General features: G+C 64.8%; 49 protein-coding genes and 1 tRNA gene. 10 read left to right on the top strand and 40 right to left on the bottom strand.

Going from position 1 to position 56,087, the window contains the following annotated elements:
- Positions 1-539: 539 nt before the first annotated feature.
- The 11 genes from rplT to recJ form a co-directional block, all read right to left on the bottom strand.
- Entirely contained in the window at positions 540-899 is a 360-nt protein-coding gene (gene rplT / locus I6E04_RS09650) for a 50S ribosomal protein L20 (protein ID WP_235422981.1), read from the bottom strand.
- A gap of 54 nt (positions 900-953) precedes the next feature.
- The gene (rpmI, locus tag I6E04_RS09645; RefSeq protein WP_085830656.1) at positions 954-1,151 is read right to left on the bottom strand and encodes a 50S ribosomal protein L35; all 198 of its coding nucleotides are present in this window, start codon (positions 1,149-1,151) and stop codon (positions 954-956) included.
- Positions 1,152-1,180: 29 nt separating this feature from the next.
- The gene (gene infC / locus I6E04_RS09640; protein WP_235422985.1) at positions 1,181-1,762 is read right to left on the bottom strand and encodes a translation initiation factor IF-3; all 582 of its coding nucleotides are present in this window, start codon (positions 1,760-1,762) and stop codon (positions 1,181-1,183) included.
- 254 nt (positions 1,763-2,016) lie between these two features.
- A complete protein-coding gene (locus tag I6E04_RS09635; protein ID WP_235422980.1) occupies positions 2,017-2,358 on the bottom strand; it encodes an arsenate reductase family protein in 342 nt (113 codons plus the stop codon).
- A gap of 122 nt (positions 2,359-2,480) precedes the next feature.
- Positions 2,481-2,567: transfer RNA gene (locus tag I6E04_RS09630), tRNA-Leu, on the bottom strand.
- Positions 2,568-2,602: 35 nt separating this feature from the next.
- Positions 2,603-4,027: a transglutaminase-like domain-containing protein gene (locus I6E04_RS09625; RefSeq protein ID WP_235422979.1), complete on the bottom strand. Its 1,425-nt coding sequence runs from the start codon at positions 4,025-4,027 to the stop codon at positions 2,603-2,605.
- A 282-nt stretch (positions 4,028-4,309) separates the two neighbouring features.
- Positions 4,310-5,176 carry a class II fructose-1,6-bisphosphate aldolase gene (fba, locus tag I6E04_RS09620; protein ID WP_235422978.1) on the bottom strand — a complete coding sequence of 289 codons (867 nt, stop codon included), beginning with the start codon at positions 5,174-5,176 and terminating at the stop codon, positions 4,310-4,312.
- Positions 5,177-5,361: 185 nt separating this feature from the next.
- Positions 5,362-6,042: a hypothetical protein gene (locus I6E04_RS09615; RefSeq protein ID WP_235422977.1), complete on the bottom strand. Its 681-nt coding sequence runs from the start codon at positions 6,040-6,042 to the stop codon at positions 5,362-5,364.
- Between the two features lie 326 nt (positions 6,043-6,368).
- Positions 6,369-7,076, bottom strand: coding sequence for an MBL fold metallo-hydrolase (locus I6E04_RS09610; protein WP_235422976.1), 708 nt, complete (start codon positions 7,074-7,076; stop codon positions 6,369-6,371).
- Positions 7,077-7,408: 332 nt separating this feature from the next.
- Entirely contained in the window at positions 7,409-9,709 is a 2,301-nt protein-coding gene (locus I6E04_RS09605) for a RelA/SpoT family protein (protein ID WP_235422984.1), read from the bottom strand.
- Positions 9,710-9,810: 101 nt separating this feature from the next.
- Positions 9,811-13,176 (bottom strand): single-stranded-DNA-specific exonuclease RecJ, encoded by a 3,366-nt coding sequence (gene recJ, locus I6E04_RS09600; protein WP_235422975.1) that lies wholly within the window; start codon positions 13,174-13,176, stop codon positions 9,811-9,813.
- A 367-nt stretch (positions 13,177-13,543) separates the two neighbouring features.
- Between recJ and I6E04_RS09595 the strand changes: the two genes are divergently transcribed.
- Entirely contained in the window at positions 13,544-14,545 is a 1,002-nt protein-coding gene (locus I6E04_RS09595; RefSeq protein ID WP_235422974.1) for a bile acid:sodium symporter family protein, read from the top strand.
- 68 nt (positions 14,546-14,613) lie between these two features.
- On the opposite strand, the gene I6E04_RS09590 is transcribed toward I6E04_RS09595, so the two are convergent.
- The 11 genes from I6E04_RS09590 to I6E04_RS09540 all read right to left on the bottom strand — a co-directional run bounded on the left by I6E04_RS09590 (position 14,614) and on the right by I6E04_RS09540 (position 26,950).
- Positions 14,614-15,420 (bottom strand): Cof-type HAD-IIB family hydrolase, encoded by an 807-nt coding sequence (locus tag I6E04_RS09590; RefSeq protein WP_235422973.1) that lies wholly within the window; start codon positions 15,418-15,420, stop codon positions 14,614-14,616.
- Between the two features lie 70 nt (positions 15,421-15,490).
- On the bottom strand, positions 15,491-16,648 hold the full coding sequence (locus tag I6E04_RS09585) for a toxic anion resistance protein (RefSeq protein ID WP_235422972.1): 1,158 nt from the start codon (positions 16,646-16,648) through the stop codon (positions 15,491-15,493).
- A 90-nt stretch (positions 16,649-16,738) separates the two neighbouring features.
- Entirely contained in the window at positions 16,739-17,830 is a 1,092-nt protein-coding gene (locus tag I6E04_RS09580; RefSeq protein WP_235422971.1) for a substrate-binding domain-containing protein, read from the bottom strand.
- 1 nt (position 17,831) lies between these two features.
- Complete coding sequence (locus I6E04_RS09575; protein WP_235422970.1) at positions 17,832-18,512, bottom strand: 5-bromo-4-chloroindolyl phosphate hydrolysis family protein; 681 nt, start codon at positions 18,510-18,512, stop codon at positions 17,832-17,834.
- Between the two features lie 11 nt (positions 18,513-18,523).
- Positions 18,524-20,086, bottom strand: a complete 1,563-nt coding sequence (locus tag I6E04_RS09570; protein WP_235422969.1) for a substrate-binding domain-containing protein — start codon at positions 20,084-20,086, stop codon at positions 18,524-18,526.
- Positions 20,087-20,509: 423 nt separating this feature from the next.
- Positions 20,510-21,202 (bottom strand): copper homeostasis protein CutC, encoded by a 693-nt coding sequence (locus I6E04_RS09565; protein ID WP_328225729.1) that lies wholly within the window; start codon positions 21,200-21,202, stop codon positions 20,510-20,512.
- A gap of 717 nt (positions 21,203-21,919) precedes the next feature.
- The gene (locus I6E04_RS09560; RefSeq protein WP_235422968.1) at positions 21,920-22,621 is read right to left on the bottom strand and encodes an ABC transporter ATP-binding protein; all 702 of its coding nucleotides are present in this window, start codon (positions 22,619-22,621) and stop codon (positions 21,920-21,922) included.
- Positions 22,622-23,497: an ABC transporter ATP-binding protein gene (locus tag I6E04_RS09555; RefSeq protein ID WP_235422967.1), complete on the bottom strand. Its 876-nt coding sequence runs from the start codon at positions 23,495-23,497 to the stop codon at positions 22,622-22,624.
- Positions 23,490-24,578, bottom strand: a complete 1,089-nt coding sequence (locus I6E04_RS09550) for a branched-chain amino acid ABC transporter permease (RefSeq protein ID WP_235422966.1) — start codon at positions 24,576-24,578, stop codon at positions 23,490-23,492. Before I6E04_RS09550 ends, I6E04_RS09555 begins: the two co-directional genes overlap by 8 nt.
- Before the next feature lie 9 nt (positions 24,579-24,587).
- Positions 24,588-25,469 carry a branched-chain amino acid ABC transporter permease gene (locus I6E04_RS09545; RefSeq protein ID WP_235422965.1) on the bottom strand — a complete coding sequence of 294 codons (882 nt, stop codon included), beginning with the start codon at positions 25,467-25,469 and terminating at the stop codon, positions 24,588-24,590.
- Between the two features lie 200 nt (positions 25,470-25,669).
- Complete coding sequence (locus I6E04_RS09540; RefSeq protein ID WP_235422964.1) at positions 25,670-26,950, bottom strand: ABC transporter substrate-binding protein; 1,281 nt, start codon at positions 26,948-26,950, stop codon at positions 25,670-25,672.
- A gap of 409 nt (positions 26,951-27,359) precedes the next feature.
- Between I6E04_RS09540 and I6E04_RS09535 the strand changes: the two genes are divergently transcribed.
- Both I6E04_RS09535 and I6E04_RS09530 read left to right on the top strand, forming a co-directional pair.
- Positions 27,360-28,697 carry a homoserine dehydrogenase gene (locus I6E04_RS09535; protein WP_235422963.1) on the top strand — a complete coding sequence of 446 codons (1,338 nt, stop codon included), beginning with the start codon at positions 27,360-27,362 and terminating at the stop codon, positions 28,695-28,697.
- Positions 28,698-28,886: 189 nt separating this feature from the next.
- On the top strand, positions 28,887-29,267 hold the full coding sequence (locus I6E04_RS09530) for a hypothetical protein (protein ID WP_235422962.1): 381 nt from the start codon (positions 28,887-28,889) through the stop codon (positions 29,265-29,267).
- Between the two features lie 60 nt (positions 29,268-29,327).
- Here the strand turns inward: I6E04_RS09530 and I6E04_RS09525 are convergent, their stop codons facing one another.
- Positions 29,328-29,717: a metallopeptidase family protein gene (locus I6E04_RS09525; RefSeq protein WP_235422961.1), complete on the bottom strand. Its 390-nt coding sequence runs from the start codon at positions 29,715-29,717 to the stop codon at positions 29,328-29,330.
- A 131-nt stretch (positions 29,718-29,848) separates the two neighbouring features.
- A complete protein-coding gene (locus tag I6E04_RS09520; RefSeq protein WP_235422960.1) occupies positions 29,849-30,679 on the bottom strand; it encodes an alpha/beta hydrolase in 831 nt (276 codons plus the stop codon).
- 259 nt (positions 30,680-30,938) lie between these two features.
- Here I6E04_RS09520 and I6E04_RS09515 point away from each other — a divergent pair, with 259 nt between their 5' ends.
- Entirely contained in the window at positions 30,939-34,682 is a 3,744-nt protein-coding gene (locus tag I6E04_RS09515) for a phosphoribosylformylglycinamidine synthase (protein WP_235422959.1), read from the top strand.
- Positions 34,683-34,836: 154 nt separating this feature from the next.
- On the opposite strand, the gene I6E04_RS09510 is transcribed toward I6E04_RS09515, so the two are convergent.
- From I6E04_RS09510 to I6E04_RS09490, 5 genes are all read right to left on the bottom strand, one after another.
- Positions 34,837-35,097 carry a hypothetical protein gene (locus tag I6E04_RS09510; RefSeq protein ID WP_235422982.1) on the bottom strand — a complete coding sequence of 87 codons (261 nt, stop codon included), beginning with the start codon at positions 35,095-35,097 and terminating at the stop codon, positions 34,837-34,839.
- A gap of 1 nt (position 35,098) precedes the next feature.
- The gene (locus I6E04_RS09505; protein WP_235422958.1) at positions 35,099-35,389 is read right to left on the bottom strand and encodes a hypothetical protein; all 291 of its coding nucleotides are present in this window, start codon (positions 35,387-35,389) and stop codon (positions 35,099-35,101) included.
- 133 nt (positions 35,390-35,522) lie between these two features.
- The gene (locus I6E04_RS09500) at positions 35,523-37,538 is read right to left on the bottom strand and encodes a PTS fructose transporter subunit IIABC (RefSeq protein ID WP_235422957.1); all 2,016 of its coding nucleotides are present in this window, start codon (positions 37,536-37,538) and stop codon (positions 35,523-35,525) included.
- A gap of 108 nt (positions 37,539-37,646) precedes the next feature.
- Complete coding sequence (pfkB, locus tag I6E04_RS09495; RefSeq protein WP_235422956.1) at positions 37,647-38,558, bottom strand: 1-phosphofructokinase; 912 nt, start codon at positions 38,556-38,558, stop codon at positions 37,647-37,649.
- A 39-nt stretch (positions 38,559-38,597) separates the two neighbouring features.
- Positions 38,598-39,350 (bottom strand): DeoR/GlpR family DNA-binding transcription regulator, encoded by a 753-nt coding sequence (locus I6E04_RS09490; protein ID WP_235422955.1) that lies wholly within the window; start codon positions 39,348-39,350, stop codon positions 38,598-38,600.
- A 364-nt stretch (positions 39,351-39,714) separates the two neighbouring features.
- Here I6E04_RS09490 and I6E04_RS09485 point away from each other — a divergent pair, with 364 nt between their 5' ends.
- The 3 genes from I6E04_RS09485 to I6E04_RS09475 all read left to right on the top strand — a co-directional run bounded on the left by I6E04_RS09485 (position 39,715) and on the right by I6E04_RS09475 (position 41,742).
- Positions 39,715-40,470: a cyclase family protein gene (locus I6E04_RS09485; RefSeq protein WP_235422954.1), complete on the top strand. Its 756-nt coding sequence runs from the start codon at positions 39,715-39,717 to the stop codon at positions 40,468-40,470.
- A gap of 213 nt (positions 40,471-40,683) precedes the next feature.
- Positions 40,684-41,412 carry an AzlC family ABC transporter permease gene (locus tag I6E04_RS09480; protein ID WP_235422953.1) on the top strand — a complete coding sequence of 243 codons (729 nt, stop codon included), beginning with the start codon at positions 40,684-40,686 and terminating at the stop codon, positions 41,410-41,412.
- 6 nt (positions 41,413-41,418) lie between these two features.
- Positions 41,419-41,742: a branched-chain amino acid transporter permease gene (locus I6E04_RS09475; protein ID WP_235422952.1), complete on the top strand. Its 324-nt coding sequence runs from the start codon at positions 41,419-41,421 to the stop codon at positions 41,740-41,742.
- Between the two features lie 29 nt (positions 41,743-41,771).
- Here I6E04_RS09475 and I6E04_RS09470 read toward each other — a convergent pair whose 3' ends face one another.
- The 3 genes from I6E04_RS09470 to I6E04_RS09460 are packed head-to-tail and all read right to left on the bottom strand — an operon-like array spanning position 41,772 to position 45,360.
- Entirely contained in the window at positions 41,772-42,968 is a 1,197-nt protein-coding gene (locus I6E04_RS09470; protein WP_235422951.1) for an electron transfer flavoprotein subunit alpha, read from the bottom strand.
- Positions 42,965-43,762 (bottom strand): electron transfer flavoprotein subunit beta/FixA family protein, encoded by a 798-nt coding sequence (locus tag I6E04_RS09465; protein ID WP_235422950.1) that lies wholly within the window; start codon positions 43,760-43,762, stop codon positions 42,965-42,967. The genes I6E04_RS09470 and I6E04_RS09465 overlap by 4 nt, the downstream gene beginning before the upstream one ends.
- Positions 43,759-45,360 carry an FAD-binding oxidoreductase gene (locus I6E04_RS09460; protein WP_235422949.1) on the bottom strand — a complete coding sequence of 534 codons (1,602 nt, stop codon included), beginning with the start codon at positions 45,358-45,360 and terminating at the stop codon, positions 43,759-43,761. Before I6E04_RS09460 ends, I6E04_RS09465 begins: the two co-directional genes overlap by 4 nt.
- 316 nt (positions 45,361-45,676) lie before the next feature.
- Between I6E04_RS09460 and I6E04_RS09455 the strand changes: the two genes are divergently transcribed.
- Positions 45,677-45,973 (top strand): hypothetical protein, encoded by a 297-nt coding sequence (locus I6E04_RS09455; protein ID WP_235422948.1) that lies wholly within the window; start codon positions 45,677-45,679, stop codon positions 45,971-45,973.
- A gap of 328 nt (positions 45,974-46,301) precedes the next feature.
- Positions 46,302-47,021, top strand: coding sequence for a DUF554 domain-containing protein (locus tag I6E04_RS09450; protein WP_235422947.1), 720 nt, complete (start codon positions 46,302-46,304; stop codon positions 47,019-47,021).
- A gap of 41 nt (positions 47,022-47,062) precedes the next feature.
- Here I6E04_RS09450 and I6E04_RS09445 read toward each other — a convergent pair whose 3' ends face one another.
- Positions 47,063-48,046, bottom strand: coding sequence for a VanZ family protein (locus tag I6E04_RS09445; protein ID WP_235422946.1), 984 nt, complete (start codon positions 48,044-48,046; stop codon positions 47,063-47,065).
- A gap of 8 nt (positions 48,047-48,054) precedes the next feature.
- Complete coding sequence (locus tag I6E04_RS09440) at positions 48,055-48,474, bottom strand: peptide deformylase (protein WP_235422945.1); 420 nt, start codon at positions 48,472-48,474, stop codon at positions 48,055-48,057.
- A 169-nt stretch (positions 48,475-48,643) separates the two neighbouring features.
- Between I6E04_RS09440 and I6E04_RS09435 the strand changes: the two genes are divergently transcribed.
- Positions 48,644-49,258: a tRNA (cytidine(34)-2'-O)-methyltransferase gene (locus I6E04_RS09435; RefSeq protein WP_235422944.1), complete on the top strand. Its 615-nt coding sequence runs from the start codon at positions 48,644-48,646 to the stop codon at positions 49,256-49,258.
- Positions 49,259-49,550: 292 nt separating this feature from the next.
- Here the strand turns inward: I6E04_RS09435 and I6E04_RS09430 are convergent, their stop codons facing one another.
- The 6 genes from I6E04_RS09430 to I6E04_RS09405 form a co-directional block, all read right to left on the bottom strand.
- Positions 49,551-50,981 (bottom strand): amidophosphoribosyltransferase, encoded by a 1,431-nt coding sequence (locus I6E04_RS09430; RefSeq protein WP_235422943.1) that lies wholly within the window; start codon positions 50,979-50,981, stop codon positions 49,551-49,553.
- Between the two features lie 220 nt (positions 50,982-51,201).
- Positions 51,202-52,068: a DNA/RNA non-specific endonuclease gene (locus I6E04_RS09425; protein WP_235422942.1), complete on the bottom strand. Its 867-nt coding sequence runs from the start codon at positions 52,066-52,068 to the stop codon at positions 51,202-51,204.
- 378 nt (positions 52,069-52,446) lie between these two features.
- A complete protein-coding gene (locus tag I6E04_RS09420; protein ID WP_235422941.1) occupies positions 52,447-53,241 on the bottom strand; it encodes a tyrosine-protein phosphatase in 795 nt (264 codons plus the stop codon).
- A gap of 204 nt (positions 53,242-53,445) precedes the next feature.
- Complete coding sequence (locus I6E04_RS09415) at positions 53,446-54,438, bottom strand: tRNA dihydrouridine synthase (RefSeq protein WP_235422940.1); 993 nt, start codon at positions 54,436-54,438, stop codon at positions 53,446-53,448.
- A gap of 514 nt (positions 54,439-54,952) precedes the next feature.
- Complete coding sequence (locus I6E04_RS09410) at positions 54,953-55,312, bottom strand: hypothetical protein (protein WP_235422939.1); 360 nt, start codon at positions 55,310-55,312, stop codon at positions 54,953-54,955.
- Positions 55,313-55,347: 35 nt separating this feature from the next.
- Complete coding sequence (locus I6E04_RS09405) at positions 55,348-55,560, bottom strand: hypothetical protein (RefSeq protein ID WP_235422938.1); 213 nt, start codon at positions 55,558-55,560, stop codon at positions 55,348-55,350.
- Between the last annotated feature and the right edge of the window lie 527 nt (positions 55,561-56,087).

Here is a 56,087-nt window from a genome sequence, read left to right as displayed (position 1 = left end):
TCGTCTTCCCTTGCATATCCTCGCAGTATCCGGTTCTCAAGGTGCCCGCCTGCGCGGCGGCGCCGCGCGGCAAGGAGATATATTGCCAGACGCCGGGGCCGCCGGGGGCGGGAATCCGGGCCTCCACATTTCCTACATATTCTTGATTTCGATCGCAACTCCCTTTACGGAGCAGACACATGCCTTACCCGTTCATTACCCAGCGCTTTCAGCGTCTCGCGCCCACGGGTTTTCGACAAGCTCTTCTTTACCGGCTGCGCGATATGGAACGTAAAGGCGGCTTCCCCACCTCCGCCTTTAACCCTCGAAGCTGCCGAGGCACGATGCTCTCGGACGTCGGCATGTATAGATACACGTTGCTCGCGCATATACGACCGACCCCGCTCTTTCATACTCCGATTCCCGAGTAAGCGCGTGCTCCCCCATCCAGTGCGGCACTCACGGCACGTATCTGCTTTGGACATACTCCCTCTCTATACAGAACAAGCGCGGGATACCGGAGGCATCCCGCGCTTGATGAGTCGCATATATAAGAAGCCTTAGGCCTCGAGCGCCTTCTTGGCGATGGCGGCCAGCTCGGCGAAGGACTCGGCGTCCTCGTAGGCCATCTGAGCCAGAACCTTGCGGTCCAGATCGATGCCGGCGACCTTCAGGCCGTGCATGAACTGGGAGTAGGACAGGTCGTTCAGGCGAGCCGCGGCGTTGATACGGGTGATCCACAGGCTGCGGATCTCGCGCTTCTTGTTGCGGCGATCGCGATACTGATACTGCAGGGAGTGCTGAACCTGCTCTTTAGCGTGCTTGTACGTACGCGAAGCGGCACCGTAGTAACCCTTCGCACGGCTCATAACGGTACGGCGCTTCTTCCTGGCGTTCACGGAGCGCTTGACTCGTGCCATATCTGATCAACTCCTCGTCGTAGATGTTCTCGAAAACTGATGGGTGCCCGTCGATTAGCGACCAGCGAGACGTGCGGTGACGACCTTCTTGTCGGCAGCGGCGATCTCGCCCTCCTGGCGGAAGTTGCGCTTGCGCTTGGTCGTCTTCTTGGTCAGGATGTGGCTCTTGAACGCCTTGGCGCGCATGAGCTTGCCCGTACCGGTGCGGCGGAAACGCTTCTTGGTGCCGCTGTGGGACTTCATCTTAGGCATGTGCTTCTCCTTAATCGGTTGCTACAACACTAGTTCTGGGTGTCATCCTCTTTGCTCTCGACATCGTCGAAAGCACCCTTGATGGGGGCGAGGAGCATAAGCATGTTTCGTCCTTCAAGCTTAGGTGCCGACTCGACCGTCGCGTAGGGCTTGAGATCGGCGGCAAGACGCTCGAGAACGTTGAGACCCTGCTCCGGATGGGCCATCTCACGACCGCGGAACATGATCGTGATCTTGACGCGCGCACCCTTCTTGAGGAAGCGCATGACATGACCCTTCTTGGTCTCATAGTCGCCCACGTCGATCTTGGGACGGAACTTCATCTCCTTGACCTCGACGCGGGACTGGTTCTTGCGAGCCTGCTTGGCCTTCATGGCCTGCTGGTACTTGAACTTACCGTAGTCCATGACCCTGCACACGGGAGGCTCGGCGTTGGGCGCGATCTCCACCAGGTCAAGACCCTGCTCGTCGGCGACGCGCTGGGCGTCGCGAATGCCGAACAGGCCCAGCTGGGAGCCGTCGACACCGATCAGGCGGCACGTGGTCGCGGTGATCTCCCCGTTGATACGGGTGTCGTCATGATGCTTAGCTATTGTCCCAACCTCCTTCATTGTGGACAAAACAAAACCCGAATGCCTACAGGAAGCATCCGGGTACTCGGCTCAAGACCGCAGGGCGTTTTGCCCCGCAGACGATACGTTGTACGACCAGACAGCTACCCGCAGGCGCCGAAAGGTGGGGGCGTCCGCCCCGCTTTCAGACACTGTGCATCACAGCGCAGCGGCTATGGTACCACAACTCCCCCACATGCGGCCCACTCCACGGTTTCACCATGATGGTCGCACGGGGATATCCATCGCCGTCGCTATTCCCACGACTTCCAGATATCCGGCTCGTAGCCGACCGTCGCCTGCTTGCCGTTACGCACGATCGGCTCGCGAAGCACCTGCTGGTTCTCGAGCAACTTGTCGAACTTCTGGCTGTCGGCGAGATAGGTGATGAGGGCGACGGCGTCCTGATCTTTCGCCTTGGGGTCGATCGCGGCATCGATTCCCCCGACCGCGCGCAGCACGCTTTGGAGCTCGCCTTTGCTCATTTCCTTTTCCTTGAGGTCGATGAACTGGAACTTGATGCGGCGCTCCTTGAAGTAGCGCTGCGCCTTCTTGGTATCGAAGCTTTTCTTGGTGCCGAAGATCTGGATGTTCACGGGCCCTCACCTGCTCGATGGGAAGAAAGTGCCTGTCCCCTTTTTCCCATGGGAAAAAGGGGGCAGGCACTTTCTTCCCATTATGAAAAGGGCCCCATCGCTGGGACCCTCGCTGCTCTCTATGGTGCCCGAGAAGAGACTCGAACTCTTACGGTATCGCTACCGGTGGATTTTGAGTCCACTGCGTCTGCCAATTCCGCCACTCGGGCACAGCACGCGGACTATAGTAGCATACGCCGCGCGATTAGACCTCGTGCATTTCGATCAGTTCGATGGACCGGCGCATCTCGTGCTCATCACAGCCGCGGCCCTCCACGCTCGCCTCGCCCATCTGGTTGTCGAACGGATCGCAGCGCACCCCGTCGCATGCCGGCGCGAGTTCGGCCTGGTAACGCGAGTTCGCGACCATGCGCCACGGATCGAGGTTGCCGAAGTAGTGCAGCCGCCTCGCCTCGTTGCCCTCGCGGCGCGCCGAAGACCCGAAGGAGCAATCCGCCCACAACCATCCGAACTCATCGGTGTAAAACATCGCCCAATCGTGCGGCCCCACGTAGTCAGGCGACACGTACAGGCCGGATTGCCAACGGGCGGGAATACCCGCGATCCGGCACATGGTGATGAACGTGAGCGCCATGACGCCGCAGTCACCGCGAAGCGATTTGGCGCAGTTGTCCGGAATGCAGTCCAGCTGCGCGTACGACGGCTGGTAGCGGTAGTCGACATTGACGGTGATGTAGTCGTAGATGGCACGTGCCCGATCGATCGGGCGCTCGATACCCTCCACCACGCGCGCCGTCAACGTATACAGATACGGCGTGAACACGATGTGCGGAGCGAGTTCGGCAAGATCGTCGTCGGTCACCGTATCGCCAGCGACGACATGCTCGGCAGGAGCGGGAGCGCAGGTATCGACATAGGGCGCATGGATGCGATAGCGGTAGCTCGCGTCGAAGGACCGCCTCTCCCGCGAACCCCAAAACGCCGTTCGCGCAGGGGTGCCTTCCTTCGCCACGATCACGCCCGGGGTCCAGTCGTACACCTCGATATCCGACTGCTGGGGGCAGGCGGCGGGAACGGGCAACCACGCGCGCAGCATCTCACCTGCGACAGCACCCGGGACCTCGATCGAGGCCTTGAGCGCGATCTCGCAGGTCAGGCCACCCTGTTCATGCATGCGTTCGAGCATGGCGTCGCGCAGCTCGAGATCGCGCGACTCGTCCTTCTTGAGGCCGGGAACCTCATGCGGGTAGACGCGCAGCGAATCGATGAAGTTGTCCAGAAAACGCCGCTCACCCTCGATATAGCGCCAATCGATGCGCTTGCGCGCGATAAGGTCGTCGAACTGGACCTCGGTGAACTCCGGCCACTCGGCGCGGATGGCGGCGAGCGCCTCGGCACGCGTCACGCAGAACTGCCGCGCGAGCCGCCCCATACGATGTCGTTCGACGCGCAGACATGCCGCGAGCTCGGGCGTGACATCGCCTTTCAGCAACTCGTCACACGCGCAAATCGCCTCATCGAGATATCCCGCCTGCTTGAGCCGCTCGATCTCGGCAGGCAAACCCAGCACGAGGAACCGATAGTCGTCGTTGGAAACCTCGTCAGTGCACCCAACCGGACCTTTGTCCACAAGTCCACCGCGCTCAGGATACTCAGTCTTAACCGCCATCTCTCCCCCTTGCATCCATTACCGATAAGCCAGGGTCACAACCCCGAACCGTCCCGATTCTACCCCCAACACCCCCTGGGCGCGAAGCGCAGCACAACGCCCCCAACCCCAACCTCCGCCCAGCTTCGCCCGCTCTTCCATCAAGTCGAAACGCCCGACCCCGTAAACGCAGGAAAGCCCCGGAGGGCTTCCCTAAGCGCGCAATCCCGCAGCCGCGAAGCGGCGAGGACGCGCGCGTGGGAACCCTCCGGGGCTTTCCGGACAGGTGTGTGAGAGCAGGCGCTACGCCTTGTTCACAGAGCCGAACTCAGCCATGAGCTCCTTGGTGCGCTCGACGATGGCGTCGCGGCCGGGCTTGAGGAGCTTGCGGGGGTCGTAACCCTTGCCCTGCTGGTCCTTGCCGGCCTCGATGTAGCCACGCGTGGCGGCGGCGAACACGAGCTGCAGGTCGGTGTTGACGTTGATCTTGGAGACGCCCATAGAGATGGCCTTCTGGATCTGGTCGACGGGAATGCCGGTGCCGCCGTGGAGCACGAGCGGCAGGTCGCCGACCTCGGCCTTGATCTCGGCCAGACGATCGAAGGACAGGCCAGCCCAGTCGGCCGGATACACGCCGTGGATGTTGCCGATGCCGCAAGCCAGGAAGTCGACGCCCAGGTCGGCGATCTGCTTGCACTCGGCGGGATCGGCCAGCTCACCGTTGGAGGCGACGCCGTCCTCGACACCGCCGATGCCGCCGACCTCGGCCTCGATGGAGATGCCCTTGGAGTGGGCGAGCTCCACGAGCTCCTTGGTGCGGTCGAGGTTGATCTGGAAGGTCTCCTCGTGGGAGCCGTCGTACATGATGGAGGTGAAGCCGGCCTCGATGCACTTGAAGCAGTCCTCATACGAACCGTGATCGAGGTGCAGGGCGACGGGGACGGTGATGTTCAGGGCCTCGACGGCGGCCTTTACCATATCGGCGCAGACCTTGTAGCCGCCCATCCACTTGGCGGCACCGCCGGTGCACTGCATGATCAGCGGGGACTTGGCCTCCTCGGCTGCCTGGAGGATGGAAAGGGTCCACTCGAGATTGTTGGTGTTGAAGGCACCGAGGGCGTAATGGCCGGCCTCGGCGTTCTTGAGCATCTCTGCTGCGTTGACGAGCATACGAAACCTCCCTGTAGGTTTGCTCTGATACTTCGCCATAGTCTACCACTGATGGAATCGACGCCGTCCAGCAAATGGCCGGGCATAACGCACTCGTTACGTAGCGTACCGCGTCATCCCTGCATAGGCGGCATCCCGCACGGCCGACACGGGCAAAGACCCTGCAGATGGGCATATCCACAGGCCTACGTAGCGGGTTCACGAACACGCAGGGTCTCGAGAAAGCGGCCGTCCGCCCCGATCACATCGCGCAGCAGATGCAGATAGTACGATTCCGACCACACATCCATCCCGTTCGGCCCGATCCCGATGCACACCCCGCAGGAGTCATCGACGACTCCTGCCGGTGCGGGCGCCCGGTCGTACAGCCTCACCTGGCCGACCGTCTGCCACACGCCGTCCACGCACGCGATGCGCAGCGCGATCGTCCCCGATGCCCAGCGCCGTTGCGCACACACCTCGGGGTCGAAGACCTCGTAAGCCTCCCCGGTCCGCACGTCACGCAGCGACGCCATCCCCCGCTCGCCGTCCTTTCCGCAGATCGCGAATCGGGAGAAAAACTGCGTCTCATCGATCGCGTGCAGAATCGCCGCCTTCCGTGGCGTCTCCTCCCGCCTCGCCCGTTCGTATCCGAGCCGGATCGGGGTCTTATCGTCCCCCAAGGGGCGCTCGAACATCACCCATTCCGAAAAGCAGAGGTTGACCGTGGTGATCTGCTCGAGCGTGGGCTGGGCGCTATGGCAGGCCGCCGGATCGACGAGCGCGATAAACTCCTCGATCGCCCGCTCCAGATAGGTCTCTTTCCTCTCGACCAGATCGTTGGCTACGTCCATGACCGCCTGTTGCACATCCTCGAACCCGCCCATCGCGCCACCTTTCGTCGAATCCGGCTCCCCATCCAGCCTAGCGAAGCGGGCGGCAGCCGCACGTCGGGTCGCGAAACCGACGGGGCGGCATCCGACGGATCTTGGAAACAATCCGACGAGCATCCGACAGAATCCCGACGACAACCGGATAGTCGCAGCTCAACGCCTCGACACAAACGAGGTCCCCGCACGATTCGCGTACGGGGACCTCGCGATCGACAGAATCCGCACCGCGTACGGCAACCGTTCGCCACCATCATCCGACCACTCGCGCGCGACGGGACGAAAGCGCGGCATACATGCCGGCCGCAACGGTCGCAACCCGATCAGTAGCCTGTATGCAGCGCACGGCGCACGAAGGCGTTGTCCTCCAGCTCATCGGCGACTGTGGTCGACCCGTTGTGCCCGCACAGGCACAGGGTATCTTCGGGCAGCAGCCGGAACAGGTGGGCAAGCGAGTGCATGATCGTGGTCTCGTCGCCACCGGGCAGATCGGTACGGCCATGGCTTCCGGGGAACAGCGTGTCGCCGCAGAATGCGACGTTGCCGTCCTCAGTGGCACCGAACAGCACGATACCGCCCGGCGTGTGCCCCGGCGTGGCGATCGCCTGCAGGCGCACGTTGCCGAACTCGACCGTATCGCCCTCATGGAGCAGGCGATCGGGCGCCGGCGGGCGCTCGGTGTCGATCCCCCAGGCTTCGCGCAGCCAATCGATATGGCGATCGGCAAGCTCGACATCGTCCTCGCAGATCACGAACGGCACGGCATCGCCCAGAACGCGGCGCATCCCCGCCACGCCGCCCGTGTGGTCGGCATGTCCATGGGTGCACACGAGCGCACGGATGGCAGCGTTCGGGTAGCGCGCGGCAAACCGTCGCGCAAGCTTATCGCCCTCCCACGCCGGATCGATGACCACCGCCTCGTCGCCCGAGACGACGAAGTAGGTGTTGGTCTGGATCGGTCCGTTCACCACGCACTCGATCGACACCGAACCGCTCGGCGTGAGGTCGAGCGTGAAATCTTCAGTCTCCATGGACATCCTTTCGCGTATGCATACAGCGACCAACAGTTGAGAACATCGAGCCCCATCCACCCCCATCACGCCTTACCGGGCGTCCGAAGGCTTGAGCGACAAGGCGGGGCGCCCCATCCCCCAGGCCTTCCCAGGTGCCCGAGGTTGCCCTGAAAGAGGAGGGCGCACGCCTGGCGTGCGGCGCCCGACGATTGAAGGGCAAGATCGGGCACCTCCGCCCCCCCCCAGGCCTTCCCGGGCACCCCAGATCGCCGTGAAAGCCGAGGGCGCACGCCTAGCGTGCGGCGCCCGAAGGCTTGAACGGCGAGGTGGGGTGCCTGGGAAGGCCTGGGCTAGGAGCGGCGCTTCATGGTGTTGTTACCCTCTCCCGGCATGAGACGGCGCACGTCGTAGACGCTCTCCACCGACGAGATGGCGGAGAACAACGGCTCCAGACCGCTCGCATCCGAGATCTCGACCAAGAAGCGCAGCGTCGCGCCGCCCTCGCGGTCGGTCGCGGTCGCGGCGGACAGGATGTTGCCGCCGGCGTCGCCGATCGCGATGGTCACGTCCTTGAGCAGGCCCATGCGGTCGAGGCACTCGACCACGATCTCGACCTGGAACAGCGCGTCGGCACCGCGATCCCATGCGACGTCGATCATGCGCTCGGGATGCTCCATGAGGCCCTTGACGTTGGGGCAGTTGGCGCGATGCACCGATACGCCGCGGCCGCGCGTGATGAAGCCCACGATATCGTCGCCGAACACGGGGTTGCAGCAATGGGCGAGGCGCACGAGCAGGTCCTTGCTCTGTCCGCCGTTGACCATCACGCCGGAGTTCGACTTGCCGCCCGTGCGCGGACGACGATTCGAGCCGCGGGCAGGCTGGTGCTCGACCTCCGACTCGGCATCGGTCTTCTTGACGGGCGCCTCGGGCTTGGGATCCAAGATCTGCTGCACCTTGTTGCCCACCATGCGCACAGCGAGCTTGCCGGCACCGATCGCGGCGAACACGTCGTCGATCTGCTTGAAGTTGAGCTGCTCGGCAACCGTGTTGAGCGCACGCGTCGTGCGCTGCGTGGAGATGCCGTAGCCGCGCTTGCGCAGATCGCGGGCGAGCATGTCGCGTCCGGCGGTCGCGTTGTCGTCCTTGGTCACCGCGGCGAAGTAGCGCTTGATCTTGGAGCGTGCCGACGGGGTGCGCACGATGTTCAGCCAGTCGTGCGAGGGCCGCGACGCCTTGTTGGTCATGATCTCCACGCGGTCGCCGGTCGCGAGCTCGTGCGTGAGCGGCGCCATGACGCCGTTGACCTTGGCGCCGACGCAATGGTTGCCCACCTCGGTGTGGACCGCGTAGGCGAAGTCGAGCGGCGTGGCGCCGGCACGCAAGCTCAACACCTCGCCCTTGGGCGTGAAGACGAAGATCTCGGTGTCGTAGAGATCGGCCTTGAGGGTGTGCAGGAACTCCTTCGCGTCGTCGATGTCGTCGGAGGCGGCCCAGTCGAGTGAATGCTTGAGCATGTTGATCTGGTCGTCCAGGCGCTGCGCCTCGCTGGACTTGGCGGCGCTGGAGCCGCCGGAGCGCTTGTAGAGCCAATGCGCGGCGATGCCGTACTCGGCCTGCTCGTGCATCTCGTACGTGCGGATCTGGATCTCGAGCGGACGGGCCGTGGGACCGATGACCGTCGTGTGCAGCGACTGGTAGTTGTTGAGCTTGGGCATGGCGATGTAGTCCTTGAAGCGTCCCGGCATGGGATGCCACAGGGTGTGCACGGCACCGAGCGCCGAGTAGCAGTCGCCCACCGACCCGGTGATGACGCGCAACGCGACCAAGTCGTAGATCTCGGAGAATTCCTTGCCCTTGCGTTTCATCTTCTGGTAGATGGACCAGTAGTGCTTGGAGCGGCCGTTGATCTGGTAACCGGTCATGCCCACGCGCTTGAGCTCGTCGTCGAGCGTCTTGATGGTTTCGGCCAAGAAGCGTTCGCGGACCTCGCGGCTCTCGGCGACCATGCGTGCGATGCGCTGGTAGGCCTCGGGCTCCAGATAGAAAAACGACAGGTCCTCGAGCTCCCACTTGATGGACGAGATGCCCAGGCGGTCGGCAAGCGGCGCATAGACGTCCATGGTCTCGCGCGCCTTGAACAGGCGGCGATCCTCGCGAAGCGCCGCGAGCGTCCGCATGTTGTGCAGGCGGTCGGCAAGCTTGACGATGACCACGCGGATATCGCGGTTCATGGCGAGGAACATCTTGCGCAGGTTGAGCGCCTGCTTCTCGTCCATGGTGTCCACGTCGATGTTGGTGAGCTTGGTCACGCCGTCCACGAGCTCGGCGACCGTCTCGCCGAAGATGCCGGTCACGTCGGCCAGCGACGTCTCGGTGTCCTCGACCGTGTCGTGGAGCAGGGCGGCGCATACCACGTCGCAATCCATCTTGAGCTCGGCCAGGATGATGGCGACCTCGACGGGATGGTTGATGTACATCTCGCCGCTCCGGCGCTTCTGCTTGGCGTGCTTCTCGGCGGCGAAGCAGTACGCGCGCTCGGCTTTGGCGCAATCGTCGTCGCTCATGTACTTGCGACAGAGGTTGGCGAGCTTGTCGTAGTTGTCCGCCATGATCTCGAAGGGCAGGTCGTCGGCGCGTGTGTAGTGCATCAACGCGGAGGTGGGCTGCAACGAGCCCTCCTGGTTGGTATGAACCCGCGCGTGCGTCCCGGCAGCCTTGTTCGACACAGAGGATTCCACGATGATCCCTCCTACCCGATTCGCGGTGTGATAGGTGTGTTCACTCGTTCAAGCATATCAGAAGCGGATGCCGTGAGCGCCCACCTGCGGAACGCCGTGAACTCGATGCGCGCATGGATGCCCTCGAGGTAGCGCACGGATGAGGCGAGGTCGACGTGTCCCGGGCGATCGGCCATCGCGATGCGACGCGCGTCGCCGACGGCGGAGACGCGTGCGAAGCCGAGCTCCTCGAACACCGCGAGACCGCAGGAGACGGCGCGCTCCTCCATGGGCCGGCGTGCATCGATAGCCAAGCACATCTGCACGATATCCAGATCGGTCGCGGTGAAGCTGTCCTCGCCGGTGCGCGAGCGGTTCGAGCGCCACATGGTCTGCAGGGCACGGTAGAGCGTGACGAGCTCATCTCGCTCCGGGGCGGCGCAATCGAGCAGGCGCTCGTTGATACGCGCATCGCGCGTCGAGTAGAGCAGGTGGATGCGCGCGGGCAGGCCGTCGCGTCCTGCACGGCCGCTCATCTGGTTGAACTCGATGGAGCCGAACGGCATATGGTAGAGCACCACATGTCGGATATCGGGCAGGTTCACGCCCTCCCCGAACGCCGAGGTCGATACGATGCAGGTGAGCTCGCCTTCGCGGAAGGCCTCCTCGACGCGCTGACGGACATCGCGCGTGAGGCCCGCGTTGTAAAACGCGATGGACCCCGCAAGCTCGGGCACGCGACGGCGGAGCATCCGTGCGAGGCTGCGGGACTGGTCGCGCGAGTTGACGTAGACCACGCATTTCTCGCCCGTCGCGACGATGGAGACCAATCGGTTCTCCCTGCTCGCAAGGTCGCGCTCGTCTTCAAGCCGCAGATTATCGCGCACATGCTCGTCGATGACGGTGCGCTCGAGCGGCAGGATGCGTCGGATCTCGTCGGCCACGCGCGCATTGGCCGTGGCGGTCGTCGCCAGCACCGTCGGATGGTGCAGGCCGGCAAGGATCTCCGGTAGGTCGAGGTACGCCCCGCGCTCACCGGAGCGGGCGAGGCCGGCGTGATGCGCCTCGTCGACGACCAGAAACCCGATACGGCCGGCCTGGGCGAACCGCGCGCGGTTGATCGAAAGGAACTCCGGCGTGGTGAGCACGACGTCCAGCTCGCCACGCGCCAGACGGGAGAACACGGCATCGCGCGCCTGCGCGGGCGTCTCGCCGGTCAGCACCGCGCAGCCCACGCCGATCCCGGCGAACGCCTCGGTGATGTGGTAGGACTGGTCCGCCACGAGCGCGCGCAGCGGGTAGACGAACACGCTCGCACGGCGGTTGAGGATCGCCTCGCGCGCGGCATGGACCTGGAAGATGAGCGATTTGCCGCGGCCCGTCCCCATGATGGCCAAGACGCCCTGCCCCTGCGCCAGTGCGGCGAGGGCCTCGGTTTGCGCAGGATGCGGCGACGCGGCGCCGATCATCGTGTGGATGAGCGTACGTGTGAGCTCGTCATAGGAAAGCTCTGCGAGCATACGGCGCCTGGCCGTCTGCAGCGCGGGCGCATCGAGCGTCATGGTGGACGGGTCCGTCGTCTTCGGCATGGCATCGGCGTCGGCGTCAGCGTCGGAGGCGCCCTCGCACCGGCGGCTCCCGAAGAGCCGATCGTCGTCGACGCCGTCCTGACCGGATGCACCGTCGTCGCAGGTATGGCACAGGATGTCCTTGACCATGAGCTTGGGCTTGACGCGACCCTGCCAGTGCTCCGCCACCGCCTCGAAGACGAGGTCGACCACCGAATCGCAGGCGACCTGCCGCTCGATATCGGGCACGCGGAACATGATCGCAGCCACGCTCGACACGCCGTCGGTCGCGGTGAAGCGCATATGCTCGCCGCACTTGCCCACGGCGGCGCGGTCCGCCATGGTCACGCCCGTCGCGGCGAGCAGGGGCACCTTGTTGCCCTGGCCGAACGGTTCGAGCGTCGACATCTGCTCGATCGTGTCGATGTCGAGCTCGTCGAGCGTCACGAGCGCGGCGACCTCGCGCGTGTCCTCGAAGTCCTCGGGCGGCAGGGCACCGAGCACCTGTGCCAGGCGCTCGCGCAACTCATCGAGCTTGTCGGCCTCGACGGTAACGCCCACGGCGCCCGCATGGCCGCCGAAGCGGATGAGCAGGTCCGAGCACGCCTCGACGGCGTCGAACAGGTTCACCGACCCGACCGAGCGTCCCGAGCCGCGTGCGATGCCGTCCGAGATGGAAAACAGCAGCGTCGGCACGTGATAGCGGCTGGTCAGACGGCTCGCCACGATGCCCTTGACGCCCTCGTGCCAGCCTTCGCCGCCGGCCACGATCACACGGCTGCCGTCGTAGGTCGCCTCGACCGATTCCATCGCACGGTCGGCGAGCTCACCTTCGATATCGCGTCGCTGCTGGTTGATGGTCTCGAGCTCTGAGGCGAGACGCCCGGCCTCGATGGGGTCGGTCGCCAGCAAGAGATCGAGGGCGAGCGTCGGATCGGCCATACGCCCCGCGGAATTCAGACGCGGGATCAGGGAGAACGACAGGGTATCGGCGGTGATCGCGGCGAGGTCGGTGCGTGCGAGCGCCGCCAGCGCGATGAAGCCCGGGCGCGCGGTATGCCGCATCTGCTCGATACCGTCGGCGACGAGGGCGCGGTTCTCGGGGGTGAGCGTCATCATATCCGACACCGTGCCCAGCGCGGCGACCTCGGTATAGGAGCGCCACAGGTCGGGCGCGCCTCGACGCTCACCGAGCATATGGACGAGCTTGAGCGCCACGCCCGCGCCGGCCAGCTCGCGGCTGGGACTCTCGGCGGCGAGCTTGGGATCGGCGACCGGCACGCCCCGCGGCACGAGGTCGGCAGGCTCGTGATGGTCGGTCACCGCGACATCGATACCCCGCGCGACGAGGGCCGCCACCTCCGCGCGGGCGGCGATGCCGTTGTCGACGGTGATGATGAGCGACGGGGAGCACTCGCGCACCACGCGCTCGAGCGCCGTGGCCGAAAGCCCGTAGCCCTCGTCGAACCGATGCGGGATGAAGGGATGGACCGTCCCGCCAAGCGCGCGAAGCGCCTCGGTGAGCAGGCAGGTCGACGTGATGCCGTCGACATCGAAATCCCCGAAGACCGCGATGGACTCATGCGCGTCGAGCGCCGCCTCGACGCGGTCGGCGACCTGCATCATGCCGGGGATGATGGCCGGATCGGCCCAGTCGCGCTCGAGGGACGGCGTGAGGAACAGCCTGCCCTCCTCGACTGTGCGGATGCCGCGCGCGACCATGATGCGCGCGACGAGCGGAGCGATGGAAAGGCCATGCGCGAGCGTGCGCTCGAGCTCGGCATCGTTGGGGGCGACCGTCCAGCGACGGGTGGTCTTAAGCGACGACATGGCGCACCACCCCATGTGTCACATCGCCAAGCTGCAGGTCGAGCGCGCGGCGCGGGGCACACGCCTGGCGCGCGGAGTGCGTTCTATACATACGGGCACGTCCTTGAATGTGAGCCCGCTGCGGCGGGCCGTGCTGTTGAACGTCTCCATTATACGCACCGTGCGGACATAATCGACAGGAGCGCGGGGAGCGGTGACGAACCCACCCGTGGGCGGGGCCGAACACATGGCAGCAGGCAAGAATGTTCCGTGTGACACTTGCCGCGGTAATCCATCGGTAACATGCTTTCATTAGCATGGCAGGACGCGCGCCGTCGGGCGCTCGTCGAAGCGCTGCGCATACAAGGGGATGAGGGGGACTATGTTCATGGACCGTTGGAAGCGGATGGGTGCGGCGATCGGATCGCACATGGCCTTCATCGTACCCGTCTGCGTCGCCACCGGCGTCCTGCTCCCCGGCGTATTCGCCCCGCTCAAGGCCATCGTGCCGTTCATCTTCGCCATCATGACGTTCCAAGGGGCGCTCTGCAATACGTTCGGCCAGCTGCTCGCGGTCTTCCGTCACCCCGCCCGCCTGCTGGTCATCCTCGCCATCGCCGAGGTCTTCATGCCGCTGCTCGCCTTCCTGCTCGCATCGGTGCTGTTCGGGGATAACGTGAACCTCGTCGCCGGCGTGGTGCTCGAGTACTGCGTGCCCATCGCCGTCATCAGCTTCATGTGGGTCGGCATCTACGAGGGAGACGGCCCGCTGTGCCTGGCCTCGATCCTCGTCTCAACCGTCATCTCGCCGCTGACCATACCCTTTACCCTGTCCGTGCTGCTCGGCGCCTCGATCCAGATCGACGCCATGGGCATGATGATGGACATGGTCTTCATGATCGCGCTGCCCGCGCTTGCCGGAATCGTGGTCAACGAACTGTCCCGCGGCTGGGGACACGACACCCTCTCCCCCGCCTTGAGCCCGCTCAGCCGCCTGATCACCATCGTGCTCATCACCGCAAACTCCACCTCGATGAGCGAGTACGTGCTGCACATGACCTGGCAGCGACTCGAGGTCGCCCTGTTCATCCTCGTGTTCGCGACCTCGGGCTTCTTCTGGGGGCTGCTCGCGGCGCGCATCATGCACGGGTCGCAGCCGATGCTCGCGACCATGAGCTTCACCTGCGGCCTGCGCAACATCTCGTCGGGCGCGGTCATCGCCGCGCAGTACTTCCCCGGCGAGACGGTGTTCCCCGTCATGTGCGGCACGCTGTTCCAGCAGATCCTCGCCGCGGTGTTCGGGCACGTGATCGAGCGGCTGTGCGCCGAGGACACCGGGGAGCGCAAACGGAAGGTTCGCGTGGCGCGGCAGCTGTCCCAGCGGAAATAACAGCGATGTGACGACGGGCGCCTCGTTGCGGCATGGTGCCGTAACGAGGCGCCTGTCTTCGAGCGATCCTATATCAGGCCGAAATCCGCCAGCGCACGGGCGAGCCCGTCCTCGTCGATATCGCCGCAGACGATATCCGCGGCCGCCTTGGCATCCGCATCGCCGTTGCCCATGGCCACACCGGTATGCACGTACCGCAGCATATCGGCATCGTTTTCGCCGTCGCCGAAGGCCATGGTCTGTTCGGGCGCGATGCCGTAGTGGTCGAGCAGGGCTTGGATGCCCGCAACCTTACCGCCCGCCGCCGGCACGACATCGTAGGCACCGCGATGCCAGCGCGTCGCCTTGCAGCCCGGCAGGCGGGCCATGAGATCGTCCTCGCGCGTGGCGTCCTCGTAGATGATGGCCTTGAGGACCGGCAGGTCGGGTCGCGGCTCGTCGATCGGCGGCACGGGAGTCGACACCTCCGCCTCCACCTGACGGACATGATCGTTGACGAAGTTCGCGTACATGCGCACCGACTCGTAGAACAGGATGGGGCGACGGCGGGCGCGGAACTCCTCCAACAACACCGCGAGATCGTACCCGACGATGGGATCCGAGAAAATCACCTTGCCGTCGACGTCGCGCGCCTCCTGGCCGCCGACCAGCACGTATCCGTCAAAGGTAAGGTCCTGCAGGGGCAAAAAGCCGAACTCCGGCATGGAGCGTCCCGTGGCGACGATCACCTTGCAGCCGCGGCGACGCAGCTCGGCCAAGGCGGCGACCGTACTGGGCGGAACCCGCTTGGTTCGATGCGAGACAAGTGTGCCATCCACGTCGAAGAAGATGGCACGGGGCGCGGAAGGAATCATAGGCTCAACGGTTTTCGTCATGAATCGCCCTCTCGCTCTTGTTCGAACAGTATACGGCGTTAGTATAGCGCGACGGGCGGTATCTTCGTATCTACTTCGCAGCCTCGAGCAGCGCCGTCTTGAGGTCGCCCTCGATCTGCCGCATGCGCGTCTCCGCCTCCGCACGGGCAGCACGCCCTTCCTGTTGGATCTTCAGCGTCTCGCGAAGCGTATCGATCAGGCGTTTGTTCACTTCCTCGAGTGTCTCGATATCCACCGTTCCGCGCTGCGTGGCACGTTCGGCATCGACCGCCCCCTGCTGCAGCGCCTCGGCGTTCGCGCGCAGCAGCTTGTTGGTGGCATCGTCGACGCTTTTCTGCAGATCGAGCGCCGATCGCTGGTTGGCGAGTCCGAGCGCAATCACCATCTGCGACTTCCACAGCGGAATCGTGGTGGACACCGTCGTGTCGATCTTGTCCGAGATGTTCTTGTCGGCGTTTTGCAGCAGCTTGAGCTGCGGCGCCATTTGCAGACTCACGACGCTCACGCGATCGAGGTCGTCCAAACGCTTATCGAAGCGTTCGAGTTTATCCTTGAAATCCTTGAGCACCTGCGCGCTCATGGCGTCGCCGCTCGCCGTCGCCTCCGCCTCGAGTGCGGGGAGCTGTTCGGCGCGAAAGGCCTCGAGTGCCTGCCGGCCGGCCGCGATGTAGACCTTGAGCGAGCGATACTGCTCGACGTTGCGCTGATACATGGTGTCGTACATGGCGATGTCGGCGATCATCTGAGCCTGCGCACGTTCGAGCTTCTCGACGACCTCGTCCACTTGGGGCGCAACCTTCTGATAGGTACGGCGCAGCTTGTCGACGCCAACCACGATCTGCCCGATGATGGGAACCTTCTTCACACCCGAGAGCTCGGCGCCCTCCACTTCTGTGAGCAGCTCGCGCAGAAGCGCTCCCGCCTCGCCGGTCGTCTTGTTCGACGTGCGAGCGAGCACATCATCGGCGAAATCCGCCATGGAACGCTGCGTATCGCGTGCATAGGTGCTCTCGATACCCGCCTTGGTGAAATCGATGGTCGCAGCGAGTTCGCGGGCGCGTCGTTCGTCTTCGGGACTCATGGTCACCGCTTGGTGCTCGGCAACCGCAAGCGGGGTCTCCGCTCGCATCGATGTCGACGCATCGCCTTGCGAGGCAGCGATATCGGCCAAGCTCAGGCTCTTCCTCACCGGTGCGGCTTCGACGACGTTCTCGACGGTATCGGACATGTTCGTTCCTTTCTCGATACCCGAGCTGCAAGAGCTCGGGGTATAACCGGCATGTGATGCGGTGCGCTCCGGATGACGATGTCAGACCGTCTAGGCGCCGCTCACCACTTGAATCAAGCGCTGCATCGCATCGGGCGCGGGCAGCTCGACAGCCGCCGGCACACGTTCGGCGACACCGATCACATCGAAACGTTCGGCGCTATCCGTACCGAGCTGCGAGGCCCCGCGAAAGCCATGACGCTCCCAAGCGAGCTGCTGAACCTCGTCGCTCATGAGGAAGTCGCACAGCGACTCGCCGTTGTCGGTAAGCGAGACGAGCACGTGCGTCGACCATACGGTCGGCGTGGTATACGCGATGACGAGGTCGTCGGCCACCTGCTCGAACAGCTCCGGCTCGTTCACCGACAGATCGAGAACCTGGCTCTCGTAACCGACCATCATGGGCTTGGAGCTCTCTCCCAACGTCAGGAACTGACGGAACGAATCCTCCGAACTCGTCTCCATCCATCCGGACTTTGCGAAGATCTTACGTATGGAATCGGCATCGCGCTCGATATCCTCCATGCTCGCCGGCCGTCCACCGGCAAGCGAGTTGGCGATCAGCGCGGCCCATTCGTTACCGGAGTTCGACTCCGCAGGATCGGTGCTATCGATGCGGAACTGACCGTATCCGCCCGCATAGCCCAGCTCTTCCCATGTCGTATCGGCGAGCATCGCCTCGACGGCCGCATCCACATCGAGCGTGTACACCTCTCCGTCTTTCGCCATGATGCCCGATTCCACGAGCGCATCGGCGACATCGCGATAGGTGTAGACGACGATCGGCGAATTGAGGACGATCTGCTCGCCGGTCGAGGCCACGCCGAGCTCATCACCGTATTCCACGGCAGCCTGCGAGGAGGGGAACAGGTAGTCCATTCCATCAGTCGACGCCTCCATCATCGCAAGCGACCCCGCCTTCCGATAGGAGATATCGAGTCCCGCCCGCTCGGAGAGGTCGACGAACTCCTCGTCGTCGAACAGCGAGATCTTCTCGCCGCCCAGGTAGCCATCGACCGAGACCGGCTCGACAGGTGCCACCGGTTCAGGCTGGGCAGCTCGGAAGGCGAACACACCGCCCACAATCGCCACCGCGGCCAGCACGCATATCAGGCCAACGATCCTGCCCTTTGCGAGTTTCATGCTAGTTCCCTCCCTGCATGGCATCGGATGCGGGCGCCGCATCCCGCCGCTTCGTATCGGCTCCAGCGTCCTCCGAACGATCGGGCAGGTAGCCATCCATCTCCATGAGGCGCACGATCGCATCGGAGCTCGTCTCAACCTCGGCGGCACGTCTTCCCGTCGCCCGTGCGAGCTCGCCTTGCGCGACGCCCTGAAGTGCCGCCAAGGCATCGAGCGCGTCCTCGTGCGCCCCTTCAAGCAACGCGGATGTACCCATGCGCTCGACGCCCAGGTAACCATCAAGCATGCGCAGACACTGGTCCGCATAGGTCGACAGGAAATGCGCGAGCCTCCGGTACGTTGTAGGCTGCTCCTCCACACAGGCGATGAGCGCCTGGATGTCGCGGATGAGGTCGTCGATCTCGCGGGCGACCCGCCCGTCACGCACCTTACCCCGTCTTGCGGAGATGGCGCGCACCAGGTCATAGGCCGCGTCGATACGTTCGGACGCCGCCTCGCCGTCGGGCAGCATGCTCGCGGCGACACCCGCCAGGCGGCGCTCCGGTTTGAGCAACTGACCGGCACCGACGTACAGCAGCGCAGCCACGGCAAGGCCCGAGATGATACCGGGAATGCCGCCTACCGCGAGCACGCATGCCAGACCAGCCGCAACACCCGCTATCGCCCCGACGATGTACCCCATCGACAAACTCCCTAGTTGTATCCTTTGACCTGGCGGAACACCGTCGCGAGATCCCCCTCGCGCCCATCGAACGTGCGCCCGTTGGTCGCTTCGGACAGCTCATCGAGCTGCGTGGGGTCCGCATCGCCGAACATGATGGAAAACACGGGGATGTCGCTGCCCGTCCGCTTGTAGGCCTCCAAGAACGCATCGTGATTCATCGTGTCCGACACGCCATCGGACAGCAGGGCGATGGCGACCGTGTAGCCTCCCCCGTCTTTCGCCGCGCTCGCCAGCTCGAGCGCGGCGAGCAGCCCGGCATACATATCGGTACCGCCGTCCGCCTCGCGCTCGCGGGCCTCGTCGAGCAAGCCCGCCGTATCCGAACCGTGGGCGACGACCGCCGAACCGGGAGATCCGGCAAACGGGATGAGAACATTCACGTCACCTTCGGCAGGTTGGATCATCGACGCGGCAGCGAGCTGCGGATCGAGCGCTTGCTCGAGGCCCGAAACCACGCCCTCCTTGCCCCCACCGTACATGGATCCCGAATAGTCGACGACCCAAACCGTGTACGACGGCTTTTTGAGGACGGTCTGATAGAGGGTGAGCGCCTGTTCGATCACATCGCCCGCCGGCAGCGGAACGGATTTCAGCGCGCTGGCATCCTGGACGATACCCCACGACGCCGAAAATGCGCGCTGCACATCCTCGTCATCTGCGTGCAAAAGCTTGCCTCCCAACCCGCAGCGACGGCCGACGCGCTCGAGGGCGAGCGTCGCATCATCGTCCGCCAGAGCCTGCTGGAACGCCGCGAAGGCCTCTTCGACCTTATCGTCCTGGCCGCGATCCACATAAGCCAACGGGCTATCCGAAATCGCGATGCCATCGGAGGGATATACCGCCACCAGCGGCTCGTGGCCGGCTTCCTCCAGCTCGCGGTTGGCCTGCGAGACAAGCGACTCGTAGTTCACCATCGCCTGATGCGTCTCGGGATCGGCGACGACCATCTCTTTGAGCCAATCGGATGAGCCTGAGGAGCGGTCCACACCCGCCAGCAGCGACGCGACCTCGGACGTGAGGCCGGCATCCTCGAGATTCTCCGCAGTCAGCGCGCCGTCGGTACCCGACAGCGCCGTCAAAAACGCCAGATAGGCGGACGCGCCGCTGTTCGACTGCGTAGCCGAGGTCATCGAGAAGGACAGGTCACCGCTGCGAACCGCATCGAGTATCTCTGCGGTGGAAGGCGAAGCGGTCGTACCATCCCCCTCGGCCCAACCGAGCTCGATCGCCTTTGTCTTGGCGATACCGAACACGACGGGCGTCGTGGATGTGCTTTTCGAATCGCGAACGATGTGACCCGAATCGCCCATCGAAATCCACATGGATGAGGCCGGCCATACGGCATCGTAGTCTCCCCCGCCCGCTTCGAGCACCGCCATGATGTCGAGTGAACCCATGTAGTGCATCTCGATAGCTACGCCGGACTGCTCGACAGCATAGGCGATGGCATAGGCGGCCTCCTTGTTCTCGGAACCGGAGGCGATCTTGAGCCGGACGGACGACGAGCCGCCGGAAGGCTCGAAGAGTTCCACGTTCTCGCCAAGATCCTGTGAGACGCCTGATGTCGTCGCAGAACCGCCTTCGGGGGCCGAGGGTGCGGGAAGGCCCGGTAGACCGAGGCCGCCGCACCCTGCCAACACGATGACCAGCAGCACGGAACACGCGGATGCTATGATGCGAGACCAGGGCTTGCACATGGCGAACCTCCAACAACATAGCCTTTAAGCAGGCGTTTTACCTTTGGTTTCGCCATTCTATCAAACGCATGTCAGGGCACTGTAAGCCGTTGGGGACGTTATGCGAACAGGCATGTGCAGCCGCTTTCGACATGTGGGAAGGCACCATCCCGCATGCCCATTTACCGATATGTTGCAATGTTTCCTATCCGATGTCCCAAATAAGACATGCGCCCCGCAGATACGGGGCGCATCGATGCATCGGTTGATGGAAAACGTCTACGCGAGCTTGACGATCTTGGTGCCGTGTGCCTCGGGGGCCCCGATCGCCGCGACGACATCCGCCACGTTCGCGTGCGTGATGCCCGCACCGGGCAGGATGATCAGACGGTCGCCTGCATACTCGGTGAGTTCGCGCAGGCGCGGGAGGTTATCTATGATGGGCGTGCCGGCGACATCGCCGTGCGTGAGGATGCGAGTGACGCCCAGATCCGCCAGGGTATCGATCGCGGGAAGCTGCGCCTCGGCGGGCAACGCGTCGAACGCCATGTGGAACGTGATGTCGATATGATCGAGACAAAACGCGTCGGCCGCCGCGATCGCCGCGCCCACGATCCGCTTGCAGGCATCGAGATCGAGCTCGTAACCGTCGCTCTCGGATCCCTTGAGACAGCCGAACACCACGCCGTCGGTCTCGGCCTCGCAGGCGGAGAACACGTCGGATTCCATCATGGCGAGCTCATCGTCGCTGTACACGAAGTCGCCGCCGCGCGGCCGGATCATCGTCATCACGCGTGCGCCGTGTTCGTGGGCGTAGGCGACCGTGTGCTCGATCACACCGAGCGACGGCGTCGTGCCGCCGACGGCCAGGTTGTCGCACAGCTCGATGCGACGCGCCCCCGCTTTGATGGCAGCCGGCACGTCGGTGAAGTTCTCGGCGCAGAACTCGCGCAGGATCGTCGTCTCGCTCACAGATTCCTCCTTATAGACCGGTCCGCGGGAACGGCTGGCACATCAGCGGGAATCATGGTCGCGCGTCTGGTCGGCAACCCAACAGATCGCCAACGCGATGGTCACGAACAACCAGAACGGGACTCCCATGGCACCTCACCATCCCCTCGACACCAGTGTACCCCGCCGCCGCGGCTTCGGAACGACGGAGTTAGGGAGGGAAAGATCGCACCGTCGTGACAAGCTGGATTCCGATGTCGGGCCAGACTGGATTCCGATGTCGGGCAGAACTCGCCACTGACGGCTGTGGCTCCCCGCAGACAGGTGGAACTCCCCACCGCCAGCCGGACTCCTTACTGACAGCCGAAACTCTGTACTGACAGCCGGGGCTCACTACTGACAGGTGAGACTCACTACTGACAGTTAAAACTCTCCACTGACAATAGTCGCCTATTTTCCCTCGATTTTGTCAGTACAGAGTCTCCGCTGTCAGTACAGAGCCTCTGCTGTCAGTACAGAGTCTCCGCTGTCAGTGATGAGTCTCTGCTGTCAGTAGGGAGTTCCACCTGTCAGTAGGGTGTTCCAACCGCCGCCGAGGAGCCCCGGCCGCTCACGACGATCCCTGCGCCCCGCGGCGTCGACCCCCACCTGCGCGCAAAAAGCCCGCCGGCGCCACGGGGCACCGACGGGCTCGAGCCTCAGATCAAACGCAGCGCCAACGAGGCGGCGGCGAAACGATCAGCCACCCAGGTAGGCGCGACGCACGTCGTCGTTGTGCAGCAGCTCCTCGCCGGTGCCCGACAGCGTCACGTGACCGGTCTCCATCACGTAGGCGCGCGTCGCGATCGACAGCGCCGCCTGCGCGTTCTGCTCGACGAGCAAAATCGTGGTACCGGCCTCGTGCAGCGCCTGGATGATCTCGAAAATCTGTTCCACCAGGATGGGCGCCAGGCCCATCGACGGCTCGTCGAGCATCAGCAGCTTGGGGTTGGCCATGAGGCCGCGGCCCATGGCGAGCATCTGCTGCTCGCCGCCCGACAACGTGCCGGCGATCTGGCGACGGCGTTCCGCGAGGCGCGGGAAATGCGTGTACACGCGCTCGAGGTTGCCGGCGATGGTGTCGCGCGGCTGCGTGTAGGCACCCATGTCGAGGTTCTCCTCGACGGTCATCTGCTGGAAGATGCGACGGCCCTCGGGCACATGCACCAGACCGTGCTCGACGATCTTCTCGGCGGACATGTGCATGATGTCCTCGTCCATGAACTTGATCGAGCCGGAACGCGAGCGCAGAAGGCCGGACAGGGTCTTGAGCGTCGTGGACTTGCCGGCGCCGTTCGCACCGATCAGCGCGACGACCTCGCCATCGTTCACCTCGAAGGAGACGTTCTTGATGGCGTGGATCGCGCCGTACCACACGTTGATGTTGTAGACGGACAGCATTTACGCCTCCACCTCCTTCTGCTTACCCAGATAGGCCTCGATGACCGCATCGTTTTGCTGGATCTCCTCGGGCGTGCCCTTGGCGATGATCTTGCCGAAGTTGAGCACGCAGATGCCCTCGCAGATGTTCATGACGAGGTTCATGTCGTGTTCGATGAGCATGATGGCGATCTGGAACCGGTCGCGGATCTTGACGATGTTCTCCATGAGCTCGGCGGTCTCGGACGGGTTCATGCCCGCCGCCGGCTCGTCGAGCAGCAGCAGCTTGGGATTCGTGGCAAGCGCGCGCACGATCTCCAGGCGACGCTGGGCGCCGTAGGGCAGCGAACCCGCCTCATGGTCGGCAAGGCCGGTCATGTCGAAGATGTCCAGCAGCTCGAGGGCGCGCTCGTGGTAGTACTTCTCGCTCTTCCAGTGGTGCGGCAGGCGCAGGATGCTCGTGGCCATGCCGCAGTGGTGCTGGTTGTGAAGGCCGACCGCCACGTTCTCCTCGACGGTCATCGAGTCGAACAGGCGGATGTTCTGGAAGGTGCGCGCCACGCCCATCTGGTTCACGCGCGCCGGATTCATGCCGGCGGTGTCCTGGCCGTCGACCATGATCGTGCCGCGCGTGGGCTGGTACACCTTGGTGAGCAGGTTGAACACCGTGGTCTTACCGGCGCCGTTGGGGCCGATCAGACCGCAGATCTCGGTGCGGCCGACGGTGATGTTGAAGTCGTCGACGGCCTTGAGGCCACCGAAGTCGATGCCCAGATGCAGGCACTCGAGCGCCGGGGCCTTACCCAGGTCGCGCTCGGGCATGATCGAGACGCTCGGCACCGGCACCATCTTGGTGCCCTCGCGGCGGGCGCGGGCGAAGTCGGAGAACTTACTCATCGCCCTCACCTCCCTCGGCTGCGATGGCGGCGTCGGCGGGCGCCTTGCGCAGGCGGCCGCGAAGCGCTTCGGCGATACGCTGGTAGATACGCGTATGCGGGACGACCATCACGAGAATGAGCACGATCGCATAGAGCAGCATGCGGTACTGGTTGATCGGACGCAGGATCTCGGGCAGCACGGTGAGGAAGGCCGCCGAGATGATGGAGCCGGAGATGTTGCCCATGCCACCGAGCACCACGTACACCAGGATGAGAATCGACTGGTTGAAGTCGAACTGGGACGGCGTGATGGTCGAGTAGTTCATGGCGTAGAGCACGCCGGCGGCACCCGCGAGCGCGGAGGCGACCGTGAAGGCCATGAGGCGGTACTTGGTCACGTTGATGCCGACGCTCTCCGCGGCGATGCGGTTGTCGCGCACGGCCATGATGGCACGGCCGTCGCGGCTGTGCATGAGGTTGAGCACGACCGCCACGGTGATGAGCACGAGGATGATGCCCAAGACGAAGGTCGAGATCTTATCGATGCCGACCGCGCCCTTGGGCCCGTTGATGAGGATCGTGCCCTGGTTCATGCCGAGCGAGGCGGTGTCGGTCATCGAGAAGTGCAGACCGGCGTCGTCGATACCGATGTAGAAGTTGTTGAGCAGGTTCTTGATGATCTCGCCGAACGCCAGCGTCACGATGGCGAGGTAGTCGCCGCGCAGGCGCATGACGGGGATGCCCACCAAAAAGCCGATGATGCCGGCAGCGATGGCGCCGACCACCGCCGCGCCCACGAACAGCACGATCTCGGAATCGACGCCCATGCGCGCCAGGCAACCCGCCACGACGACGCCGGTGAAGGCGCCGACGCTCATGAAGCCCGCATGGCCGAGCGACAGCTCGCCCGACACACCGACCACGAGGTTCAGCGATACCGCGAGCGACACGTACGCGCAGATGGGCACGAGCTGGCCGGACAGCGAATTGGAGATGAAGCCCATGCCGTCGAGCAAGGTGACGGCGATAAACGCCACGATCACGATCGCATAGGTGATGATGGTCGAGCGCGTCTGCGGATTGAGAGCCTTGATACCCATGTCGATCACCTACACCTTCTCGTTCACGGGCTTGCCGAGCAGGCCGGCCGGACGGATAAGGAGCATGATGATCAGCACGGCGAACACCACGGCGTCAGCGAGCTGGGTGGAGATGTAGGCACGCGCCAGGATCTCGATGATGCCGAGCAGGATGCCGCCGAGCGCCGCGCCCGGGATGGAACCGATACCGCCGAGCACTGCCGCCGTGAAGGCCTTGATGCCGGGCATGGAACCGGTCGTGGGCATAAGCGTGGGGTACGCCGAGCACATGAGCACACCGGCGATGGCGGCAAGGCCGGAACCGATCGCGAAGACCATAGAGATCGTCGAGTTCACGTTGATGCCCATGAGCTGCGCGGCGTCGCGATCCTCGGAGCAGGCGCGCATGGCTTTGCCCATCTTGGTCTTACCGGTGAACATGGTGAGCGCCGCCATGATGACCACGCAGGCCAGGATGGTGATGACCGCCGTGGCGCTGATGGTCAGCTTGCCGTCGAACAGCTGCAGCGCAGGCAGGCTGATGATGGACGAGAACGACTTGGGGTCGGAGCCCATGATGAGCAACGCGGCGTTCTGCAGAAAGTAGCTCACACCGATAGCTGTGATGAGGACGTTGAGCGACGGGGCGTTGCGCAGGGGCTTGTACGCCAGACGTTCGACCACGATGCCGAGCACCGTGCAGGCCACGACCGAGATCAGCACGCCTGCGAGCGCGGGGAGCCCAAGGTAGCTCACGGCGCAGAAACACACGTACGCGCCGACCATGATCACGTCGCCGTGGGCGAAGTTGAGCATCTTGGCGATGCCGTACACCATGGTGTAGCCGAGCGCGATGATGGCGTACACGCTGCCCAGACTCGCACCGTTGATGATGTTCGCGAGAATCTCCATGGCCCCTCCTTTCCTGTATCGATAAACCGAAAGCGGAGACCGCCTTGCGCGAGGCGGCCTCCGCATGTGCATGTAAAAACACCCCGTGTAAAAATACCCCAGGGGTTATTTTACACGGCACGAATCACGTAGCCAGCTTGGGAACCACAGCATGTAAAATAACCCCTGGGGTATTTTTACACGCCGCAGTTCTTGAGCCCTTACGCGTCGAGCGGCATGTACACGCCGTCCTGGATGACCATGCCCATGGGCTGCTTGGAGATCTCGCCGGTATCCGACCAGGTGGCCGCCTCGCCGGCGGTGGTCAGGCCGGTGAACGAGAAATCGGAGGAAGTGAAGGTCTCGACGAGCGCGTCGCAGATGGACGAGGCGTCCATGTCGGCGGTGATGCCCGCGGCCTCGATGGCCTGCTTGAGCGCGTAGACGCAGTCGTAGGCGTCGGCGGCGAACTGGTTGGGGGTCTCGCCCTTACCGTACTCGTCGCCCTTGTAGGTCTCGACGAAGGCCTGCGTGGCCTCGTCCTCGGCGGTGGCGACGAACGGGGTCAGCAGCATGCAGCCCTCGGCGAGCGAGGTGTCGAAGCCCTCGACCGTGAGCAGGCCGTCCATGCCGTCCACGCCGAACCACTTGGGAGCGTAGCCCATCTGGTCGGCCTGGGTGAGGATCAGCGAGATCGGGGTGTAGTAGATCGGCAGGAAGACCAGGTCGGCGCCGGCGTTCTTGGCGTCGTTGAGCTGGACGGAGAAGTCGGTGGCGGAATCGTCGGTGAAGGTGGTCTCGGAGACGACCTCGAGGCCGAGGGTCTTCGCCTCGCTCATGAAGCTCTGGTAGATGCCGGTGGAGTAGGTGTCGGCGTTGTTGTAGATGACGGCGATCTTGGTGGCCAGACCCTGCTCGGAGATGTACTGCGCGGAAGCCGCACCCTGGTTGGGGTCGGTGAAGCACATCTGGAAGACGTTCTCCTTGCGCGGCGTGGAGATGTTGCCCTCGGCGTCGGGCTGGCCGCCGATGACGTCGGTCGACGAGCCGGACGGGGTGAGCTGGAACATGTTGTCGGCGTTGGTCTCGGCGGACACGGCCACGCACGGGGCGGTGGTGACGGTGCCGACGAGGATCTGCATACCCCAGTCCTTGAGGTTGTTGTAGGCGTTGACCGACTTCTCGGCGTCGTTCTCGTCGTCCTGGAAGTTGAGCTCGAACTGGATGTCGCCGCCCTCGGCGTTGATCTCGTCGACGGCGATCTGGGCGCCGTTCATGACGGCGTTACCGTAGATGGCCGCGGCGCCGGTGGTGGGGCCGATGCCGCCGATCTTGATGACGGCGCCGGACGCGGAGTCGGTGCCGGAGGAGCTGCCCTCGGACGCGGTGTCGCCGCCGTTGGAGCAACCGGCCAGGACGCCTGCCGCCCCCAGACCCGCTAGACCTGCAACAATGCTCCTGCGGCTGACGACAGGATTGAATTTACCGGTGAGGCTCGACATGCGGCTCTCCTCTCACGTGCGGCCAGACGCGTGCGCTGGCGATATATGGAACGACCACCGGGGAGGGCCTTCGCGCGATTCCCCCGCTATCCCGTCACCGGCGGTTCGTCCTACCTTACTCGTTTTATGGAAAAAACGTAAGGTGCCTTTTGGACGTTCGAGCCTAAATCGCAGGTCGGCGCTCATTCATACTAAAGTCGACCTGCTGTTTTGTTTATGCATGGCATGCGTCGTCGACGTGTTACATCTCTGTTACGCAAGACGGGGACACGCGCAGGTCAGGCGCGATACCGTGCATGCTGGCATACAGCGGGATGACCCCGCCACCTTATGCACGGACCGACACCCCGCGCGCGACGCCCGCCGGACGGGTGGGGACACGCGGCGCACGACTCGAGAGGAGCACCCGATGAGCAGCACAGCACGTACGGTCAACGTCGGCCTGATCGGCCTGGGCACCGTGGGCGGAGGCGTCGCCCGCGTCATCTTGCGCCATCGCGACGAATACCTGTCCGCCTACGGCATCGACCTGCGCATCAAGCGCGCCTGCGCCCTCGAGCCCGAGCGCGCCCGCGAGCTGGGCCTGCCCGACGAGGCGTTCACCTCGGACTGGCACGACGTGGTCGCCGATCCCGACATCGACATCGTGATCGAGCTCATCGGCGGCGACCATCCCGCGACCGAGATCTTCGAGGCGGCACTCACGAGCGGCAAGCACGTCGTCTCGGCCAACAAGGCCCTGCTCGGCCGTCATGTCGAGCGCCTGGGTCGCCTAGCCGCCCAGCACCACGTGCAGATCCGCTGCGAGGCGGCTGCCGGAGGCGGCATCCCCATCGTCAACGCGCTTGAGCACGCCCTCGTGGGCAACGAGATCCTCACGGTGGCGGGCATCCTAAACGGCACCACCAATTACATCCTGACGCGCATGGAGCGCGAGGGCCTGGACTTCGCCGAGGTGCTCGCCGACGCGCAACGCCTGGGCTACGCCGAGGCCGACCCCACGGCCGACGTCGACGGTTTCGATGCCGCCAGCAAGGTCGCCATCCTGTCCTCCATCGCCTTCCACACGCGCATCACGACCGACGACGTGTTCCAGGAGGGCATCCGCAACGTGTCGGCGGCCGACATCGAGCAGGCGCGCAGCCTGGGCTACACCGTCAAGCTGCTCGGCATCGCCCGCAACACGGCCGACGGCGTGGACGTGCGCGTGCATCCGACCATGATTCCCACCGACCACATGCTCGCCAGCGTGAGCGGCGCCATGAACGCCGTCTACGTGGTGGGCGACGCCGTGGGCGAGACCATGTTCTACGGTGCCGGCGCGGGCTCCTTCCCCACCGCGAGCGCCGTGGTGGGCGACGTGCTCGAGCTCGCCGATGCCATCAGCCACACGCCCGGTCCCAAGGCCGAAATCGAGCCGTTCGACCGCGTGTTGCCCCTGCGCTCCATCGACGATCTCGTCACGCGCTACTACGTGCGCCTCGTCGTGGTCGACGAGGTCGGCACGCTGCTGCCGATCATGGACGTGTTCGCCCGTCACGGCATCTCGATCTCGCAGATCAACCAGCTGCAGGACGGCGACGGAAGCCGCTGCTCGGTGGTGTTCCTCACCCACAAGGCCGCCGAGGGCGACATGGCCGCCGCGCGACAGGAGCTCGATGAGCTCGCCGCGGTGGAACAGGTCGCCAGCGTGATCCGCATCGAAGACGTCGCCTCATGGGCTGAAGGCGCCGAGGAAAACGAATAGCCGCTGCCGTACATGGTCGCGAAGAGGGCGTCGTCCATCGGCGCCCTCTTTTTTGGGATTCGTCCCCGCAACGCGACGTGAGGGTTGTTATGCGGAACAGTTCCCAGGCGGCGACGCGCGCGTAGAATAGGGCGCTGATCTATCCGATTCGTTGCCGCCGATCCCGCGTCGGTGCTCCAAGGGAGCGTCATGGTCTGGATACTCACCGCCGCCGTCTACGTGCTGGTCGCCGTCGCGACCGCGTTCGCCTACATCTCCGGCTCACCGTTCAACCTGGTGACGTTCGGTGCCGCCTGCCTGTCGGCCGCCCTGCGCACCGCCTTCATGATGCACGTCTACAAAGAGCTGGGAAAGCTGTCCGCGCGCCATGCGTTCCTCTCGCCCAACGTGCTGGTCGCGGGTGTGTGGATCTTCGTCGAGACGGCGCTCGCCTGCGTGCTGGCCGTCTACGGCGCGTATCAGGTCTGCCTCCACGAGAGCGAGGGTGCCACGGCGATCGGCATCGCGTTCGCCGCGTTCCCCGCGGGCGTCATCCAGCCGTGGAGCGCGCCGCGCGCATCGGAGGGCTGATCCCGGGCACATGCCGCCCTCGCCTTTGCGCCGACGATGGCTGAACGCGGCAGCGCCCCGTCAATACCCCATGGCGCGCAAGGTCTCCTCGTCGTTTCCGAAGAAATGCCCGACCTCGTGCACCACGGTCCTTCGCACCTGCTCGGATAGGCCCTCATAGGTGGAAAAGCACCGCTCGTGCGGACCCTTGAAGATGGAGATGACGTCGGGCAGCTCGCCGTCCCCGTAGCCGGCGCCGCGTCGTGTCAGCGGAACCCCCTCGTACAGGCCGAGCAGCTCGGTGCCGCGCGACTCGGCCTCCGTGCGCCCCAGCGCGCGAAGCTGATGCGCGTTCGGCTCGTCTGCCACGACGATCACCACGTTCTCAAGCGATTCCAAGAACCGCAGGGGAAACGCCGCGACGGCGTCCTCCACCATGCGGTCGAACTCCTCGTCGCTCACCTGGTACACGCGTCTCACCTCCTCACTCGACAGCGGCAAGATCGCACCTGGCACCATCTTGTCGCCGACAAGATGGTGCCAGGTGCGATCTTGTCGCCGTCGCCGCCCCGTCGGCGGCGCACCCCGTCACGCCCCGTTCATCACGCGGGATCCTCACCCAGCCATTCGAGCGCAAGATCCAACCAGCGCGCCACGTGACCGTCGCGATGCTCCTCGTCCGCACCGGTCTGATCGGTCGCCAGCGACAGCCCGTGCCGTCCGCGATGGAAGATATGGCAGTCGAAATCGACCCCCGCCTGGGCGAGCGCCTCGGCATAGGCGAGCGTGTTGCGCACCGGCACGAACCCGTCCTCGGCGGTATGCCAGATAAAGGTGCGCGGCGTATCGGCATCCACCAGGCTTTGCGCTCGGGTAAGCTCCCCCTCGTCGCACAGGGCGCGCTCGTAGACCTCATCGCCCGGCCAGCCGTACGAGAAATCGATGACCGGATACCCCAGCACCTGGGCGGACACGGTGAGGTCGCGCAACGGGAAACCCATGTCCCAGGCAAACGACCGGCGATGCGCCAGCGAGGAATACGTCGCGCACAGATGCCCGCCGGCCGAGAAACCGAACAGCACGATGCGGTCCTCGTCCACCGACCATGCCTCCGCCCGCTCGCGCACGAGCGCGACCGCGTGTGCGAGGTCCTCGATCGGATGCGGGAAGAGCGTACGGCCCCGTGCGGCTTCGGACTCGTCAAGCACGGTGTAGCTGAGCACGAACGCCTGGAAGCCACGGGAGACGAGCTCGAGCGCCACGGGTTCGCCCTCGCGCGGGGAGCACATGTGGTATCCCCCGCCGGGGCAGATGATGGCGGCAGGTCGCGACCGTCCCGCCTGCGCGGGGATGTTGTCCTGCACGTATGCGGTGAGCGCCGGCGCGGTCTCGCCGTAGTCCGGCATCGAAAGCTCGATGGTCTCGATGTGCATGGTCCTCCGATCTCACAGGGCCGATGCCCTGTAGTGTACCCACGGGGACGCCGAAAACTCCGAAGACGGACATCCGCGTTCCCGTCCCCGCGGCCGCGCCGGCGTGCGCATCCACTTTTCCTCGCGGATTCGCGCCGCGTTCCTTTCCATACGGGACTGTCGTATCATGGTGGGGTTAGCAACCTGCCGGCTCAAGGCTCTCGTCCGCTGCCGCGCAGAAACCCCGCCATGACCGCACCGCACAGGAAGGCAGGAACACATGGTCTTACGTATCTACGTGGAGAAGAAGCCCGGATTCGACGTCGAGGCGAAGCAGCTCCAAAACGAGCTCACCGGCATCCTCGGCATCACCGGTCTTGCGAGCCTCCGCCTTCTCAACCGCTACGACGTCGAGGGCGCCGACCAGGAGCTGTTCGACCGTTGCCGCCCGGTGGTGTTCTCCGAGCCGCAGGTCGACCTCACCTACGATGAACTTCCCGACGTGCCCGGCGCGACCGTCTTCGCCGTGGAGTTCCTGCCCGGCCAGTTCGACCAGCGCGCCGACTCGGCAAGCGAGTGCATCCAGCTCATCAGCCAGGGCGAGCGCCCCGCCGTGCGCTCGGCCAAGGTCTACATCCTCGAGGGCGACCTGTCCGGTGCCGACATCGACGCCATCAAGCACTACGTGGTGAACCCGGTCGAGGCGCGCATCGCCACCCTCGACAAGCCCGAGACGCTCGCGACCCAGATCCCCGACCCCGAGCCGGTCGAGGTCCTCACCGGCTTCCGCGAGCTCGATAAGGCGGGTCTTGCCGCCTTCATCGCCGAGCGCGGTCTTGCCATGGACGAGGCGGACATCGCGTTTTGCCAGGAGTACTTCCGCGGCGAGGAGCGCGATCCGACCATCACCGAGATCCGCGTGATCGACACCTACTGGTCCGACCACTGCCGCCACACCACCTTCGGCACGGTCCTCACCGACGTCGCGATCGACGACGACGTGGTCCAGGCGGCCTTCGACCGCTATATGGAGATCCGCCACGAACTCGGCCGCGACGAGAAGCCCGTCTGCCTCATGGACATGGGCACGATCGGCGCCAAGTACCTCAAGAAGACCGGCCAGCTCAAGAACCTCGACGAGTCCGAGGAGATCAACGCCTGCACCGTGCGCGTGACCGTCGACGTGGACGGCGAGGACCAGGAGTGGCTGTTCCTCTTCAAGAACGAGACCCACAACCACCCGACCGAGATCGAGCCCTTCGGCGGCGCGGCGACCTGCATCGGCGGCGCGATCCGCGACCCGCTCTCCGGCCGTAGCTACGTCTATCAGGCCATGCGCGTGACGGGTGCCGCCGACCCGACCGTGCCCGTCTCCCAGACCATGGCCGGCAAGCTGCCCCAGCGCAAGCTCGTGACCACCGCCGCGGCGGGCTACTCCAGCTACGGCAACCAGATCGGCCTGGCAACCGGCCAGGTCTCCGAGCTCTACCACCCCGGCTACGTGGCCAAGCGCATGGAGATCGGCGCGGTCGTGGGCGCCACGCCCGCCGACCACGTGCGTCGCGAGTGCCCCGCCCCCGGCGACAAGATCATCCTGCTCGGCGGCCGCACCGGCCGTGACGGCATCGGCGGCGCCACCGGTTCGTCCAAGGCGCACAACGTCGAGTCCATCGAGAAGGACGGCGCCGAGGTCCAGAAGGGCAACGCCCCCATGGAGCGCAAGCTGCAGCGCCTGTTCCGCCGCGGCGACGCATGCCGCCTCATCAAGCGCTGCAACGACTTCGGCGCCGGCGGCGTATCCGTCGCCGTGGGCGAGCTGGCCGACGGCCTGTACATCGACCTCGACCAGGTGACCAAGAAGTACGAGGGCCTGGACGGCACCGAGCTCGCCATCTCCGAATCCCAGGAGCGCATGGCCGTGGCCGTGGCCGAGGACGACGTCGACGAGTTCATGGGTTATGCCGCCGAGGAGAACCTCGAGGCCACCGTCATCGCCGAGGTCACCCACGAGCCGCGTGTCCGCATGGCGTGGCAGGGCACCGCGATCGTGGACCTGTCCCGTGAGTTTTTGGCCAGCAACGGCGCGCCCAAGCACCAGGCGGCGCACGTCGAGGCGCGTTCCGTATGGCAGCCCGCCTGGGCGGGTACCACGCTCACCGAGCGCATGACGAGCCTCGTCACCGACCTCAACGTGTGCTCCAACAAGGGCCTGGCCGAGCGCTTCGACTCCACCATCGGCGCCGCGACCGTGCTCATGCCCTTCGGCGGCGCCACGCAGCTCACGCCCGCCGAGGCCATGGTCGCCAAGTTCCCCGTCGACGGCGAGACCACCACGGCCTCCGCGATGGCCTGGGGCTTCAACCCGTTCCTGATGGAGGCCGACCAGTTCGCCGGCGCCTACCTGTCCGTCGTCGAATCCGTCGCCAAGCTCGTGGCGGCCGGCTTCGATCACGAGAGCGCCTACCTCACCTTCCAGGAGTACTTCGAGCGCCTGCGCACCGAGCCCGAGCGCTGGGGCAAGCCCGTCGCCGCCGTGCTGGGCGCCCTCATGGCCCAGGTCGACCTGGGCATCGGCGCCATCGGCGGCAAGGACTCCATGTCCGGCTCGTTCGAGGATCTGGACGTGCCGCCCACGCTCGTCTCCTTCGCCGTCGCCGTGGGTCGCGCCGACGGCGCCGTGTCACCCGAGTTCAAGGGCGTCACGCACCGCGTCGTGCGCATCGCACCGGCCGAGTACGGCGAGGACTGGCGTCCCGACGTGGCCCAGCTGCTCGACGCCTTCGCACTCGTCGAGAAGCTCGCCGACTCCGGCGCGGCGCTCGCCATCTCCACGCCCGGCTACGGCGGCACCGCCGAGGCCCTGTTCAAGATGTGCCTCGGCAACCGGATCGGCCTGGAGCTCGCCGAGGACGTCGATATCGACAGCCTCTTCGAGCCGATGTACGGCAGCTTCGTGGTCGAGCTCTCCGACGACGCCGACGCCCTGCTCGAGGGCGCGCCCGAGGGGCTCGTCATCGAGCCGCTCGGCACCACCGTCGAGGCCTATGTGCTCGATACCGCCGACGAGTCGATCGACCTCGCCGAGCTGCAGGAGGCCTGGGAGCGTGCGATCGAGGGCGTGTTCCCCTACCGAACGCCCGCCGATGAGGCGGCGAAGCTGCCCGCCGTGGAGCCCATCACCTTTACCGCCGAGGCCCCGCACGTGTATACCGGCGAGAAGTTCGCGCGTCCGCGCGTGATCATCCCCGTGTTCCCGGGCAACAACTGCGAGTACGACACGGCGCGCGCCTTCCGCACCGCGGGTGCTGTGGCCGACACCTTCGTGATCAACAACCTCACGCCCGAGGCGGTCGCCGAGAGCACGCGTGAGCTGGCGCGTCGCATCCGCGAGAGCCAGGTCGTCATGATCCCCGGCGGCTTTTCCGGCGGCGACGAGCCCGACGGCTCCGCCAAGTTCATCACGGCGTTCTTCCGTGCCCCCGAGGTCACCGAGGCCGTGCGCGAGCTGCTGCAGAAGCGCGATGGCCTCATGCTCGGCATCTGCAACGGCTTCCAGGCGCTCGTGAAGCTCGGTCTGGTGCCCTACGGCGATATCGTCGACGCCACCGCCGACGCGCCCACGTTGACGTTCAACACCATCGGTCGCCACCAGAGCCGCCTGGTGCGCACCCGCGTGGCGTCCAACCTGTCGCCGTGGCTCGCCTCCTGCACACCCGGCGATACCTACACCGTGGCCATCTCCCACGGCGAAGGCCGCTTCGTGGCCAACGACGACGTGCTCGCCAAGCTCGTGGCCGGCGGGCAGATCGCCACGCAGTACGTGGATGCGGCCGGCGTGCCGTCCATGGACCTCGACGTGAACCCCAACGGCTCGGTCGCCTGCATCGAGGGCATCACCTCCCCCGACGGCCGCGTCTTCGGCAAGATGGGCCACGTGGAGCGCCGCGGCGAGGGCCTGTACGCCAACGTCCCGGGCGACAAGTTCATGCCGATCTTCGAGAACGGCGTCGCCTACTTCGCGTAGACACACGCGAGCGAACCGCAAGCAAAGGGCCTCCCGCGGGAGGCCCTTTTCGTGTGATACAGCGACAAGATGGTGCCGGGTTCAATCTTGTCGGCCGGACAGCCCGTCGGCTCTGCCCCGGCGACAAGTTTGTACCTGGCACCATCTTGTCGCCCTACGGTGCCGCACGGAACGGAACGAGACCGTACACGATGACGGTATCGGCATCGGGGTCGTATTCGTAGATGAGATCGAACGGCTCGACGACGGCCTTTCGAACGCGAGTCCCATATGCCGCCCCAATCGACGCAGGAATAACCGACGAGCCGATCTCCGGAAACGCCTCTATGGCGCGCAGCATGCGCTCCAAGCGACCCCGGACGCGGTCCGACCATACCGCGGCGGCATCGTCCAGAAAGCCATCCGTGTAGACCATCCTAGGCACGGTGAGCCGCCCTTCGCGCGATCTCGGCGAGCGCGGCGTCGGTCCCCTCGACGGTGTTGCCGTCCACGACGTCCGCGCGCCCGCGCTCCAGCACCGCGCGCATGCGCTCCTCATAGGCTGCCGCTTCGCGGGCACGGCGCAACTCGCTCTCGAAAACCTCCTCCGAGCAAAAGACGAAGGCGGCGTTTCCGTTCTCGGTGATATGGACGACCCGCTTCATCGCCTCGTCCTTGATCTCGCGCTGGCGGGTCTTGAGCGCCGCAGAGGAGTAAATGGCTGTCATGGTATCCTCCAAAAGCAGAATCATGTATCTGATTAGGTACTATATCAGATACTCGAGCGTGAAATCAGGTCAAAAAAGGGCCCCATCCATGCGACGGGGCCCTTCGGGGTGGAATCGGATGAGCGCGAGGCGATTACTTGGCCAGACCGGTTTCCTCTGCCGGAAGCGGCTTCTTGAGGAACGACAGGATCAGGCAAGCCACCACGGCGCCGATCACGAGCGCCACAAGGTACATGAGCGGGTTGCCGATAACCGGCGTCACCCAGGCACCGCCGTGGGGCGCGGGGCTCGTGCAGCCGAAGCCCGCGGAGAGCGCGCCGGCGATCGCCGAACCGATGATGCAGGAGGGCAGCACGCGACCGGGATCGGCAGCGGCATAGGGAATCGCGCCCTCGGTGATGAACGACAGGCCCATGATGTAGTTCACGATGCCGGCCTTGCGGTCGGCCGCGGACCAACGATTCTTGAAGAACGTGGTGGACAGGGCGATGGCGATGGGCGGAACCATGCCACCGACCATGACGGAGGCCATGACGATCTGCGCGGAGGTGGTGCCGGCGGACAGCATGCCGGTACCGAAGACGTACGCCGCCTTGTTGAACGGGCCGCCCATATCGACGGACATCATACCGCCGACCACTGCGCCGAGCAGCACGAGATTGCCGGTGCCGAGGCTGTTCAAGGCGCCCGTCAGCCACGAGTTGATGGCAGCGAAGATCGGGTTCAACGCGAGCATCACGAAACCGATCAGGAAGATGCAGACGAGCGGGTACAGCAGCACGGGTTTGATGCCCTCAAGCGATTCGGGCAGATGATCGCACAGCCTCTCGAACCCGAGGGTCAGATAGCCGGCTGCAAAGCCCGCGAACAGCGCCGCGATGAAACCGCCCGAGATGAGCGCACCCTGCGCTTCGGCATCCATGGCCGTTGCAAGATATCCGAGCGTGAAACCCTGTTTGGCGAGCCAGCCTCCCACGAAGCCGGGAGCGAGACCGGGGCGATCGGCGATGGACATGGCGATGTAGGCCGCAAGGATGGGCAGCATGAAGTCGAACGCCGTGCCGCCGACCAGGTTGAAAAACGCCGCCAACGGCGTGGAGCTGCCGTACGCCGCAGTTCCCATGCCCTGCGTGTCGAGCAGGAAGGCGATGGCCTTGAGGATGCCGCCGCCCACGACGAACGGCAGCATGTGCGACACGCCGTTCATCAGGTGCTTGTAGATGGTCGAGCCCATGCCCTCGGTCGCACCGGACGCCGCCGATGCGGACACTCCGCCCTCGGCATGACAGATGGGCGCCTCGCCATTCATGATGATGTTGATAAGGCGCTCGGCATCGTTGATACCGGCGGAAACGTTGGTGGAGTACAGCGGCTTGCCGTTGAAGCGACCGAGCTCGATGCCCTTGTCGGCAGCGATGATGATACCGCGGCAGGCGGCGATCTCCTCGGCGGTGAGGGCGTTCTTGGTGCCTACGGAGCCCTGGGTCTCGACCTTGATGGTCACACCCATCTGCTCGGCGACCTTCTCGAGGTTCTCGGCTGCCATGTAGGTGTGTGCGATGCCCGTGGGACACGCGGTGATGGCGAGCACCTGCGGCAGGGCCGAATCGGCGGCAGACGCGGCGGCAGCGGCCTCGCGAGCGGCCTTGGCCTCGGCGGCCTTCTTCTCCTTCTCCGCCTGCTCGGCATCGTGGGCCGCTTCGGCGTCGTCGATCACCTTGAGGAATTCGTCGACCGTCTTGGCACCACGAAGGGCGGCCCCGAAATCCTCATGCATGAGCAGCATCGAGAGCTTGGCGAGCACCTCGAGGTGCACGTTGGCCTGGCCCTCGGGCGCGGCGATCATGAAGATCAGATCGGACGGCTTACCGTCGGGCGCATTCCAGTCCACGCCCGCGGGCACGGTGATCGCTGCGAGACCCGGGCGCACGACGGCGTCGGTCTTCGCGTGCGGGATGGCCACGCCGTCGCCTACCGCGGTGCTGAACTGCGCCTCGCGGTCGAGCACCGCCTGACGGTACTTGTCGCGGTCATTGATGTTGCCGCTCGCGTCATGCAGATCGACCAGCACGTCGATGGCCTCGGCTTGCGTTGCCGCCTCGACCCCCAGTTTCACCCCGCTTTTACTGAACAACTCGGTGATTTTCATGGTGGTAACCCCCTTCCCCGGCATAAGCCGGTCCAACCGCCGAGATTCGACGGATTGACAACATATGGATTGAAACGAGCGCGACACCTCGCGCGAACGGATGGTGCGCTACTTGTCGATGGTGGCCAGCAGCTCCTCGACCTGGTCGCGCTCGGCCAAGCCCAGCGAGAACGCGCTAGCGGACCCTGTACACACGCCCATACGGAACGCCTGCTCGTAGCTGCCATCGCTTTCCAGATAGCCGGCGATGAAGCCCGCGACCATCGAATCGCCCGCACCGACCGAGTTCACCACGGTGCCCTTAGGCGAGGGGCTCTCGATCACGTCGCCGTTCTCGGCGACGAGCACCGCGCCCTCCCCCGCCATGGAGACGAGCACGTTGCGCGCGCCGAGCTCCTGCAGCTTATTAGCGTACGGGACCACGTCCTCCCGTGTCTTCAGCTCGACGCCGAAGATCTCACCCAGCTCATGGTTGTTGGGTTTGATGAGAAACGGGTGGAACGGCAGCACGTTCATCAGCAGATCGCGTGTGGCATCGACGACGATGCGGATATCGCGGCCCTCGAGACGTTCCATGATGCGCTCATAGATGTCGCCGGGCAGAGCTGCCGGCACGCTGCCGGAAATGACCAGGATGTCATCGGAGGTCAGGGCGTCGAGCTTCGCGTAGAGCGCCTCGATATCGGACGGGGCGATATCGGGTCCGATGCCGTTGATCTCGGTCTCCTCGTTCGATTTGACCTTGACGTTGATGCGGCTCATGCCATGGCTGACCTCGATGAAGTCGGTGTCGACCCCTTGCAGCTGCAGACGTCGCGCGATCTCGTCGCCGGTGAATCCGGCAAGAAAGCCGAGCGCGCAGCTCGGGTGTCCCAGGTTCTTCAGGACGATGGACACGTTGATGCCCTTGCCGCCCGCCATGACGGCCTCGGTCGACACGCGGTTGACCGCGCCAAGCGTCAGGTTGTCGACGCCCACGACGTAGTCGAGGCAGGGATTGAACGTCACGGTGTGGATCATGGGGCAGCTCCTTTGCATGGGACGGATTCCGCTGGCAGATTACTCGGTGGTAGGCGCCACGATGATGTTCGCGTAATCCTCGAGGCCGGACGGCAGCGTATCGGTCACGACCGTCGCGTCGTCGAAATCGGCGAACGTGACCGGCGAGACCATGGAGAACTTGCTGGAATCGCACAGCACGTACGGGCGAAGCGTCTGAACGAGAGCGGTCGACTTGACGAGCGCCTCCCCCGTCTCGGGCGTGGTAAAGCCCTCGTCGGGCGTCGCGCCGTTGGCGCCGAAGAACCCGACGGTAAAGTGGTAGCGCCGCAGGGTCTCCACCGTCTGCTCGCCCACCAGCGCCTCGGTGACGGGCTTGAGCTCGCCTGCGGGTACGAGCACCCGACAACCTTTGGACAGCAGGGCGTGGGCAACCGAGATGGAGTTGGTGAAGTAGGTGGCGCGCGGCTCGGTGATGAAGTCGACGAGACGCTCGGTCGTGGAGCCGGCATCGATGTAGACGAAGTCGTCCGGCCCGATGAGCGTGGCGGCAAAACGGGCGATGGCCGTCTTCTCCTCCAGATGAACGCTGTACTTCTCGTAGACGGTCTGATCGGCGGAAACGACCGTGCGGTTGACCGCCGTAGCGCCTCCGTGAACCTTCACGATGCGACCCAGCTGCGCCAGGCGCGTCAGGTCACGGCGAATGGTGGACTCAGAGGCGTCCAGCAGCTGCATGAGCTCGGTTGCGGTAATCGATCCGTGCTCGTTGACCAGGGAAACGATCTTCTCAAGACGGTCTTCTGCAAGCATCTGCGCTCCTCTCGTCGTATCCTTTGGACGGAATCTGTCAAAACCATCCAAAACCATTCTAATTCCTTCACAACGAGAGGATAGCACCAGAATCGGTCACATTCATTCATTATCGTTCACCATGGGTAAATGGTCGATATGCACCGGTGAACGGTATTGCCCGTTTCTGACCGTTTACGGCGTGAAGTGAGGTCTGACGTTTTTCACAGGGCGATAAGATTGAACCCGGCTCCATCTTGTCACGAAAGAAGGTCGACCGGAGGTGAAAGTACGTCTGGCCCCATGTCACGTCATGACGTAATTTCGCGTCAGCGGGTACCATCTTCGGTAAGTTCGAACGCCGACACGAAGGAGTGGATGCACCATGAGCCTGTGGCCCGATCTTGCCAAGTTGAAGAGCTGTCAGTGGGTGGAGCTCTCCCATCCGCTGACCGACGACAGCCCGTACTGGGCAGGCATCCCGGAAGGCTCGGTCGAACTTTGCCGCACGGTGTTCGACTACGACGAGGAGATGCTGTCCTGCCGCATCCACACCTACAAGTTCCCGGGACAGTTCGGCACGCATGTCGACTTCCCGAGCCATTTCACGCCCGGTGCGGTGGGTTCGGAGGCATACGGTGCCGCCGACATGGCCATGCCGTTCGTCGTGATCGACCTCACGCCCAAGATCGCCGCGCAGGGCCCCGACGTGGCGATCTCGGTCGAGGACATCGAGGAGTGGGAGGCCGAGCATGGACGCATCCCCGAGGGCGCGTTCGTGGCGCTGCGCACGGACTGGTATCTGCGCTGGCCGGACAACGATGCGCTCAACAACTTCGACGACGAGGGCGGCGAGCATTGCCCCGGTTGGTCGATGGAAGCGCTGCAGTTCCTCTACAACGAACGCGGTATCGCCATGAACGGTCACGAGACGTTCGACACCGACGCGTCCTATCTGGCCGTCGAGGCCGATGACCTTGCCTGCGAGCGCTGGGTACTCGACCACGGCCACCTGCAGGTGGAGGTCATGGCGAATCTCGATAAGGTACCCGAGACGGGGGCCATCGTGTTCGTGAGCTGGCCGAGGATCGAAGGCGCCACAGGCCTTCCCGCCCGCGTCATCGCCGTGTTCGAGCAATAAAACCGACGACCGTACATAAAGCACCCCAGGGGCTTCACCCCGGCGTAAGAAAACCCCTGGAGTGTTTTGAACTGCGTGAGACGGGAGGCTTTCTTATGTAGAAAAACCCCTGGGGTATTTTTACATCTGTAAGAAAACCCCTGGGGTATTTTTACATCCTGTTGCGCTATCCTTGTGACTCGTTGCAGATATTCGAGAGATGGGAGGCGGGGCATGGCGCGACCGGGCACCAAGACGGCGGCGTTTCGCGCGGCGCTCCCCCTTTCCGTCCCCATCATGGCCGGCTTCGTGTTCCTCGGCATCACCTGCGGCGTGTACGCAAGCTCGCTCGGCCTGCCCTGGTGGATGCCGACGCTCATGTCCATCGCCATCTTCGGAGGTTCGGCCGAGTTCATCGTGGCCTCGATGCTACCCGGCGCATTCGATCCGCTCACCACGTTCGCCGTGGTCCTCGTCGTGCAGGCGCGTCATCTGTTCTACGGTCTGTCTATGCTGGAGCCCTTCAAGGGCATGGGTCGCAAGAAGCCCTATCTCATCTACGCGATGTGCGACGAGTCGTTTTCCATCAACTACTCCGCGCGCGTGCCCGAAGGCGTCGATCGCGGCTGGTTCATGACGTTCGTCAGCCTGCTGAACCAATCCCTCTGGGTCGTCGGATGCACGCTCGGCGGCATCTTCGGCGCCATGATCCCCCTGACAGTCCAGGGCATCTCGTTTGCCATGACCGCCCTGTTCGTGGTTATCTTCCTCGATCAATGGCTGTCCGAGCCGTGTCATGCGAGCTCGATCACGGGGCTTATCGCAACGGCCGCCGCCCTGCTCGTATTCGGCACGGACAACTTTTTGATTCCGGCGATGATCGCCATCCTGATCGTCGTCACGGCGCCGCGCGCCAAGCTGGAGCCGATATACAGCACACGCGACGATGCGGAAGGACGGTGAGCGCCCATGACGATCCTGCAGCAGGTGATAACCGTGCTCGTCGCGGGTGCGGCGACGGTCCTGACGCGCGCCCTGCCGTTCGTCGCGTTCCGCAACGGCGCCCCGCGCTATGTGCGCTATCTGGGCCGCGTGCTACCGGGAGCGGTATTCGGCCTGCTCGTGGTGTACTGCCTGAAAGACGTCGACGTCTTCGCAGGCTCCCATGGCGTACCCGAGGCGCTCGGCATCCTTGTCACCGGCGGTGTGTACGTGTGGCGGCGCGACATGCTCTGGGCGATCCTCGCCGGCACGCTGTCGTACATGGCCCTCGTCAACCTCGTCTTCGTGTGACATCGACGTGAACGATCGCCTGACGTCTTTCACGTGGCGAGAAGGGCGCGAGCGAAGTCGACGCAGTCGGCGACGACCTTGTAGTGGGCGACGCCGAAGATCGGCGCGTCGGGATCCTCGTTGACGGCGATGATGGTCTGAGCACCGCCGATACCCGCCAGATGCTGTATGGCACCGGATACGCCGAGGCTCAGCAGCACCCGCGGCGCCACCGACGCGCCGGTTTGCCCCACCTGATGCGGATACTCGAGCCAGCCCGCCTCGACGAGCGGACGGGTGCACCCGAGCTCAGCACCCAGCTTGGCCGCAAGCTCCCGCATGAGCGGCACCTGCTTTTTGTCCCCGATACCGCGGCCGATGACCACAAGGCACGCCGCATCGGCGATCGTCGCCGCGGCTCCCGCCGGCTCGACGGCGAGCACACGCACCCGCGGCACGATGCCCGCATCGAGCGCGACATCGGTCACGGTCCCTGCGCGCGTCGGATCGCCCGCGGGAGCGGCGAACACACCCGGTCGAACGGATGCCATCTGGGGACGATGGTCGGGACACACGATCGTCGCCATGAGGTTGCCGCCGAACGCCGGACGCGTCTGCTGCAGCAGCCCCGTCGCGGAATCGAGCTCCAGCACCGTGCAATCGGCGGTGAGGCCCGTCTGCAACCGCACCGCGACCGCAGGCGCCAGCTCGCGCCCGAACGCCGTCGCTCCGTACAGGATCACCTCCGGCCGACGGTCACGCGCCATCCCGCAGATCCAGCGCGCGTACACCTCGGTGTCAAGCCGTTCCAGCCGCGCGTCGCGGCAGCGGATGACCTCGTCGGCGCCGCAGGCGATCAGGCGCTCGGCGTTATCCGAACCAGCCGTGCCCGCGCCCTCGCCCAGCACGGCGACGACATGACAGCCCCGGACATCGGCGAGCTCGCGGGCCCGACCGACCAGCTCGCAGGCGACCGGCAGCACGCAGCCGTCGGCTGTGACCTGCGCGAACACCCAGATGTCATGGAACGTCGAGACGTCGACGCCGCCCGAACCGCCATCCTTGTTGATGGAGATCGCATCGAACGGGCAGGCATCCACGCACGACCCGCAGAACACGCACGCATCGGTCGCCTGCGCGAACTTGCGCGGCCCTTCCCACACAAGCTCGATCCCCGCGTTCGCGCACGCGCGCACGCACCGGCCGCACCCGATGCAGGCCTCGCGATCGACCGTCAATCCGCTCATCGGACAGCCTCCTCGATCAGGGCGGCGACGCGTGCCGCCTGCTCGTCCATGGTCCCCTCGATCACCTGCGCACTCGCGGCGCGCTCGGGCACGAACGACCGCACGACCTGCGTCGGCGATCCGGCAAGGCCGATGCGCGAGGGATCGGTGGCGACCTCGGCGGCCGAACATGTCTCGCAGGTCGCCCGCTCGGCGGAAAACACCCCCGCGATGCTCGGCATCCGCAGCTGCGCCACATCCTTGGACACCGTGAGCACCGCCGGCAGGTCGGTCTCGATAAGCTCGGTCCCCTCATCGGTCGCATGCCAAGCCGCGACGGACGCGTCGTCGATGCGAACCAGGGACCGCACGTCGGTGATGCAGGAGGCCTCCAGGGAACCCGCAAGCTCGGGCCCGATCTGAGCCGTGTCCCCATCGACCGCCATCTTGCCGCACAGCACCAGATCGACCGTGCCGAGCTCGCGCAGCCCGCAGGCGAGCGCGTACGTGGTGGCGAGCGTATCGGCACCTGCGAAGGCCCGATCGGTCAGCAACAGCGCGCGGTCCGCACCGCGCGCGATGCAATCGCGCAAAAGCTCCTGCGTGGCGGGAATGCCCATGGACAGCACGATCACCGTCGTCGGGAAGCCTGCAACCGTCCGCTCGTCCTTGATCTGGAGGGCGATCTCGAGCGCCGTCGCGTCGAACGGGTTCACGACCGAGGCGCGCCCGTCGCGCACGATCGTATTGGTCTTCGGGTCCATCTTGACCTCCGTCGTGGAGGGGACCGCCTTCACGCACACCACGATGTTCACGCCCGATCACCTTCCTTCGCGAGCCGCACGTCGAACAGATTGCCCTGTCCGAGCTGGCAGTACGGGTCGAGTTGCCGCTTGAGCGCCGCCATCTCGCGGATGTGCGCCTCGCCGTACATGGTCGTCAGGAAATCGCGTTTGAGCTTGCCGACGCCGTGCTCCGCCGAGACGGCGCCACCCATGCGCACGACCTCGACGGCCCACCGTGCGAACAGGCGCTTGCCGGCCGCATACTCCTCCATCGAGCGGGGCAGGACGTTCACGTGCAGATGGTTATCGCCGATATGGCCCCACGCGGCCGACTGGAGCCCCGCCTCGGCGAGGGTCGTGCGGTAGAGGTCCATCACGTCGAGCAGGCGGTCGTCGGGCACCGACATGTCGCTGCCGAGCTTGGTGATCGCCGGATCGGTGCGCCGTCGCTCGTCGATGAGCATGTTGACGCTCTCCGGCACGGCATGGCGGAAAAAGCGCAGCGTCTCACGGTCGGCATCGGTTCTCGCCACCCATGTGTCGTCGAGACTCCCACCATGCGCGACGAGCAGCTCGCCCAGATGCGCGAGGTCGGCGAGTGCATGATCGCGACAATCGCAGGCGAGCTCCACGTAGACGCTGCACGACCATGCGTCGTCAAGCATCGGCAGCGTCGAGAAGGCCGTGCCGGCCGTGCGCTGATGGCGCAGGATATCGAGGGCGCCCGCGTCGAAATACTCGATCGCGACGACGTCGGCGATGCCCGCGCGGATGGCGACGGTCGCCGCACAGGCGTCGGTCTCGGTGCTGAAAAAGCAGCTCACGCCCCACGTGACGGCAGGCACCTCCGATAGCGTGAGCTCGAGCTCAGAGATGACGCCGAGCGTGCCGTCCGAACCGATGAACAGGTCGATGGCATCCATGTCGTCGTCGATGAAGTAGCCCGAGGCGTTCTTGGCATGCGGTATATAGTAGGTGGGAAGCGCAAGGTCGTACGTGCGCCCGGATTCCGTCGTGAGCCGCAGACGCCTCCCCTGCGCCCGAACCTCGCCGCGGCGAAGGGAGACCGTATCGCCGTCGGCGAGCACCACGCGCAGGCCGCGGACGTGGGCACGCATGGGACCGTAGCGGAAACTCCGCGCTCCCGATGCGTTGCACGCCGCCATGCCGCCCAGACAGGCAGAGGTCTCCGTCGGGTCGGTCGGGAAAAACCGCTCGGGACCCGCGTACATGCGCTCGAGGGCCGCATGGTCCTCTGGCGCCCACCCCTGGGAGGGCAGCGTCTTGTTTTTCAGGTGGCGGCGGAGCTCGGACAGGACCACACCCGGCTGGACGCGCAGGCAATACGTCCCGTCATCGTCGATGCGCAAGCCGAGATAACGGTTCATGCGGGAGAGGTTCATGACGTGACCGCCCGCGGGCACCGCACCGGCGGCAAGGCCGGTCCGCGCGCCCTGGACCGTCACCGCGGCGGGCGCATCGCCGCCGACGGCGCGCAGGTGCCGGAGCACCGCGACGATCTCGCCCTCGTCGCGCGGGAAGGATATGGAATCCGCCGTGCCCGAACTGCGCGATTCGTCGCGCAGATACGATTGCAGCTCGCGGTCCATGGGAATGATGTCGACCATGGGCGACCTCTCTTTAGCAAAATAAAGCGCTTTTCCAACCAACTATAGCGAACGACGTGGTCGCGCGCGGTGCTATCCGCGATTGTGACAAGCTCATGAACGGACACGTTTGCGATCTTCGGCGTTTTTCCGTGTGATGTGCGCCCTTCTACCTGCGGTTGTCGGGGATCTGTAGGACCGCGCATGGAATCTGGAAAGAATCGACCGCTAGCATGGCCGCACGGCGGCGTTCCCGTCCGATACGACCCGACCGGTGCCGTACGCACTGAGACGGACGAGAGTGACGCAGATTCCGAACCCATCCGAGGAGGAACCGATGGCCCTGTATCTTCCACTCCTGCATCTTGCGCTTGAGATCGTCGACGACCCGTGCAGCGCTCCCGTCGAGCGCGACGCGTTTCCCGATATCGAGGTGATCCCCATCACCTGCGCGCAGATCGGCGACCCGAACGCCATGGACTCCCTGATGGACGGACTGCTGCGAGGGCGCGCCGCCGAACATGCGCGAGCGCACGCGGAACGCGCGGGACGACGGATGGGGCGTGAGACGCGGGGCGCGGATGAGGTCACCCTTGTGGCACGGCGCTCCCCGGCAGGCAGCAAGGTGGCATGAAGACAGACAACACGCAGAGGGCGGCGCTCGACTGCCGATCGACGACTTCGAGGACGCCGTCCAAGCCGAAACGGCACGGGAGCGGGCTGCAGCCTGATCGTCACGCGGAACCTGCGCGGCTACGCCACCTCCCCGATACCGGCAATCGACCCGGCGAGCTATATTGCACAGCACGGCAGTGACGGCGGGGGCGACGTGACGTCACACGGCCGATAGGTCCGGGCGGAACGCATCGCGCCGCGGATTTTGCTACGATGCCAGCGGCGGGACGATCGCGCGGACGGCTGGAGCCCGGCGATACGCCTCGGAGCACAGCGAAGGGAAGCGTATGGTCATCGGGCTGGGCACGCTCATCAACGTCATCTGCATCGTAGCCGGGGGCATCGTCGGCCTGCTCGGCGGGCGGTTCCTTATCCCCCGCATGCAGGAGACGATCATGAAGGCCACAGGCCTGTGCGTGCTGTTCGTCGGCCTCGGCGGCACGCTGGAGCGCATGCTCGCCATCAAGGGCGACCATCTTGCGAGCGGCGGGACCGCCATGATGATCGTCTCGTTCGCGCTCGGATCGGCGATCGGCGAGGCGATCGATCTGGATAACCGCTTTGTCCAGCTGGGTGAATGGCTCAAGCGTGCCACCGGCAACGCGAACGATTCGCGCTTCGTCAACGGGTTCGCGTCCACGTCGCTCACCGTGAGCATCGGCGCGATGGCGATCGTCGGCTCGATCCAGGACGGCATCTTGGGCGACTGGTCGACGCTCGCCCTGAAAGGCGCGCTCGACGCCGTGATCGTCTGCGTGATGAGCGCCTCGCTCGGCCGCGGCTGCATCTTCTCGGCCCTACCCGTCGCAGTGATCCAAGGGTGCATCACCCTGCTCGCCCTGCCGCTGCGCCCGCTCATGACCGACGCGGCGCTGGCGAATCTCGCGCTCGTGGGATCGATGCTCATCTTCTGCGTCGGCGTGAACCTGATCTGGGAGAAGACCTTCAAGCCCGCGAACATGCTGCCCGCGGTGGTCATCGCCGTGGCCTGGGCGCTCGTGATGTAGAAGGCGCGCGGCGGCCAGGCCGGGCGAGCGGTGCCGGGCGATCAGATGGCGTCGTAGGGCAGGCGGTGGCGGCGCGGATAGTAGAGGACCAGCACGGCGATGCCGAGCGGAAAGACCACGATGAACAGCGGCATCAGCACGAGCCGGGCGACGTAGAAGCGGAAGCGTCGGAACCCGAAGCGCGGACGCGTCTCGAACGTCATGTGCACGAAACCCGACCCCGGCGTGCGGCCGTCGCGCAGCCATGGGATGATGCCCTCGACGACAAGGTAGGATACGCCGAACAGCGCGCAGGGCACCGCCAGCGACAGGCTCGCCACGGGTTCGGACCACGACGAGATGAAGATCGCGGCCGCCGTCATGATGGCCGTCGCGGCGACGATCAGGACCAGGTCGAGGAACAGCGCGACGAAACGGCGCACCAAGCCCGGCCGGTCGGTGACCTCGTCATCATCGGCCTCGGGGTCGACGGGCAGTACGAAGGCGATGAGCGCGGCGGCTCCCCATCCGATGACGGCGCCGCCGGTGTTCCACATGAGGTCGTTGACGTCGAAGGTGCGGTATGCGTACGGATACAGCCCGAAGATGCCCGTGAGCTGCGTGGTCTCGATGGCAAGCGACGCGAGGAACCCGACGATCACGGACGCGAGGAGGCCGCGGCGGAAGATGCGCTGGCAGAAAAAGCCGAGCGGCATGAAGAACACCACGTTGGCGAGAATCTGGAACAGCGCCGCGGCGCCGCCGTAGCGCACGTCGTTGATGAAGCGCAGAGGGTTGAGCTGGGGCGCGATGCCGTAGGTGATACCGGGACCCGACGTGCCGCTCGGCAGCGGATAGAGCGTGAAGCACGCGAGCGATAGCAGGTACAGCACGGCGAGGTACACGCCGACCGCCGACCAGGCGCGCAGACGGCCGTCGCGGTGGTAGAGATATGCCAGGATCGGCAGGGTGAGCACAAGCGAGGCGATCGGCCACAGACCGATCGCCAACGCGAACTCATCGGTGAAATTGAGTAGGAACCTCATCGACGCGCTTAGACCAGCTTGCCGTTGCAGTGGTCGATCATATGCTGGATCATCTGGGCGACCCAGCCGGTGAAGTCGCGGCGGCGCGGCTGGAGCTCGCCGTCGACGAGCTCCTCGAAACTCACCTTGGCCTTGGCGAAACGCGTGACCTTGAAGTCCTCGTCGTGGGACAGGCAGCGCTCGACCGCCTTGTAGGCGCCGAGACCCAGCAGCAGCTTGGGGTTGTACATGACGTGCGCGACGCCCTCGTCGTCCACATAGGCGACGACGGCCTTGGCGATGCCGATCTGGTTGGCGGCCAGGCACGCGGCGTCCTCGGTCGCGGCCATGGTATCGAGCAGGTCCTGCGCGATGGCGGCGTCGTCGGCGGTCGCCTTCTCGCACGGCTGTGAGAGCACGGCGTCGTCGTTGATGAGTTCCTTGATCATCGGGGTCATCCCTTCGTTCGGTATCCGGTCGGGCGCGCGGGCGCGCCACACGATAGTAGCGTAACGGGACGCGGCGCGGGCCACATGCACGGGATATGTACATCACGGTACAGCGCGCCGCGTGATACCGTAGATGGGGTCGCAAACGCTCTCGAAAGGATGTGCGGGCATGCTCAACGTCGTGCTGTATCGGCCGGAGATCCCGGCGAATACCGGCAATATCGGGCGAACCTGCGTCGTTGCGGGGGCGCGCCTGCATCTTATCGGGCCGCTCGGATTCTCGCTCGACCATCGGATGCTGCGCCGCGCGGGCCTCGGCTATTGGGAGAACCTCGACGTCACCGTCTACGAGGGGTGGAACGATTTTTTGAAGCGCTGCGGGCTTGCCGAGGACGGACGTGACGAGCGCCTGCACCTGCTCACCAAGAAGGCGCGGCGCACGTATGCCCAAAGCACGTATCGCGATGGCGACTATCTGGTGTTCGGCAGCGAGAGCACCGGCATCCCCGAGGAGCTGCTCGCCTGCGCCCCGACGCGCTGCGAGCGTATCCCGATGCTTGCCGATGACGCGTCGCTGGACAACCGGGACGCTTGGGCGGCGCATGAGCGCTCGCTACACCCCGATGATGGAGACGATGGCACCTCTCCCCTGCTGCGACAGGATATCTGCGGCAACTTCGTCGATCCGGACGACTACCGCATCAGCGCGCTCAACCTCTCGAATGCTGCCGCGATCGTGCTGTACGAGGCATTGCGGCAGACGGGATTTCCCGGAATGACATGAGGCGCCGGACGCGCGGCATCTCATGAGACGAGCGGGGCGCCCGGCTGCACCGGGCGCCCCGCTCGTTTTTAGCGTTTTACATTATCCGTCTACCCGCCGAAACCATTACGGAAGTTTAGGGTTCGGTTTTTGGGCGACCGTCCGAGTAGACCGGATTATCGTACCCTCCCTACCTGCAGGTTTCTTGCTGCAAGATGGCGGTCTACTCGCCAGGGCGCCTCAAAACCGAACCGTAAACGGTGTTTTGGATTTGTGGCGCCCCGAAACCGCCATTCGAGCGGTCCGGACCGACCTACTCCTTGCCGTCCCAGCAGTACGTGCACACCTTGGTGGGATCGATGCCGATCGCCTCGAGCATGCCGGGCAGGGACTGGTAGCCGAGCCTGTCGAAGCCGAGCTGCTCGCAGATGCGGCGCAGCAGGCAGCCGCCGCGCTCGGTCGTGCTGTCGGCGTACTCGTCCAGATGCTTGTCGCCCTCGGGACCCTCAAGTTCGCGCACCACACGACGGGCGATGAGGTCCATGTCGGACTTTCCGCGCGAGAACGACAGGTACTTGCAGCTGAACATGATCGGCGGGCACGCGGAACGCATGTGCACCTCTTTGGCACCCGACTCGTACAGGAAGTTGACCGTCTTGCCGAGCTGTGTGCCGCGCACGATGGAATCGTCGACGAGCAGCAGCTTCTTGCCGTTGATGAGCTCGGGGACGGGGATCTGCTTCATCTCGGCGATGCGGTTGCGGACGCTCTGGTTCGTGGGCATGAAGGAGCGCGACCACGTGGGCGTGTACTTGATGAACGGGCGGGCGAAGGTGGCGCCGCACTCGTTGGCATAGCCGATGGCGTGCGGCATGCCCGAGTCGGGCACGCCCGCGACGTAATCGACGTCGGGCAGTGTGCCGGCAGCAGCCTCGTCGCGCGCCATGATCTGGCCGTTGCGGTAGCGCATGACCTCGACGTTGACGCCCTCGTAGTTGGAGTTGGGATAGCCGTAGTACACCCATAGGAACGCGCAGATCTTCATCTGGTCGCCCGCGGGCGCCACGGTCTCAAAGCCGTCGGCGGTGATGCGCACGATCTCGCCCGAGCCGAGCTCGTAGGCATCCTCGTAGCCGAGCTTGTGGTAGACGAACGACTCGAACGAGATGCAGTAGCCCTCGCCGTTGAGGTCGCGGCCGATCAGCACGGGCAGGCGACCCATGCGATCGCGCGCCGCGAAGATCGTGCCGTCCTCGGTCATGACGAGCAGGGTGAGCGAGCCCTCGACCACGCTCTGGGCGTACATGATGCCCTCGACCAGGTCTTCCTTCTGGTTAATGAGTGCCGCGACGAGCTCGGTGTTGTTCACCGCACCGGAGCTCATGGCCATGAACTGGGCGCCGCCACGCTCGAAATGCTGCTGGATGAGCTCGTCGGCGTTGTTGATGATGCCGACGGTCGTGATGGCGAACACGCCGTGACGCGAGCGGACCAGCAGAGGCTGGGGATCGGTGTCGCTGATGCATCCGATGCCGCTCGTACCGTGGAAGCGCGCGAGATCCGCGTCGAAGCGCGAACGGAACGGGGTGTTCTCGATGGAGTGGATCTCCTTTTGGAACCCGCCCGTGCCCTCACAGAACACCATGCCGGCGCGACGCGTGCCGAGATGCGAATGATAGTCGACGCCGAAGAACACATCGAGCACGACGTCACGCTTCGACGCCGCGCCAAAGAATCCGCCCATAACCATGCCCTCCTGATTGGTTTTGCGAACCCGCATAGTATAGAATGCCGCAACCGTGCGCGCGGGCAAAATCGCAGATTGCCGAGCTATATGGGAGAATGCACACGATTGCGGCATGGACCGGCGCATCAGGTGCACCGCGCCGACCGTCTTGGCCCCTTTGCGTATACGCCGGATGAGCGACCGGTTGATGCGAACGGGCCGTCGCCGGGGGTTCGGCCTACGCCAGGCACTGGCCGCACGGGGCGTAGCCCATGCGCTCCGCCTCGTCGAGCGACCCGGTGAACTCCTCGCGATTGGACGGCGCGATATCCTCGACACCCGGACAATCCGACTCATAGACCTTGTGCGAGTTGGTGTTGAGCACGTAGGTGTCGACCTCGCTCGAAGCTGCATCGTCGGCAGCCTGCGCATCCTCGTCGGACAGGCGCACCTCACCCGTGGCGTAGTCGATCTCGACCCCGGGCTGCACGTTGGAGCACCACACGGAGAAATCGATGCCGCGGCCGTCGTCCTCAAGCGAGTAGGCTTCGACCTGGACGCCGCGACACACCAGCTCGTCGCCCTCGAACACCGGCGTCGATCGATACAGGACATGGTTGTCGGTGTCGTAGATGTAGTCGGCGACTTCCTCCTCGTAGGGACGCATGACATCGGCGTTCATGTAGCGCGTGCCCGTCACGAGGTTGCGCTCGTTGGCGTTTTCGGCCGAAAGCGCCCAGCCGATCAGGTGGCTGCGGTTGTAGAGCGATTCGCCCTCGACGAAATCGTAGCGGATGGAATGCCAGCCGGTCGGGTGCACCTCGCTGATACTCTCGCGCTCCTCGCCGTAATCGGGGATTGTCTCGGGCCCCAGGCACGCCTGAGCAACACCGCAGCGCCCCAACTCGTCGAGGTCGCTGTACGATTCGTATCCGAGGTTGTCCTCGGCATAGGCGACCTCGTCGTCGGTAAACGACGACTGCTCGACGGTCGGCTCGTCCGAGAGCTCGACATACGAACCGGTATGGGACGCCGGCTGACCGCACGCCGCGAGCAGCAGGGCGAGCAACAGGGATACGAAGGCGGGCAGGAACCGTTTGAGCATATATCCTCCTTGAGGCGAAACGCAACGGCCCCTATTGTTCCACAGGCAGAGCGCGTGGCGATGCGATTCAGCCAACGGTTCGCACGGACTCCAGAGCCCGCAACCGGCGACGAGTCCGGCGCTCGTTGAGGGCGAACTTGTCGAAATTGCACTTTTCGGGGGGTTTCGAGTCCGAACGGAAGCGTCCGAGCTTTTCGGCGTTTTGACACAGCCACCTACCTGTGATTTCATTACCGGCCAAAACGGACTTATCTTTCAGGGGCTTCAAAACCCCCGAAAAGTGCAATTTCAGCAAGTTGCCTCTCTTGATGTCCACGACACCCGGCCGTGCGCGATCGACCCCGCGCGGCCCGTTCCCGTCGAACGATTGCGCTCGCGCTATTCGTGGAGGTAGCGGGCACGAAGCTCGGCGCGGGCCTCGGCGTCGACGCCGAGCGCTCGCTCGATGTAGCCGAGCATGCCGCCGAACTCCCGATCCACGGCGTCGACCGCGGCGGCGAGGTAACGCCGATCCACGCCTTCGAAGGGATCCGCCGGGATACCGTCCTCGACTGCGATGTCGTAAAAGCGGTTCGTGGCCATGTAGTCCGCCTCGATGACCCCCCACGGCACCCCGAGCGCACACTCGATGAACACGCTCGCCATGCCGCAGCGATCTTTGCCGGCCGTACAGTGCCACAGCACAGCACCCTCGGTACTGGCGAGAATCTCGCGGAAAAACGTCGTGTACGCCGCGATCCCGCAATCATCGAGCAGCATGTGCGGGTACAGGGTGATCATGAGCTGTGCGGGCCCGACCTCGCCGCGCAATATCTGGCCGCGGACGCGGTCCATATCGGTTTGGCTGCGCGAGACACCCGCCGCCGGCTCCTCGAAGACGGGCAGATGCACGAACCGCAGACCGGGAAACGCGTCGGTGGGGTCCGGACGCTCGGAACACTCCTCGTTCGTGCGCAGGTCGATATCGAGCCGCAAGTCGTACTCGTCGCGCAGGCGCACCAGGTCGGTATCGGTCGCGCGCGCGAGCAGACCGGAACGCAGCAGGCGGTGCGACCTGATGCGACGTCCGTCCTGTGCGGGCATGCCGCCCAGATCGCGGGTGTTGGGAAGCCCCTCGAACGCGATGATACCGTTGTCCGTGTGCCCTGCCAGCTGCGCTGCATCCTGTGCCATGTGATATGCCTTTCCGATTATCGTGTTGGGCACACCTTACCAGAGGGGGCGGACGGTTTGGTCAGCCGCGTGTAAAACATCACAGCCGTCGAAAGCCCGATGCCCGCACACAGGGATGGCCGCAGTCGTTGGCGATGCGCAGGCGCGCGCGTCATCATGCCCGTCCGAAGCATGCGGGCAAACGGGAGACGACCCGAAGCCTTCTTACGTCGCGCGGAACCCGGGAGCATCCGCGAGCTTGCCGTTACGGAATATCGTTTCGGTGGCGGCGCGGTAATCCTTGACCGTGCGCACCTTCCTGACCGCACGATGAACCGACAACGGGTCGGCAAAGGAACACTTGGCATAGAACCACCATTCCTTCATGCGAAAGACCGCGTTGCCGCCCATCTCCGCTTCGTAGGTGCAAAACAGCTTGTCATGGAACCCCTCGAGCTCGGCAAGCGTGAGCGCCGGTCCCCCGCCCAACATGCGCGCCAGGGCAGGGTTGGCGAGGATGCCCCGGCCCAGCATCACGTGACGGGTCTCCGGGTATGCCGCAAGCAACGCATCCATATCGCCGCAGGTGAAGATATCGCCGTTATACGCCACGGGAAACGGCGCCGTTCGCAACGTTTCGCCGTAGGGCTTCCAGCGCGGGATACCGCGGTAGCGATCCTTTTGCACGCGGGGGTGCACGATCAGCTCCGCGAGCGGATGGCGGCGAAACATCGCGAGGATCTCGTCGTACTCCGCATCCTCCGCGATGCCGATCCGCGTCTTGACGGACACCGGGATGGGGGACCTCCGGCAAACCTCGCCCAGAAACGTATCGAGCTCGTCCAGGGAGCGCAGGAAGCCCGCTCCCTTGCCCTTGGAGACCACCGTCCCCGAGGGGCAGCCGACGTTCAGGTTGACTTCCCGGTACCCCATCTTCGCCAAAAGCTCAGCTGCCCATACGAACTCGTCGGCGTTTTTCGTGAGCAGCTGCGGCACGACGTCGAGTCCCGCATTGTTGCCCGGATCGACCTCTCCGCGGTCGCGCTTGCCGAACGAGCTGCCCACGCGCGGCGGGGTGAGAAACGGCGTGTAGTAGCGGTCGAGCGCGCCGAAGCATGCCGCATGGATCCGGCGGAAGGTGTGCCCGGTGAGCCCTTCCATGGGCGCCAGCGACAGCAGCGGTCCGCGAGAACCGAACCCGGCATTGGTCTTTTGCATGATGGCACGCTCCCCTGCTCGTAATTCCCGGGGTTATGGTATCTCAGATGCAGGCCGCACCTCGAAAGCAGATGATGGCATCGGGGGCACCGCCACGGGCATCATAACGGGAACATCGGATCCTGCGGGGTAACGCGGCGATTAGGCCCGGCGATGCGCAACGAGAGGCGCCAGCCGCCAACAACTCCGGACGCTCACCCGGTCTTCGTTTCGCTAGACCGATCACGGCGCATCGCCACCCCTCGAAGCACATCTCCGAAAGGTCCTCCTCCGCCTGGGCGCTTCGCCTCTTCTCCTGTCCGCTTTCGGCGATGAAGAAGGTCTCCCCGTTACCGCCGATACCAAGATGCGCACCCGGCTTCAACCCGTCAAGGCCCGTATCTCCAAGGGGCAAACGACCCCGCTCGTCGAACTCGATGAAATTCCCCTCGATCGCGAGCAGAGCAAACGTATCGTCAAAGTCAGCCGAACGGCCATCGGCGGCGACTTCGGCATCGCCGTTGTCGGCGAAGCTTCACGCATGGCTTTCGAACCCCTGCTCGTCGACGATAAGCTTGGCAAACAGGCTTGCACGACGGGACTCGCCGGCACAAAGGAGATACGACCCATACTCGTCGAATTGCCTGACGGCGTACACCTTCCGGTCGCCTTCGAGAAGGCGTGACGGCACGCCGACGGCAAGGTCTCCCGGCACAGCCACCTCGTCGGATCCAAAAAGGATGTCTCCCGGACCTTTTCCACCACGGGAAAGCTCCGCGAGAAGCTCGCAGGCCGCGACCGGCTCCTCCTCGCCGTCATCGTAACCGTAGACCGCCGGACCGGGCCAAGCGGCACCGACCGCGGCGAAGTTGAGCGTAGCTGCCTCCTGCTTCAAAGCCCATGCCACGATCTGCTGTCCGAGGCGGGAAGTTACTGTCGGAGCAGAGAGAAGCGCCGATCGTCAAAGGGACCGGACTCCGCACGGTCGAGCAGATAGCTTACGAGCTCATCCACCATGCGCGGCTCGATGAAGACGGGGCGCCCGCCTCCGCACCGTCTCCATGATGTGAGGGACTCGCGCTCGTTCGGCTCAAGATCCTCCAAACGGTATGTCGTAAAGCCGATTGACGCCCGAATACCCATGTCGCATCCCCTCCGTTCGCCTCCCACGCCTTATTGTTGCATCCCTGTAAAGGCAGGCTGTGGAACATGGCATGCGCGCATGGGAAACGAAGGGTAGCAGCAGCCCATCCTGACAAACCGAGGGAAAACTGTAGAGGTCGAGATAGAGGCGAACGATGTGATCGCCGCCGATACCTTTGGTCTTGTCCTTCGATGGGGACTCCGGAACCCTCTGGGGCGGTGCGGATTCCGGTACGAATAAACCCGAGCGGAGTGTTCTGAAGTCAGAGAAAGGGTTTTCCTCCCTCGGAGAAAAACCCTTTCTTACCTGCGGGGATGTTGGTTTCTGGTTCAGAGCGTTGCAGATTATTTTGAGGGGAGAATCACTCCCACTCAGTAATTGTCGGCGCGGGTGAGAGGACCGCTTCATCTTCTGCTTCGCCGTTTACCACCATACTTACCCTATTCCACATGCACTCAAGATGGATTCACGCGGTCACCGTCCCCATCACCCCTCCCCCCTTGCGAATCATGGCGCAGGAGCGCCC

The organism is Collinsella tanakaei, from assembly GCF_021531055.1.
In the GTDB taxonomy this organism is placed as follows: Bacteria; Actinomycetota; Coriobacteriia; order Coriobacteriales; family Coriobacteriaceae; genus Collinsella; species Collinsella tanakaei_B.
Note: the sequence above shows the minus strand (reverse complement) of the source record. Positions and strands in the feature narration are given on the sequence as shown.

Excerpts from the sequence above, each read along its gene's own strand:
- rplT (WP_235422981.1), bottom strand. The coding sequence starts at position 899 with ATGGCACGAGTCAAGCGCTCCGTGAACGCCAGGAAGAAGCGCCGTACC.
- rpmI (WP_085830656.1), bottom strand. The coding sequence starts at position 1,151 with ATGCCTAAGATGAAGTCCCACAGCGGCACCAAGAAGCGTTTCCGCCGC.
- infC (WP_235422985.1), bottom strand. The coding sequence starts at position 1,762 with ATGAAGGAGGTTGGGACAATAGCTAAGCATCATGACGACACCCGTATC.
- I6E04_RS09625 (WP_235422979.1), bottom strand. The coding sequence starts at position 4,027 with ATGGCGGTTAAGACTGAGTATCCTGAGCGCGGTGGACTTGTGGACAAA.
- fba (WP_235422978.1), bottom strand. The coding sequence starts at position 5,176 with ATGCTCGTCAACGCAGCAGAGATGCTCAAGAACGCCGAGGCCGGCCAT.
- I6E04_RS09615 (WP_235422977.1), bottom strand. The coding sequence starts at position 6,042 with ATGGGCGGGTTCGAGGATGTGCAACAGGCGGTCATGGACGTAGCCAAC.
- I6E04_RS09610 (WP_235422976.1), bottom strand. The coding sequence starts at position 7,076 with ATGGAGACTGAAGATTTCACGCTCGACCTCACGCCGAGCGGTTCGGTG.
- I6E04_RS09605 (WP_235422984.1), bottom strand. The coding sequence starts at position 9,709 with ATGCACTACACACGCGCCGACGACCTGCCCTTCGAGATCATGGCGGAC.
- recJ (WP_235422975.1), bottom strand. The coding sequence starts at position 13,176 with ATGTCGTCGCTTAAGACCACCCGTCGCTGGACGGTCGCCCCCAACGAT.
- I6E04_RS09595 (WP_235422974.1), top strand. The coding sequence starts at position 13,544 with ATGGACCGTTGGAAGCGGATGGGTGCGGCGATCGGATCGCACATGGCC.
- I6E04_RS09590 (WP_235422973.1), bottom strand. The coding sequence starts at position 15,420 with ATGACGAAAACCGTTGAGCCTATGATTCCTTCCGCGCCCCGTGCCATC.
- I6E04_RS09585 (WP_235422972.1), bottom strand. The coding sequence starts at position 16,648 with ATGTCCGATACCGTCGAGAACGTCGTCGAAGCCGCACCGGTGAGGAAG.
- I6E04_RS09580 (WP_235422971.1), bottom strand. The coding sequence starts at position 17,830 with ATGAAACTCGCAAAGGGCAGGATCGTTGGCCTGATATGCGTGCTGGCC.
- I6E04_RS09575 (WP_235422970.1), bottom strand. The coding sequence starts at position 18,512 with ATGGGGTACATCGTCGGGGCGATAGCGGGTGTTGCGGCTGGTCTGGCA.
- I6E04_RS09560 (WP_235422968.1), bottom strand. The coding sequence starts at position 22,621 with ATGCTGTCCGTCTACAACATCAACGTGTGGTACGGCGCGATCCACGCC.
- I6E04_RS09555 (WP_235422967.1), bottom strand. The coding sequence starts at position 23,497 with ATGAGTAAGTTCTCCGACTTCGCCCGCGCCCGCCGCGAGGGCACCAAG.
- I6E04_RS09550 (WP_235422966.1), bottom strand. The coding sequence starts at position 24,578 with ATGGGTATCAAGGCTCTCAATCCGCAGACGCGCTCGACCATCATCACC.
- I6E04_RS09545 (WP_235422965.1), bottom strand. The coding sequence starts at position 25,469 with ATGGAGATTCTCGCGAACATCATCAACGGTGCGAGTCTGGGCAGCGTG.
- I6E04_RS09540 (WP_235422964.1), bottom strand. The coding sequence starts at position 26,950 with ATGTCGAGCCTCACCGGTAAATTCAATCCTGTCGTCAGCCGCAGGAGC.
- I6E04_RS09535 (WP_235422963.1), top strand. The coding sequence starts at position 27,360 with ATGAGCAGCACAGCACGTACGGTCAACGTCGGCCTGATCGGCCTGGGC.
- I6E04_RS09530 (WP_235422962.1), top strand. The coding sequence starts at position 28,887 with ATGGTCTGGATACTCACCGCCGCCGTCTACGTGCTGGTCGCCGTCGCG.
- I6E04_RS09520 (WP_235422960.1), bottom strand. The coding sequence starts at position 30,679 with ATGCACATCGAGACCATCGAGCTTTCGATGCCGGACTACGGCGAGACC.
- I6E04_RS09515 (WP_235422959.1), top strand. The coding sequence starts at position 30,939 with ATGGTCTTACGTATCTACGTGGAGAAGAAGCCCGGATTCGACGTCGAG.
- I6E04_RS09510 (WP_235422982.1), bottom strand. The coding sequence starts at position 35,097 with ATGGTCTACACGGATGGCTTTCTGGACGATGCCGCCGCGGTATGGTCG.
- I6E04_RS09505 (WP_235422958.1), bottom strand. The coding sequence starts at position 35,389 with ATGACAGCCATTTACTCCTCTGCGGCGCTCAAGACCCGCCAGCGCGAG.
- I6E04_RS09500 (WP_235422957.1), bottom strand. The coding sequence starts at position 37,538 with ATGAAAATCACCGAGTTGTTCAGTAAAAGCGGGGTGAAACTGGGGGTC.
- pfkB (WP_235422956.1), bottom strand. The coding sequence starts at position 38,558 with ATGATCCACACCGTGACGTTCAATCCCTGCCTCGACTACGTCGTGGGC.
- I6E04_RS09490 (WP_235422955.1), bottom strand. The coding sequence starts at position 39,350 with ATGCTTGCAGAAGACCGTCTTGAGAAGATCGTTTCCCTGGTCAACGAG.
- I6E04_RS09485 (WP_235422954.1), top strand. The coding sequence starts at position 39,715 with ATGAGCCTGTGGCCCGATCTTGCCAAGTTGAAGAGCTGTCAGTGGGTG.
- I6E04_RS09480 (WP_235422953.1), top strand. The coding sequence starts at position 40,684 with ATGGCGCGACCGGGCACCAAGACGGCGGCGTTTCGCGCGGCGCTCCCC.
- I6E04_RS09475 (WP_235422952.1), top strand. The coding sequence starts at position 41,419 with ATGACGATCCTGCAGCAGGTGATAACCGTGCTCGTCGCGGGTGCGGCG.
- I6E04_RS09470 (WP_235422951.1), bottom strand. The coding sequence starts at position 42,968 with ATGAGCGGATTGACGGTCGATCGCGAGGCCTGCATCGGGTGCGGCCGG.
- I6E04_RS09460 (WP_235422949.1), bottom strand. The coding sequence starts at position 45,360 with ATGGTCGACATCATTCCCATGGACCGCGAGCTGCAATCGTATCTGCGC.
- I6E04_RS09455 (WP_235422948.1), top strand. The coding sequence starts at position 45,677 with ATGGCCCTGTATCTTCCACTCCTGCATCTTGCGCTTGAGATCGTCGAC.
- I6E04_RS09450 (WP_235422947.1), top strand. The coding sequence starts at position 46,302 with ATGGTCATCGGGCTGGGCACGCTCATCAACGTCATCTGCATCGTAGCC.
- I6E04_RS09445 (WP_235422946.1), bottom strand. The coding sequence starts at position 48,046 with ATGAGGTTCCTACTCAATTTCACCGATGAGTTCGCGTTGGCGATCGGT.
- I6E04_RS09440 (WP_235422945.1), bottom strand. The coding sequence starts at position 48,474 with ATGATCAAGGAACTCATCAACGACGACGCCGTGCTCTCACAGCCGTGC.
- I6E04_RS09435 (WP_235422944.1), top strand. The coding sequence starts at position 48,644 with ATGCTCAACGTCGTGCTGTATCGGCCGGAGATCCCGGCGAATACCGGC.
- I6E04_RS09430 (WP_235422943.1), bottom strand. The coding sequence starts at position 50,981 with ATGGGCGGATTCTTTGGCGCGGCGTCGAAGCGTGACGTCGTGCTCGAT.
- I6E04_RS09425 (WP_235422942.1), bottom strand. The coding sequence starts at position 52,068 with ATGCTCAAACGGTTCCTGCCCGCCTTCGTATCCCTGTTGCTCGCCCTG.
- I6E04_RS09420 (WP_235422941.1), bottom strand. The coding sequence starts at position 53,241 with ATGGCACAGGATGCAGCGCAGCTGGCAGGGCACACGGACAACGGTATC.
- I6E04_RS09415 (WP_235422940.1), bottom strand. The coding sequence starts at position 54,438 with ATGCAAAAGACCAATGCCGGGTTCGGTTCTCGCGGACCGCTGCTGTCG.
- I6E04_RS09405 (WP_235422938.1), bottom strand. The coding sequence starts at position 55,560 with ATGGGTATTCGGGCGTCAATCGGCTTTACGACATACCGTTTGGAGGAT.